At 70.1% G+C, this 57304-nt stretch carries 53 protein-coding genes (1 of these 53 cut by a window edge); 16 read left to right on the top strand and 37 right to left on the bottom strand.

Going from position 1 to position 57304, the window contains the following annotated elements; all coding sequences use genetic code 11:
• Window positions 1-893, bottom strand: partial view of a DEAD/DEAH box helicase gene (locus tag CCN37_RS30175; RefSeq protein ID WP_086827347.1) — the 5' portion only. Its footprint begins 892 nt before the window's first position; 893 of the gene's 1785 nt are visible here — the first part of the coding sequence; the start codon lies at window positions 891-893; the stop codon falls past the left edge of the window.
• A 180-nt stretch (window positions 894-1073) separates the two neighbouring features.
• Here CCN37_RS30175 and CCN37_RS30170 point away from each other — a divergent pair, with 180 nt between their 5' ends.
• On the top strand, window positions 1074-2180 hold the full coding sequence (locus CCN37_RS30170) for a YihY/virulence factor BrkB family protein (RefSeq protein WP_371505152.1): 1107 nt from the start codon (window positions 1074-1076) through the stop codon (window positions 2178-2180).
• Between the two features lie 9 nt (window positions 2181-2189).
• On the opposite strand, the gene CCN37_RS30165 is transcribed toward CCN37_RS30170, so the two are convergent.
• Entirely contained in the window at window positions 2190-3287 is a 1098-nt protein-coding gene (locus tag CCN37_RS30165) for a glycosyltransferase family 9 protein (protein WP_086827342.1), read from the bottom strand.
• 263 nt (window positions 3288-3550) lie between these two features.
• Here CCN37_RS30165 and CCN37_RS41120 point away from each other — a divergent pair, with 263 nt between their 5' ends.
• Window positions 3551-3976 (top strand): STAS domain-containing protein, encoded by a 426-nt coding sequence (locus CCN37_RS41120; protein WP_210408280.1) that lies wholly within the window; start codon window positions 3551-3553, stop codon window positions 3974-3976.
• A gap of 164 nt (window positions 3977-4140) precedes the next feature.
• Here the strand turns inward: CCN37_RS41120 and CCN37_RS30155 are convergent, their stop codons facing one another.
• A complete protein-coding gene (locus CCN37_RS30155) occupies window positions 4141-5352 on the bottom strand; it encodes a glycosyltransferase (RefSeq protein ID WP_086827340.1) in 1212 nt (403 codons plus the stop codon).
• Window positions 5349-6785: an ATP-binding protein gene (locus CCN37_RS30150; RefSeq protein WP_086827338.1), complete on the bottom strand. Its 1437-nt coding sequence runs from the start codon at window positions 6783-6785 to the stop codon at window positions 5349-5351. The genes CCN37_RS30155 and CCN37_RS30150 overlap by 4 nt, the downstream gene beginning before the upstream one ends.
• A gap of 233 nt (window positions 6786-7018) precedes the next feature.
• Here CCN37_RS30150 and CCN37_RS30145 point away from each other — a divergent pair, with 233 nt between their 5' ends.
• Both CCN37_RS30145 and CCN37_RS30140 read left to right on the top strand, forming a co-directional pair.
• The gene (locus tag CCN37_RS30145) at window positions 7019-7456 is read left to right on the top strand and encodes an ATP-binding protein (RefSeq protein WP_246843394.1); all 438 of its coding nucleotides are present in this window, start codon (window positions 7019-7021) and stop codon (window positions 7454-7456) included.
• Complete coding sequence (locus CCN37_RS30140) at window positions 7453-8235, top strand: SigB/SigF/SigG family RNA polymerase sigma factor (RefSeq protein WP_086827335.1); 783 nt, start codon at window positions 7453-7455, stop codon at window positions 8233-8235. The genes CCN37_RS30145 and CCN37_RS30140 overlap by 4 nt, the downstream gene beginning before the upstream one ends.
• Window positions 8236-8565: 330 nt before the next feature.
• On the opposite strand, the gene dacB is transcribed toward CCN37_RS30140, so the two are convergent.
• The 3 genes from dacB to CCN37_RS30125 all read right to left on the bottom strand — a co-directional run bounded on the left by dacB (window position 8566) and on the right by CCN37_RS30125 (window position 13614).
• Window positions 8566-10113, bottom strand: a complete 1548-nt coding sequence (gene dacB, locus CCN37_RS30135; RefSeq protein WP_086827333.1) for a D-alanyl-D-alanine carboxypeptidase/D-alanyl-D-alanine-endopeptidase — start codon at window positions 10111-10113, stop codon at window positions 8566-8568.
• Between the two features lie 95 nt (window positions 10114-10208).
• Window positions 10209-12509 (bottom strand): chitinase C-terminal domain-containing protein, encoded by a 2301-nt coding sequence (locus CCN37_RS30130; protein ID WP_086827331.1) that lies wholly within the window; start codon window positions 12507-12509, stop codon window positions 10209-10211.
• A gap of 76 nt (window positions 12510-12585) precedes the next feature.
• Entirely contained in the window at window positions 12586-13614 is a 1029-nt protein-coding gene (locus tag CCN37_RS30125) for a GlxA family transcriptional regulator (RefSeq protein ID WP_086827329.1), read from the bottom strand.
• 138 nt (window positions 13615-13752) lie between these two features.
• Here CCN37_RS30125 and CCN37_RS30120 point away from each other — a divergent pair, with 138 nt between their 5' ends.
• Window positions 13753-15156: an alpha/beta hydrolase gene (locus CCN37_RS30120; RefSeq protein WP_086827327.1), complete on the top strand. Its 1404-nt coding sequence runs from the start codon at window positions 13753-13755 to the stop codon at window positions 15154-15156.
• A 1-nt stretch (window position 15157) separates the two neighbouring features.
• Here CCN37_RS30120 and tesB read toward each other — a convergent pair whose 3' ends face one another.
• Entirely contained in the window at window positions 15158-16093 is a 936-nt protein-coding gene (gene tesB / locus CCN37_RS30115) for an acyl-CoA thioesterase II (protein ID WP_086827325.1), read from the bottom strand.
• Window positions 16094-16111: 18 nt separating this feature from the next.
• The gene (gene pyk, locus CCN37_RS30110; protein WP_086827323.1) at window positions 16112-17545 is read right to left on the bottom strand and encodes a pyruvate kinase; all 1434 of its coding nucleotides are present in this window, start codon (window positions 17543-17545) and stop codon (window positions 16112-16114) included.
• On the opposite strand from pyk, the gene CCN37_RS30105 reads away from it, so the two are divergent.
• Entirely contained in the window at window positions 17460-17987 is a 528-nt protein-coding gene (locus CCN37_RS30105; protein WP_086827399.1) for a VanZ family protein, read from the top strand. The genes pyk and CCN37_RS30105 overlap by 86 nt on opposite strands.
• A gap of 316 nt (window positions 17988-18303) precedes the next feature.
• Here CCN37_RS30105 and CCN37_RS30100 read toward each other — a convergent pair whose 3' ends face one another.
• Window positions 18304-18954, bottom strand: a complete 651-nt coding sequence (locus tag CCN37_RS30100) for a DUF2461 domain-containing protein (RefSeq protein ID WP_086827321.1) — start codon at window positions 18952-18954, stop codon at window positions 18304-18306.
• Window positions 18955-19039: 85 nt separating this feature from the next.
• On the opposite strand from CCN37_RS30100, the gene CCN37_RS30095 reads away from it, so the two are divergent.
• Window positions 19040-20122, top strand: a complete 1083-nt coding sequence (locus CCN37_RS30095) for a sialidase family protein (RefSeq protein ID WP_086827319.1) — start codon at window positions 19040-19042, stop codon at window positions 20120-20122.
• 9 nt (window positions 20123-20131) lie between these two features.
• Entirely contained in the window at window positions 20132-20416 is a 285-nt protein-coding gene (locus tag CCN37_RS30090) for a MoaD/ThiS family protein (protein WP_086827317.1), read from the top strand.
• Window positions 20417-20425: 9 nt separating this feature from the next.
• Here CCN37_RS30090 and CCN37_RS30085 read toward each other — a convergent pair whose 3' ends face one another.
• From CCN37_RS30085 to gltB, 7 genes are all read right to left on the bottom strand, one after another.
• Window positions 20426-21313 (bottom strand): 1-acyl-sn-glycerol-3-phosphate acyltransferase, encoded by an 888-nt coding sequence (locus CCN37_RS30085; protein ID WP_168200928.1) that lies wholly within the window; start codon window positions 21311-21313, stop codon window positions 20426-20428.
• A gap of 111 nt (window positions 21314-21424) precedes the next feature.
• Complete coding sequence (locus CCN37_RS30080) at window positions 21425-22687, bottom strand: glycosyltransferase 87 family protein (protein ID WP_086827313.1); 1263 nt, start codon at window positions 22685-22687, stop codon at window positions 21425-21427.
• Window positions 22684-24453 carry a glycosyltransferase family 39 protein gene (locus tag CCN37_RS30075; protein WP_086827311.1) on the bottom strand — a complete coding sequence of 590 codons (1770 nt, stop codon included), beginning with the start codon at window positions 24451-24453 and terminating at the stop codon, window positions 22684-22686. Before CCN37_RS30075 ends, CCN37_RS30080 begins: the two co-directional genes overlap by 4 nt.
• Window positions 24450-25280 (bottom strand): TauD/TfdA family dioxygenase, encoded by an 831-nt coding sequence (locus CCN37_RS30070; RefSeq protein WP_086827309.1) that lies wholly within the window; start codon window positions 25278-25280, stop codon window positions 24450-24452. The genes CCN37_RS30075 and CCN37_RS30070 overlap by 4 nt, the downstream gene beginning before the upstream one ends.
• A 33-nt stretch (window positions 25281-25313) precedes the next feature.
• Window positions 25314-26258: an L-tyrosine/L-tryptophan isonitrile synthase family protein gene (locus CCN37_RS30065; RefSeq protein WP_086827307.1), complete on the bottom strand. Its 945-nt coding sequence runs from the start codon at window positions 26256-26258 to the stop codon at window positions 25314-25316.
• 238 nt (window positions 26259-26496) lie between these two features.
• On the bottom strand, window positions 26497-28002 hold the full coding sequence (locus tag CCN37_RS30060; protein WP_086827305.1) for a glutamate synthase subunit beta: 1506 nt from the start codon (window positions 28000-28002) through the stop codon (window positions 26497-26499).
• Window positions 27995-32551: a glutamate synthase large subunit gene (gltB, locus tag CCN37_RS30055; RefSeq protein ID WP_086827303.1), complete on the bottom strand. Its 4557-nt coding sequence runs from the start codon at window positions 32549-32551 to the stop codon at window positions 27995-27997. Before gltB ends, CCN37_RS30060 begins: the two co-directional genes overlap by 8 nt.
• A 404-nt stretch (window positions 32552-32955) precedes the next feature.
• Here gltB and CCN37_RS41710 point away from each other — a divergent pair, with 404 nt between their 5' ends.
• From CCN37_RS41710 to CCN37_RS30045, 3 genes are read left to right on the top strand one after another with little or no spacing between them, the layout of a single operon-like run.
• Entirely contained in the window at window positions 32956-33900 is a 945-nt protein-coding gene (locus CCN37_RS41710; RefSeq protein ID WP_246843391.1) for an ABC transporter substrate-binding protein, read from the top strand.
• On the top strand, window positions 33897-34943 hold the full coding sequence (locus CCN37_RS41705; RefSeq protein ID WP_246843390.1) for an iron ABC transporter permease: 1047 nt from the start codon (window positions 33897-33899) through the stop codon (window positions 34941-34943). Before CCN37_RS41710 ends, CCN37_RS41705 begins: the two co-directional genes overlap by 4 nt.
• A complete protein-coding gene (locus tag CCN37_RS30045; protein ID WP_086827301.1) occupies window positions 34943-35716 on the top strand; it encodes an ABC transporter ATP-binding protein in 774 nt (257 codons plus the stop codon). Before CCN37_RS41705 ends, CCN37_RS30045 begins: the two co-directional genes overlap by 1 nt.
• On the opposite strand, the gene dctA is transcribed toward CCN37_RS30045, so the two are convergent.
• Complete coding sequence (gene dctA, locus CCN37_RS30040) at window positions 35706-37043, bottom strand: C4-dicarboxylate transporter DctA (protein ID WP_086827299.1); 1338 nt, start codon at window positions 37041-37043, stop codon at window positions 35706-35708. The genes CCN37_RS30045 and dctA overlap by 11 nt on opposite strands.
• 163 nt (window positions 37044-37206) lie before the next feature.
• Between dctA and CCN37_RS30035 the strand changes: the two genes are divergently transcribed.
• Together CCN37_RS30035 and CCN37_RS30030 are read left to right on the top strand one after the other, a co-directional pair.
• Window positions 37207-38139 (top strand): TAXI family TRAP transporter solute-binding subunit, encoded by a 933-nt coding sequence (locus CCN37_RS30035; RefSeq protein WP_086827297.1) that lies wholly within the window; start codon window positions 37207-37209, stop codon window positions 38137-38139.
• 150 nt (window positions 38140-38289) lie between these two features.
• The gene (locus CCN37_RS30030; RefSeq protein ID WP_168200927.1) at window positions 38290-38919 is read left to right on the top strand and encodes an antibiotic biosynthesis monooxygenase; all 630 of its coding nucleotides are present in this window, start codon (window positions 38290-38292) and stop codon (window positions 38917-38919) included.
• Between the two features lie 15 nt (window positions 38920-38934).
• On the opposite strand, the gene CCN37_RS30025 is transcribed toward CCN37_RS30030, so the two are convergent.
• The 9 genes from CCN37_RS30025 to CCN37_RS29985 form a co-directional block, all read right to left on the bottom strand.
• Complete coding sequence (locus tag CCN37_RS30025; RefSeq protein ID WP_086827293.1) at window positions 38935-39183, bottom strand: hypothetical protein; 249 nt, start codon at window positions 39181-39183, stop codon at window positions 38935-38937.
• Between the two features lie 13 nt (window positions 39184-39196).
• Window positions 39197-40084, bottom strand: a complete 888-nt coding sequence (locus CCN37_RS30020) for a zinc ribbon domain-containing protein (protein ID WP_143261869.1) — start codon at window positions 40082-40084, stop codon at window positions 39197-39199.
• Entirely contained in the window at window positions 40069-40788 is a 720-nt protein-coding gene (locus CCN37_RS30015; protein WP_168200926.1) for a recombinase family protein, read from the bottom strand. Before CCN37_RS30015 ends, CCN37_RS30020 begins: the two co-directional genes overlap by 16 nt.
• Before the next feature lie 276 nt (window positions 40789-41064).
• Window positions 41065-42384: an alpha/beta fold hydrolase gene (locus CCN37_RS30010; RefSeq protein WP_086827286.1), complete on the bottom strand. Its 1320-nt coding sequence runs from the start codon at window positions 42382-42384 to the stop codon at window positions 41065-41067.
• Window positions 42381-42716: a helix-turn-helix transcriptional regulator gene (locus tag CCN37_RS30005; RefSeq protein ID WP_086827284.1), complete on the bottom strand. Its 336-nt coding sequence runs from the start codon at window positions 42714-42716 to the stop codon at window positions 42381-42383. The genes CCN37_RS30010 and CCN37_RS30005 overlap by 4 nt, the downstream gene beginning before the upstream one ends.
• A gap of 50 nt (window positions 42717-42766) precedes the next feature.
• Window positions 42767-44131 carry a HAMP domain-containing sensor histidine kinase gene (locus tag CCN37_RS30000; protein ID WP_086827282.1) on the bottom strand — a complete coding sequence of 455 codons (1365 nt, stop codon included), beginning with the start codon at window positions 44129-44131 and terminating at the stop codon, window positions 42767-42769.
• A 3-nt stretch (window positions 44132-44134) separates the two neighbouring features.
• Window positions 44135-44800, bottom strand: a complete 666-nt coding sequence (locus tag CCN37_RS29995) for a response regulator transcription factor (protein WP_086827280.1) — start codon at window positions 44798-44800, stop codon at window positions 44135-44137.
• A gap of 11 nt (window positions 44801-44811) precedes the next feature.
• Window positions 44812-45804 carry a prolipoprotein diacylglyceryl transferase gene (gene lgt / locus CCN37_RS29990; protein ID WP_246843389.1) on the bottom strand — a complete coding sequence of 331 codons (993 nt, stop codon included), beginning with the start codon at window positions 45802-45804 and terminating at the stop codon, window positions 44812-44814.
• Window positions 45805-45848: 44 nt separating this feature from the next.
• Complete coding sequence (locus CCN37_RS29985) at window positions 45849-46400, bottom strand: Uma2 family endonuclease (RefSeq protein ID WP_086827276.1); 552 nt, start codon at window positions 46398-46400, stop codon at window positions 45849-45851.
• 309 nt (window positions 46401-46709) lie between these two features.
• Here CCN37_RS29985 and CCN37_RS29980 point away from each other — a divergent pair, with 309 nt between their 5' ends.
• Entirely contained in the window at window positions 46710-47396 is a 687-nt protein-coding gene (locus CCN37_RS29980) for a class I SAM-dependent methyltransferase (protein WP_086827274.1), read from the top strand.
• A gap of 58 nt (window positions 47397-47454) precedes the next feature.
• Here CCN37_RS29980 and trpA read toward each other — a convergent pair whose 3' ends face one another.
• The 5 genes from trpA to CCN37_RS29955 form a co-directional block, all read right to left on the bottom strand.
• Window positions 47455-48246, bottom strand: coding sequence for a tryptophan synthase subunit alpha (trpA, locus tag CCN37_RS29975; RefSeq protein WP_086827272.1), 792 nt, complete (start codon window positions 48244-48246; stop codon window positions 47455-47457).
• Window positions 48246-49496 (bottom strand): tryptophan synthase subunit beta, encoded by a 1251-nt coding sequence (gene trpB, locus CCN37_RS29970; protein ID WP_086827269.1) that lies wholly within the window; start codon window positions 49494-49496, stop codon window positions 48246-48248. Before trpB ends, trpA begins: the two co-directional genes overlap by 1 nt.
• Before the next feature lie 23 nt (window positions 49497-49519).
• On the bottom strand, window positions 49520-50329 hold the full coding sequence (gene trpC / locus CCN37_RS29965) for an indole-3-glycerol phosphate synthase TrpC (protein WP_086827266.1): 810 nt from the start codon (window positions 50327-50329) through the stop codon (window positions 49520-49522).
• Between the two features lie 187 nt (window positions 50330-50516).
• Window positions 50517-51029 carry a Trp biosynthesis-associated membrane protein gene (locus CCN37_RS29960; RefSeq protein WP_086827264.1) on the bottom strand — a complete coding sequence of 171 codons (513 nt, stop codon included), beginning with the start codon at window positions 51027-51029 and terminating at the stop codon, window positions 50517-50519.
• Window positions 51030-51069: 40 nt separating this feature from the next.
• Window positions 51070-52617, bottom strand: coding sequence for an anthranilate synthase component I (locus CCN37_RS29955; RefSeq protein WP_086827262.1), 1548 nt, complete (start codon window positions 52615-52617; stop codon window positions 51070-51072).
• 105 nt (window positions 52618-52722) lie between these two features.
• Between CCN37_RS29955 and CCN37_RS29950 the strand changes: the two genes are divergently transcribed.
• Window positions 52723-53337 (top strand): TetR family transcriptional regulator, encoded by a 615-nt coding sequence (locus CCN37_RS29950; protein WP_086827394.1) that lies wholly within the window; start codon window positions 52723-52725, stop codon window positions 53335-53337.
• Here CCN37_RS29950 and hisI read toward each other — a convergent pair.
• The 3 genes from hisI to hisF are packed head-to-tail and all read right to left on the bottom strand — an operon-like array spanning window position 53315 to window position 54797.
• Window positions 53315-53671, bottom strand: coding sequence for a phosphoribosyl-AMP cyclohydrolase (gene hisI, locus CCN37_RS29945; RefSeq protein WP_086827260.1), 357 nt, complete (start codon window positions 53669-53671; stop codon window positions 53315-53317). The two genes, CCN37_RS29950 and hisI, sit on opposite strands and share 23 nt — an antisense overlap.
• Complete coding sequence (locus tag CCN37_RS29940) at window positions 53668-54027, bottom strand: hypothetical protein (protein ID WP_086827258.1); 360 nt, start codon at window positions 54025-54027, stop codon at window positions 53668-53670. Before CCN37_RS29940 ends, hisI begins: the two co-directional genes overlap by 4 nt.
• Window positions 54024-54797: an imidazole glycerol phosphate synthase subunit HisF gene (gene hisF, locus CCN37_RS29935; RefSeq protein ID WP_086827256.1), complete on the bottom strand. Its 774-nt coding sequence runs from the start codon at window positions 54795-54797 to the stop codon at window positions 54024-54026. Before hisF ends, CCN37_RS29940 begins: the two co-directional genes overlap by 4 nt.
• A 386-nt stretch (window positions 54798-55183) precedes the next feature.
• Here hisF and CCN37_RS29930 point away from each other — a divergent pair, with 386 nt between their 5' ends.
• Complete coding sequence (locus CCN37_RS29930; RefSeq protein ID WP_086827254.1) at window positions 55184-55876, top strand: Clp protease N-terminal domain-containing protein; 693 nt, start codon at window positions 55184-55186, stop codon at window positions 55874-55876.
• Here the strand turns inward: CCN37_RS29930 and priA are convergent.
• Together priA and hisH are read right to left on the bottom strand one after the other, a co-directional pair.
• Window positions 55873-56610: a bifunctional 1-(5-phosphoribosyl)-5-((5-phosphoribosylamino)methylideneamino)imidazole-4-carboxamide isomerase/phosphoribosylanthranilate isomerase PriA gene (priA, locus tag CCN37_RS29925; RefSeq protein ID WP_086827252.1), complete on the bottom strand. Its 738-nt coding sequence runs from the start codon at window positions 56608-56610 to the stop codon at window positions 55873-55875. The genes CCN37_RS29930 and priA overlap by 4 nt on opposite strands.
• Window positions 56611-56625: 15 nt before the next feature.
• Window positions 56626-57255 carry an imidazole glycerol phosphate synthase subunit HisH gene (gene hisH / locus CCN37_RS29920; RefSeq protein WP_086827250.1) on the bottom strand — a complete coding sequence of 210 codons (630 nt, stop codon included), beginning with the start codon at window positions 57253-57255 and terminating at the stop codon, window positions 56626-56628.
• Window positions 57256-57304 lie beyond the last annotated feature (49 nt).

Genomic DNA, 57304 nt, shown 5'->3' with positions numbered 1-57304 from the left:
ACCAGGCCGCCCGCGTCCGGCACCCCGCCGTTGCGCAGCTGGGTGAGCCGGGTGTGCGCGGCCTTGAGCACGGCGGGCATCCACTCGCCGGTGGGGTCCAGCGCGGTGCGCCAGGCCCGCGCGGTCTGCTCGGCGTCCAGCGGCTCACCGAGGCGGGCGCTGAACTCCTCACCGGCGTTGTTGCGCCAGCTCGCCTCGCCGGAGTAGGCCATGAAGATCACCGGACGGACCACGCCGTCGCGCAGCGCGTCGGAGTAGCCGTAGGAGTGGTCGGCGCGGCTGCGCTCGAACCCGGCGGCGTCCGGCTCGTAGGTGATGAACGGGATCGGGGTGTCGTCGCTGCGGAACGGGGTCCCGGTCAGCGCGAGCCTGCGCACGGCGGGGGTGCACGCCTCGCGCACCGCGTCGCCCCAGGACTTCGCGTCGCCCGCGTGGTGCACCTCGTCCAGGATGACCAGCGTCTTGCGGTTCTCCGTGCGCACGCGGTGCAGCGTCGGGTGGGCGGCGATCTGCGCGTAGGTGACCGCGACGCCGTGGTAGTCCCGCGAGGTGGTGCCCGCGCCGTTGCGGAAGTTGGAGTCGATGGCGATGCCGACGGCCGCCGCCGCCGAGGCCCACTGGTGCTTGAGGTGCTCGGTCGGGGTCACGATGGTGACCGCCTCGACCGTGCGGTCGGCGAGCAGTTCCGCCGCGACCCGCAGCCCGAAGGTCGTCTTGCCCGCGCCCGGCGTCGCCACCGCGAGGTAGTCCTGCGGGCGGGCCGTGAGGTACTTCGTCAGCGCGCGCCGCTGCCAGGCGCGCAGCGGCCTGAACTCCGCGGTGGAAAGACGTTCCGCGACGGCCGAGTCGGTTACGGTCACCTGCTGTCCGTTCCTTTCGCCGCGTCTTGACATGCCTTGTTGCACAAGCACAAAACATGCGAACGCCCTCTGCGCGCGCAAGCGGCGAGGGCGCCACGAAGCCTACATCGGCCGTCGGGGTGCGGCGGACCGAACGAGGCCTTCGAGGGCCGAAAGCGATCCGCGACACTCCGGACCCCGGGCCCTGTGGTGCTGGTGAGAGCCGGATGCATCATGCTGAGCCCTGACATGGACACACCCGTCGAGAACCAGCCGGCCGACGCCTCCGAGCGCCCGAGGCAGCGGCGCGGTCTGCGGCGGCTGCTGTCGCTGACCATGAGCAAGGCGTGGCAGGACAACATCTTCTCCGAGGCCGCCGAGGCCGCGTTCTGGCAGACGCTCTCGCTGCCGCCGCTGCTGCTCGGTCTGCTCGGCAGCATCGGCTACGTCGCGGAGTGGTTCGGCACCGAGGTCGTCCGCGCGGTGCAGGAGCGCATCCTGGGCTTCGCCGGGAAGATCTTCACGCCCGAGGTGGTCGACGGGATCATCGGCCCGACCGTGCAGGAGATGCTGACCAGGGGCCAGGGCGCGCTCGTGTCGATGGGCTTCCTGATCTCGCTCTGGGCGGGCTCCTCGGCGACGGCGTCCTTCATCGACGCGATCACCGTGGCGCACGAGCAGTACGGGGTGCGCAACATCGTCTGGCAGCGCATGCTCGCGCTGCTGCTCTACCTGGTCACCCTGGTGCTGTTGATCATCGGCCTGCCGCTGCTGGCGCTCGGCCCGGAGTGGCTGCCGACGCTGTTCCCGGTCTCCTGGCAACCGACGGTGGAGGACCTGGTCGGGCGGTTCTACTACCCGGGGACCGCCGCGATCCTGGTGCTCGCGCTGACCACGCTGTACAAGCTCGCGCTGCCCAGGAAGCTGCCGTGGCACCGCGGCCTGCCCGGCGCGATCCTGGCGATGGTGTTCTTCCTGGTGTCCGCGACCGGCCTGCGGCTCTACATCAGCTCGATCAGCGGCACCGGCTTCACCTACGGCGCGCTGGCGACACCGATCGCGTTCCTGCTGTTCGCGTTCTTCATCGGCCTGGCGATCGTGCTCGGCGCGCACCTGAACAACGCCATCCAGCAGCTGTGGCCGGCGAAGATGACCGGCCGCGAGCGCCGCAAGTGGCGGCGGCTGGAGATGGGCAGGGCCGCGGAGAAGCTGCGCGCGGCCGAGGACGAGGTGGCCGCGGTCAACGCGAAGCACCTCGACACCCGTGAGACCCGCGATCTCCCCACTGCCCCCTCACCCGCCGACACCCACGACACCGAGCCCGTCCGCCGCAAGAGCTAGCTCTCCGCTTCAGCCGAGGCGGAGGCGGAGGAGGGAGAGGGCGGCGGTGGCCAGGTCCGCGGGGGCGATGTCCAGGCAGGAGATGGTGCCGCGGACCAGGCGGGCCCGGGTGAGGCGCGGGCGGGTGTCGTCGACGCGGTCGGCTCCGCCGTAGGCGATGGCAACCGGGGTGCCCACGGCCTCGGCGAGGTGCATGGGGCCGGAGTCGTTGCCCACCAGCACCTCCGCGCGGGCGATCACCGAGGCGAGCACGGCGACGCTGACCGGCTCCAGCGCGCGCACTCCGGGGTGCCGGGCGGAGGAGACGACCTCGGCGATGAGGTCGCGTTCCTTGGCCGAGCCGGTGATGAGCACGGGCAGGCCGGTGTCGGCGAGCATCGCTGCGGTGGTGGCGAAACCCGTTGCGGAGTAACGGAGTTCATCGCGGGTACAGCCAGGTGTCACCAACGCGAACGGGCCGGGGGTGCCCGCGAGCACGAGGTCCGCGGCCTCGCGGGCGTGTTCGGAGATGTCGACGCGGACGGTGGCGCCGCGCGCGGGAACTCCCAGACCGTGCAACAGGTGCAGCGCGCGGTCGACCTGGTGCGCGGGGCCCTCGGGCGGCCGGACGCAGTGCGAGGCAACGACTCCGCCGGTCTCGGTGGAGTGCACGGCGCGCACACCGATCCCCGCGAGCAGACCGGCGTGCGCGGCCGCCCACGGCGATTGCGTCGCGGAGGTGAAGACGATCATGGCGTCATAGCTGCGGTTGGCCAACGATCCGATCAACGCCCGCTCCTGCAAGGCGGACCTGGCGACGTCGACGGGGTTGGTCGTGGCGCGGTCGTACCAGGACGGCGTCCCGACGACCACGCCGTCGAGCGAGCCGAGCAGCTCCCTGGCGGCGGCTCCGCTCGGTGAGGTCAGCAGGTCGATCCGGGCGTGCGGCGCGGCGGCCCGCAGTGCGCGCAGAGCTGGGGAGAGCATCAGGGCGTCACCGAGATTGCCGGGCCTGACAACCAGAATCCGGCCCAGTTCCGTCCAGTCCACGTGGGACTGCAACAGAGCGATGGAGTGGTCCGGCGCCACTTCAGGGCGTGGCGCGGGCAGCTGGAAGGTCGCGGACACGGTTCACCTCTTGGGCGAGCTGGGGGTGCGCGGCAGGCGCACGCTCCCATCAATGCCCGTTCCACCCCGGGTCAAACCGGTGCTGTACCCCGTACGGAGTCAGGTTGGTTGTGTGCCGCTGCCGAGGTCTCTACGGTGGGAAGCACAGCGGTTGACGACCAACCGCGGTCGGAGGGGCCGTGCGCCCATCCTCAAGGCCGGTGGCGCGAGTCCCGCCACCGCCGTACCCCTTCCGTCCCCTCAACCCCGACGGAGGAGGAATCGTGACCGAGAACCGCATCCGTCCCGTCAACGGCACGGAGACGACGCTGCTGCCCGAACTCCCGGACCCCGGTGCGCCGAACGCGGACCAGCTCATCGAGCTGTCCGTGCGCACACCGGCCAAGGGGATCGTGGTGCTCGGGGTCAGCGGTGAGGTGGACATGTTCACCACCCCGTTGCTGCGCACCGCGCTCGACGAGCAGCTGACCTCGAAGACCGAGCGGCTGGTACTGGACCTGAGCCAGGTGAGCTTCCTGGGATCGAGCGGCCTCGCGGTGCTGGTGGACTGCCTGCACCTGGCCGAGGACAACGGGGTGGGCTTCTGCCTCGTCAGCTCGACGCGCTCGGTCGAGCGCCCACTCAAGGTCACCGGGCTAGGTGACGTCTTCAGTACTTTTCCCACAGTGAGTGCCGCACTGGCGGCCTAATCCCGCATCATCGAGTTTCAGTCGCGTCACACTGGGGAACACCACAGAGCGCACCGTCCGCCAGCCCCCCGGCGGCCGGTGCCCCAAGATCGGGCCGACCGTCCACGGACGGTCGGCCTGTCCACTTCTCGGGAATTCCCCGCCGGACCAGCCGTAAACCCGGCTCAGGCGAACTCGGCGACGGCCTGGCGGTAGAGCCGCACAGTGTCCTCGGCGACGCGTTCCCACGAGTACCTGGCGCGGACCCGGTCGCGGCCCGCCGCCCCGTAGGACTGCGTGGTCACCGGGTCGGCGATGACGTGCGCGAGCACTTTCGCCAGTGCCTCGGTGTCCGCCGGGGGCACCAGCCGCCCGGTCACGCCGTCGATCACCATGTCCGCCAGCACCCCGACCTCGCTCGCCACCACGGCGGTCTCGCAGGCCATGGCGGCGGAGACGGTCAGCCCGAAGGGTTCTTCGGTCGGACAGCAGACCAGCGCGTCGGCGGAGCGCAGCAGCGCGGGCAGCTCGCCGTCGTGCGCTTCTCCCACCAGATGGACGCGCTCGGCGACCCCTTCGGCTCGGGCGATCGCCAGCAGCCGCCGCGCTTCCGGGCCGGGCTCGCCCAGGGTGACGAGCACCAGCTCGGTGTCCGGCAGCGCGCGCAGTGCTCGAATGGCCGTGTCGAAACCCTTGTGCGGCATCAGGTCCCCGACGCAAACGAGGCGGTGAGCAGCGCCGCGCTCGGCGACGGGGCCGTCCGGGGTGAAGTGCTCCAGGTCCACGCCGGAGGGCACGACGGAGATCATCGAGCGCGGGATGCCGCGCCGGATCAGCTCGTCCACCTCGACGGAACTGGTGGCGGCCACGCGCACGGCCTCGCGGCCGACGAGGCGCTCCAGCTTCGAGCGCTGAGCGGGGACCCCGGTGCTCTCGGGAGCGCTCAAGGCCTGGAACGTTTGCACCACAGGCACTTTCGCCTCGCGGGCGGCCAGCGCGGCGGCGACCCCGGCCGACCAGTAGTGCGCGTGCACCACGTCCGGCGGGCGCCGGGTCCAGTGCGCGGCCAGGTGGCCGCCGAACTCGCCGAGGTGCTCGACGAGGTCGTTCGGGTCGAGCTCGCGCGGGGGTCCGGCGGGCACGCGCACGACGGTCAGGCGGGACGCGGGCCTGGTGACCGGTTCCTGCTTGGGGTTGTCAGCGCGGACGTAGACGGTGACGGTGTGCCCTGCCTCGGCCATGTGCGAGGCGAGGGCCGCGACGTGCGAACCCGCAGCGTGCAACTCCGGTGGCGCGTCCGGCCCGTCGTGGGTGGCGGGGCCGTCGTCGAGGGAGACCAGCGCGACGTTCAGCGGCGGCAGGTCGGCTTCGTCCACGTGCGGTTCTTGGGAGATCATCTGGTGGGCTCCAGAGCATCGGTCACGGTGGCGATCCGGTGCAGGCCCGCCGTGGCGAGCGCGTCGCGCACCGGGCTGGCCTCCGGCGCGGCGAGCACGAGCGGCCTGCCCGCCGCCGACGCCGCGTCCGCGACCGAGAACAGCGCGAGGACCAGGCCCTCGACATCACCGGCGACTCCGGAAAGGTCCAGCTGGAGCGGGAAAACTCCGCCCCTGGCCGCGGTGAGCAGGCTGCGGCGGAGGGCGGGCGCGCTCGCGGCGGGCAGCTCCCCGGAGACCTCGACCCGCACCACCTCGCCCGTCTTGGCGACGCTCAGCTCGTAACCGCCCGGGTCGTGGCGCCCGTTGCCCGCGGCGCGGCTCGGCCGCTTGAAGAGGGTGACCACGGTGCCGTGCTCGCCCCGGTGCACCAGGACCTCGTCCATGGACTCGCGCATGATCAGCAGGCCGCGCCCCCGGCTGTGGTCGGCGACCGGTGGATAGCGCCAACGGCCGTTGTCGGAGACGGTGATCCGGATCGCCCCCGAACCGCCCGCCTCGGCGGTGACGGTGACCAGCCCGCCGCCGCGCCCGCTGTCGTAGCCGTGCTCGACGGAGTTCGACGCCGCCTCCCCGACCGCGAGCACGAAGCCGAAAGCGTCCTCTTTGGACACTCCGGAGGCGGCCAACCAGGCCGACAGCTCCCTGCGCAGGAAGGACAACCGCGCGGGCTCGGCGGGAATGCTGAGCACGAACGGGCGGTTCGACCGCGTGGAGGGGACGAAGGCGAAGGCCATCGCGTCGCCGATGTCGGAGGGGCACGTGGCCGAGGTGGTGAGCCGGTCACACAGGACGCGCGGGTCCGGACCGCTCTCGGCGACCGCCGCGGCGGCGGCGCGCTCCAGCCCGGAGTCCGGGTGGCAGCGTCCGAGTTCGATGGAGTACTGCAGGACGACCTCCTCCTGTCCAACGGTTTCCACCGTCTCACCGCCGATGTCCGGGAAGCCGGCGGCCAGCGGGCCTCCCCTGCTGCCGATGAGCTGGCGGACGCAGCCGTCCTCGGAGATCAGCAGCACTCCGGGGTGTCCCGCGGTGGCGCAGCGCAGACTCCGCGTCTCCGGCTCGAAGACGGCGAGGCACAGGGTGGTCCCGGCGGCCTCGGCGGCGTATCCGGCGTAGCGGTGCAGCGCGAGCACTGTTTCCGCCGGCCCCCGACCCTGCAGCAGCTGGGTGGTCAGCGCTCCGCGCAGCCGTTCGACGACGGCCGCGGCCATGTCCTCGGTCGGCTGCCTGGGCACCTTCCCGATGACCAGTGCGACCCGGTCGTCGAGCGGGAGGACGTCGTGCCAGTCCCGCCCGGGTGACGCGCTCCCGGGCAGCAGGCCGCTCGCGAGCCGCATCCCAGCGGGATCTGGCTGGTCGAGCAACTGCCGCGCGATCTCGGTCGCTGTCACGACGCCGACCCGCTGACCGGGGCGGTCGGTGGCTCAACGTCCATCGGTCCACTCCATGGTCTGTACGGCGGTGTGCGGTGGCTGGCTTCCCGGGGAACAGGGCGGCAAAACCACGTGTCGAACTCGCGGTGAACGGGTATGAGGTGCGGAGGCGGTGGGCGCCTCGGATGTCGGGCAGGATCTAGGAGCCCCACGCCGTGCCCCGCCACCCACGACCGACCACGAGGTGCAGAGTGACCGTGTCCCCTTCCGAGCCCGCGATGGCCGAGCAGACCTTCGCACCCGCACCCATCGAGGTGCGGGTCAACGCCAACGCGGCTCACCTGTCCGTTGTCCGCGCTGTGGCCGCGGACCTGGCGATGCGCGAGGACTTCGACCTCGACTCCATCGCCGACCTGAAGCTGGCAGTGGATGAGGCATGTTCCACCCTGATCGGCGTCGCACTCCCGGGCGCGGCGCTGAGCTGCCGGTTCAGCCCCACCGCCGGGCGCGTGGTCGTCGACGTCAGCGTGCTCTCGGCCGAGCCGCACGAGCCCAAGCGGGACACCTTCGGCTGGCGGGTGCTGAGCACCCTCGCCGACGACGTGACCGCCTCGACCACGCCCACCGACGACGGCAAGCACCTCGTGCGCATCGAGCTGTCCAAGGCCGGAGGGGCGGTGATGTCGTGAGTCCACAGGCTGAGCAGACGACCAAGGGCGGGTACGAGCAGTACGCGCCCGTGTTCGCCGAACTCGCCGCGCTGGACCCCGACGACCCGGCGCGCACAGAGGTGAGGGACCGCTTGGTCACCGGGCACCTCCCGGTCGCCAAGCACATCGCCCGGCGCTTCGCCAACCGCGGCGAGAACCAGGAGGACCTGACCCAGGTCGCCACGCTCGGGCTGATCAACGCCGTCGACCGGTTCGACCCGGAGCGCGGCGTCGACTTCCTGTCCTTCGCCGTGCCGACGATCATGGGCGAGGTCCGCAGGCACTTCCGCGACACCAGCTGGGCCGTCCGGGTTCCCAGGCGGCTCAAGGAGATGCACCTCTCGATCAGCGCGGCCGTCGGCGAGCTGTCGCAGCGCATGGGCCGCGCGCCGACCCCGAGCGAGATCGCCACGCACCTCGGCGTCTCCCGCGAGGAGGTCTTCGAGGGGCTGGAGGCGACCAACGCCTACCGCAGCGCGTCGCTGGACGACATGCTGCTCGGCGAGAACGACGGGGTCTCCCTCGGCGACGCGCTCGGCGAGGAGGACGAGGGCATGGCCGACGTGGAGCGGCGCGAGTCGTTGCAGCCGCTGCTCGAACGCCTGCCCGAGCGCGAGCGGACCATCGTGGTGCTGCGCTTCTTCGGCAACATGACGCAGACCCAGATCGCCGATCGGGTCGGCATCTCGCAGATGCACGTCTCACGCCTGCTGTCCCGAACGCTGGCCAAGCTCCGCGACGCCCTCGACGAGGAGTGACCCTCCTCGTCCCTCCCAGCCGTCCCCAATGGCCCGCTTGGTGCGTTGAGGCCCTGAATGACTCCTTCAGGGCGCTCAACCACCTCAATGACTCATTCAGTCCGTTGGACGTGCTGAATGACTCGTTCAGTCCGTTCAACCACATGAACGAGTCATTGAGGTGCAACGGGCATCGGCGTGCACCGGGTCATCGGCGGGCGGTGAAGCCCTGAACGACCCGTTTGGTGCGTTGAGCGCACTGAACGGGTCGTTTGGTGCGTGTGGAGCCCTGAACGGGTCGTTTGGTGCGTTGAGCGCACTGAAGGGGTCGTTCAGGGCTTAACTACGGCCTCAGCAGGTGCGGGTCCACGAGCACTCGAGATCGGTGTGCGGGCTCGGGGCGCCTGCGGAGCGCGGGGTGGGGACGGGCAGGGAGCGGTCGGCTGCGCCCTGGTAGTTGGCCAGGCGGACGGCGATGGCGTCCTCGACGGCGGCGGGCTTGGCGGTGAGGTAGTTGTTCATCACCGACGCGAAGACCAGCTTCTCGCCGTTGGCGGCGGTGACGTAGCCGGAGAGGCCGGTCACGGACGTCAGCGACCCGGTCTTGGCGTGCACGTTGCCCTCGGCGGGCGTGCCCTTCATGCGGTTGCGCAGCGTCCCGCCGACCATGCGGTCGGGTTTGCCCGCGATGGGCATGGACTCGTACCACGCGCCGAACCACGGCTTGGCCTGCGCGGCAACGAGGAGGTTGCTGAGCTGTTCGGTGGTGAGGAGGTCCATTCTGGACAGTCCGGAGCCGTCGACCATGCGGTAGGCACCGGCGGGCACGCCGAGCGGGGCGAGCTTCTGGGCCATCACCTCGATCCCGGCCGCCCAGGTCCCCTTGCCCTTCTCCTTGCGCCCCATGGCCTTCACCAGCGCCTCGGCGTGCATGTTGTTGGAGAGCTTCATGAACGGCACGAGCAGCTCGGCCAGGGGCATGGAGCTGTGCGTCGCGAGCACCTTCGCGCCAGCGGGGGCGACACCCCGACCGACGTCCCTGCGGATGACGTTGATTCCCTTGGCTGCCAAGGCTGTCGCGAACACGTCGGCGGTGTAGGCGGTGGGGTCGCCAACGGTGGAGTAGTCCTCGGCGGCAGCCGCTACGGTACCGCTGACGACGATCTTGGAGCCGCCGTGCTCGCGCTCGACGGACAGGGAGTTCGCGGTGCCGGGCGCGCCGGTGACGGTGCGGTTGTCGACGGTGACGACGCTCGTCGCGGGGCTGAGCCGGATCTGCGCGGGCTTGCCGACGGCACCCGGTTGTGCTTGCACGAGAACGGTTCCGGCGTCGAAGTCGGAGTTCGGCGCGAGCGTCAGCGCGGAGATCGGGGCGCTGTAGTAGTAGGGCTCGTCGTCCCACGCCCACCCGCTGCCGAACGGCACGCCGTCGAACCAGGTGTCGTCGGCGACCACGCGCCCGGTGACGGTCCTGACGCCGGAGCGCGCGAGCTGGTCGGCGAGGGCGTTGAGATCGGCTTCCCGCAGGGTCGGGTCACCGGTGCCGCGCAGGTGGAGGTCGCCGAGGAGCACGCCGCCCACGGTCCGCGCCCCGCTCAGCACCTCGGTGGTGAAGCGGTGGCCCGCGCCGAGGGATTCCAGGGCGGCGGCGGAGGACAGGAGCTTGCCGTTGGAGGCGGGATTGAGCCTGCCGGTGGCGCCACGGGTGTAGAGCACCTCACCGTTGGCCGCCTTGCGCACCACCAGGCCGAAGTGCGCGCCGGTGAGCGCGGGCGCCGCGAGGATCTTGTCGAGGTCGAGCCGGAGCGCGTCCTGCCCAGTCGGCTCACCCTGGGCCGATCCGCCGACCAAGCCGACCAGCAGCACCGCGACCACGCCGGAAGTGAATCGCCAACGCATTGCGCCTCCCGTGATGTGAGGAGGCGACGGTACCCGGCACGGGCGGCGTCCAGTGCATCCGAATGCAGTGAACACCGCCCGTGCCAGATAACGAATCAGCAAGAGCCGAGGGTCTCCCAGACGCCCCACTGGCCCGTGGTGCCGGGCTCCTCGCCCTGCGTCCACCACTTCGCGCGCCACCGCTGCCCCGCGTGCGAGACGGTGTTGCCGCCGCCGTAGGACTTCGCCCGCTCCCACGGCGCGTCAGTGCACGTCGGGGGCTTGGATGTCGTGGTGGTGGTCGTGGTCGGCGGCGGAGTGGTGCCGCCACCGCGCGCGTAGTCCTGCGTGATGCCGTAGGTCTTGCCGCCGAAGGTGATGGTGTAGTTCGACGGCCCGGAGATCGGCAGCTGGTAGCTCAGCGCCACGTCGGCGGTCGCGCCGGGGGCGAGGTTCTGCCAGCTCGGCAGCTTCATGGACACGCGGTGGAAATCGCCCTTGAGCCCGCCGATGTTGTTCGGCCCGGTGTGGTCGCTGCGGATGACCGACAGCGTCCAGCCGGACTGCTGCGCCATGCTCGGCGGAGCGCTGGTCGGGTAGTCGAACTGCAACTCCGCCCCGCCGGGGATGGTCTGCGTGGAGGCGTTGGTGATCCGCATCTTCGGGCTGATCGGGTAGTTGTTGTCCCCCAACGGGAACTCGACGAAGTCGACCTTCACGTCCAGCCGCTCCGCCGGGGACGCCTGCGGCGACTTCTTGTTGCCGTAGGGCCCCGCCGCCGCGAACTTCTGCTTGATCGTGGTGGTCAGCGTGTTCCCGATGTAGTTCTCGCCCTTCGCCGCGTTCCAGGCGTAGTCACCGGCCAGCTCCCAGATCATGATGCCGCCGATGCCCCTGCTCGCGACGTAGTCCGCCTTCGCGCCGATCGAGCGCTCGTCCTCCGTCGACAGGAACACCTTCTTGTCGTTGTTCCACAGCCACGGAGCGGTGAGGGTGCTGTCGTAGTGCGGGGTGTAGGTGCCGGTCAGCCGGTCCTCGGGGTCGGTCGCGGGGTCGAGCCCGTACTGCCCGATGTAGCTGCCCGCGATGCCGCGCTCCAGGTTCTTCGTGTGCCACAACGGGTTGGAGCCAGCACCGAGCTCGCGGCCGTTCTCCTTGTCGTGCCAGATGTTGTCGATGCCCTTGGCCCCGTCACCGCACGCGGTCAGGCCCTGCGGACAATTGGAGCCGACCGCGGTCCCCCACAGGCCGTTGGTGCCGCCGACGACGTTGCGGTGTCCCCTGCTGTAGAACGGGACGCCGATGTTGATCCGTCCACTTTGGACTCCGCCACGGAAGTAGTGGTACGCCCAGTCGGTGTTCAGGTAGCCGATCCCGCCGTAGTGCGGCGCTCCGTAAACACCACCGGCCGCCAGCTCGGCGTCCTTGCCGTCGTCGAAGAGCGAGGCGTTGGGGCCGACGAACTTGTTCCACGCGCCGTGCAGGTCGTAGGACATGATGTTGACGTAGTCCAGGTGCTGTGTGGTCTGCGAGACCTCCATGCCGCGCAACAGCCACCCGGACGCGGGCGCGGCGACGGTCAGCATGTAGTACTTGCCGTCGCTGGCCGCGGCAGCGTCCAGCTTCTCCCGCAACGTCTTCATCAGCACCTGGTAGCTGCGGTTCAACCCGGCCCGGCGCGCGTTGGCGAGCTGGAAGTCCAGCGGGTTGCCCGCGTCGGCGTTGGAGGTCGGGTACTCGTAGTCGATGTCGACGCCGTTGAAACCGTAGGTGCGCAGGAATTGCACGGTGGAGTCAGCGAAGGCGTTGATACCAGCGGTGTTCACGCTGTTGTCGGCGTTGGTGGTCATCGAGTAGAAGCCGCCGCTGTTGACGCGGTCACCGGCTTCGTTGATGTAGCCGCCCGTCTCCGCCCAGCCGCCGACCGAGATCAGCGTCTTCACTGCCGGGTTCTGCTTCTTGTACTTCGTCAGCAGGTTGAAGTGGCCCTTGTACGGCAGCGCCGGGTCCATCTCCGCGCCCGCGACACCGGGCCACTCCATGCCCGTCGCCGGGTTGTTGGCGTTCTGCGCGCCCACAGAGATGCGGTTCTGCGGATCGACGTGCGCGAACGCGTAGTTGATGTGCGTGATGTTGTTCCACGGGATGTTGTTGACCAAGTACGCGGGCTGGTTGTTCTTGCCGTGCCGCCACCCCGTGAAGTAGCCGATGACGCGCCGGTTGGCCGCCCCCATCTTCTCGCGGCCGTCGGTGTCGTAGTTCAGGCAGTAGGGCGTGTCCACGCCGCCCGTGCGGGACAGGCCGTCGGGACGACAGTCCTCGTTCGCGGCCGACGCGGCGGGTGAGTTCACCACCGCCACAAGCAGTCCAGACAGCAACGCGACCACGGCTGCGCCTACGGCAGTTCTCCGTGCCACGAATCACCTCCGTTGGTGTCTCCGTGGCGGCGGAGCTGGTGCTGGCGAGGACCGTAAGCGGCCCCGGCCAGCCCCGTCAATAGGTCTGGACCACTTGTGACCGCGCGGCGGAACGGTTGCCTGCCAACGGATCAGCTCGGACGCCCGTGGTCCGGAACCGACCCCGGTAGGCGACGGGCGGCACGCCGAGCACCCGGATGAAGGCCCGGCGCATCGTCTCGGCGGTCCCGAACCCGCAGAGCCGCGCGATGTCCTCCACCCCGGCGTCGCCGTTCTCCAGCAGCACGCGCGCCGCCTCGACCCGGGTCTGCTCCACGTACTGCGCGGGGCTGATCCCGATCTCACGGCTGAACAACCTGGTGAAGTGCCGGACGCTGAGCACCGCCCGCGCGGCCATGGCGGGCACCGAGTGGTCCTCGCCCGGCATCAGCGCGACGGCGTCGAGCACCTTGCGCAGCGGGGTGTCGCAGGCGACCGGCACCGGCGAGCCCGCACTGAACTGCGACTGGCCGCCCGGGCGTTGCAGGAACACCACGAGGGACCTGGCGACCCGGCGCGCGGCCTCGGGCCCCATGTCGCGCTCCACCAGGGCGAGCGCCAGGTCGATGCCCGCCGTCACCCCCGCCGAGGTCGCCACCCGCCCGTCCCACTCGAAGATCGAGTCGGGCTGGACGATGACCTTGGGGTACAGCTCGGAAAGGCGCTCGCACCAGCTCCAGTGCGTGGTGGCGCGCTTGCCGTCGAGCAGCCCCGCGGCGGCCAGCAGCAGCGCGCCCGTGCACACCGACACCACTCGGCGCGCGCGACCGGCGATGCGGCGGACCTGCGCGGCCTGCTCCGTGCGCACGGACGGCTCCCGGCCGGAGCCCCGGACGACCGAGCCGGTCACGACCAGCGTGTCGATGTCCTCGTCCAGTTCCTCGACGGCGAGGTCGACGCGCAGCCGCACCCCGGCCGTCGTGCACACGTCCCGGCCGCCCGGCGACGCGAGCCGCAGGTGGTACGGCCCGCCGTAGCGCGCCGCGACCGTGAACACCTCGGTGAGGCCCGCCGCGTCCAGCAGCGGCACCCCGTCCTCGACAAGTACGACGATCTTCCCAAGCACACTTCCAGCTTGGCCGCATCGGCCCGCGCCACCGCAGAGGGACAACCCCGATCTTTCCCCTGAGATGACCCTGGGAAGCACTCGTCGACGTGATCAGGCGGGTGATGCTGTCCGGACCCGATCAGAGAGGACTTCATCGTGAGAAGGACCGGAGCGGCGTTGCTCGCGCTCGGCGCGGCGCTCACCCTGATGCCCGCGTCGGCGTCGGCGTCGGCGACCGCCGCACCCGCCTTGGACTGGAAACCCTGTTTCGACGGCGCCGCAACGCAGTGCGCGACCCTGACCGTGCCGCTGGACTGGGCGACCGGCAAGGGAACTGTGCGGCTCGCCGTGTGGCGCTCCCCCGCGCGCAAGCCCGAACAGCGCATCGGAGCGCTGATGTACAACCCCGGCGGCCCCGGATCGGGCACGGCGCAGACGGTGGCCACCGGACCTGAGGGCTACTTCCCCACCCAGCTCCTCGACCGCTTCGACCTCGTGGGCATCGACTTCCGGGGAACTGGCGCGTCCTCACCTGTCCACTGTGGACTCACCGCACACGACCCGGCGGTGAACCGCTTCCCCACCACCGCATCTGACGTGGCGAAGCTGGCGAGGGCGAACGCGGCGTTCGCGGACTCCTGCGCCGCGCAGACCGGGCCCGTGCTGGCGCACCTGGACACCGCGACCATCGCCCGCGACATTGACGCGCTGCGGGAAGCCTTGGGCGAGAAGCAGATCAGCTACCTCGGCATCTCCTACGGCACCATGCTCGGCCAGGCCTACGCGGAGCTGTTCCCGCACCGGCTGCGCGCGCTGGCGTTGGACAGCGTTGTCGACCGCTCGCTGTCGACAACGCAGATGCTCAGGGACAACGCGAAGGCCACCCAGGACGGCTGGGAGTACTTCGTGGAGTGGTGCGCTCGCACGACCTCCTGTGCTCTGCACGGAAAAGACGTGCAGCAGGTGCTGCGCGAGGTGACCGCGCGGGCCGAGCGCGGGGAGCTGAAGGCAGGCGAAAGGACCGTCACCGCAGGCGAACTGAGGGCCAACATCACGGCCACGATGAACTTCGAGTCCGCGCTGCCCGACCTGGCGAGGAACCTGCTCGCGGCGTCGACCGGCGACGGGACCGGGGTCAGCGTGGGCATGTTCAGCCTGCCGACGTACCCGGCCTACCGGTCGATCATCTGCCAGGACGTGCCCGCCCGCTTCGACGTGCCCTCGGCGGTGCGCGAATCGCGGGCGCTGAACCCGGAACTCGGCGGCTACTCCGAGTTCTGGGACATCGCGTCGGGGTGCGTCGGCTGGACGCAGCCGGTGCGCTGGACGCCGCACCCCTGGCGCGCCAAGGGTCTCCCGCCGACGCTGCTGGTGTCCGGAGCGCACGACGTGGCCACGCCGCGCGCGTGGGCGGAGAGCGTGCAGCGGCAGCTCCCGGGCAGCCACCTGCTCACGTGGGACGGCTTCGGCCACGCCGCGTGGCCCGGCAACAACAAGTGCGGCTTGCAGGCAGTCAGGGACTACCTGCTCACCCTCACCATGCCCACGGGGCAGTGCTGAGTCAGCGGCGCACGGGGCGCAGCAAGCCCTCCTGGACGACGGTCGCGATGAGCCTGCCCTCGCGGTCGAAGAAGCGACCGTTGGCCAGACCGCGCCCGCCCGAAGCGCTGGGCGACTCCGAGTCGTAGAGGACCCACTCGTCGGCGCGGAACGGGCGGTGGAACCACATCGCGTGGTCCAGGCTCGCGCCGATGACGTCGCCCCAGTACACGCCGTGCCGCGCCAGCACCGAGTCCAGCAGCGTCATGTCCGACATGTACGCCAGCAGGCACACGTGCAGCAGGTTCTCGTCGGGGACCCGGCCGTCCGCCTTCATCCACACCTGGCTGCGGGCGGGGCCGGGCTCCCCGGTCAGCCACGGCGGCGTGGTGACGTGCCGGATCTCGATCGGCCGGGGCAGCTTGGCGAACGGGCCGAGCTTGTCCTTGTACGGCTGGACGAACTCGCCGTAGGTCGGCAGCGACTCGGGGTCCGGCACCTCGGGCATGTCGTCGGCGTGGTCCAGGCCCTTCTCGGCGGTCTGGAACGACGCGGACAGCGCGAAGATCGCCTTGCCGCGCTGGACCGCGACCACGCGCCGGGTGGTGAACGAGCGGCCGTCCCGGATGCGGTCCACCTCGTAGACGATCGGGATGCTCGGGTCGCCGCCGCGGATGAAGTAGGAGTGCAGCGAGTGCACGCCGCGCTCCTCCGGAACGGTGCGGCCCGCGGCGACCAGGGCCTGACCGGCGACCTGGCCGCCGAAGACGCGCACCGGCGACGCTTCCGGGCTCACGCCCCGGAAGATGTTCTCCTCGATCCGCTCCAGGTCCAGCAGCGCGACGAGGCGGTCCAGCACGGGCTGGCCGTGCGGGACGCCGTCGGCGGACAGCGGGACCGGGACGGCGGAGGAGGTCCCCGCTGGGTCCGCCGCCGCGGCTCTGGCGACTTCGGTCACGGGGAGCTCCTCAGCGGGTCAGGCGTGGTCGTCTTCACCCAGACGGTGTACGTGGATGAGGTTAGTCGAGCCCACCGTCCCCGGCGGCGATCCTGCGACGATGACCACAAGGTCGCCCCGCTGGTAGCGGGCGGTCATGGCCAGCATCGACTGGTCGACCTGCTGGATCATCCGGTCGGTCGAAGCCACCTCGGGCACCAGGAAGGTCTCCACGCCCCAGCTCATCGCGAGCTGGCTGCGGACCTCGGCCTCCGGGGTGAAGGCCAGCAGCGGCAGCGAGGTGTGCAGCCGGGCCAGCCTGCGCACCGTGTCGCCGGACTGGGTGAAGGCGACCAGGGCCTTGGCGTTGAGGCGCTCGCCGATGTCGCGGGCGGCGTAGGAGATCACGCCGCGCTTGGTCCTCGGCACGTGCGACAGCGGCGGCACGGCGTCGGGGGTGATCTCGGTTTCGGCGACCTCGACGATCCGGCTCATCGTCTTGACCACGTCGATCGGGTAGCGCCCGACGCTGGTCTCGCCGGAGAGCATCACCGCGTCGGTGCCGTCGAGCACCGCGTTGGCCACGTCGGAGGCCTCGGCGCGGGTCGGCCGAGAGTTGTTGATCATGGATTCGAGCATCTGGGTCGCCACGATCACCGGCTTGGCGTTCTCGCGGGCGATCTGGATGGCCCGCTTCTGCACCACCGGCACGTACTCCAGCGGCAGCTCCACGCCCAGGTCACCGCGGGCAACCATGATCCCGTCGAATGCCAGGACGATGGCCTCCAGGTTGTCGACCGCCTCCGGCTTCTCCAGCTTGGCCACCACCGGCAGCCTGCCGTTGCCCACCCGGTCCATCACCTGGTGCACCAGGTCGATGTCGGCGGGGGAGCGGACGAAGGACAGGGCGATGATGTCCACGCGCAGGCTCAGCGCGAACTCGAGGTCCTCGATGTCCTTCTCGGACAGGGCGGGGACGGAGACGTCCATCCCGGGCAGCGACAGGCCCTTGTTGTCGCTGACCTTGCCGCCCTCGGTCACGTCGCAGACCACGTCGGGGCCCTCGACGGCCACCACGGTCAGCCCGACGTTGCCGTCGTCGACCAGCATCCGGTCGCCCGGCTTGGCGTCGTTGGCCAGGCCCTTGTAGGTGGTGGAGACCCGGTCGTGGGTGCCCGGCACGTCCTCGACGGTGATCCGCACGCGGTCACCGGCCTCCCACACCACCGGTCCGTTGGCGAACCGGCCGAGGCGGATCTTGGGGCCCTGCAGGTCGGCCAGGATGCCCACGGCGCGGCCCGAGGCGTCTGCGGCCTGGCGCACCATGTCGTAGACCTGCTTGTGGTCGGCGTGGCTGCCGTGGCTGAAGTTCAGCCGCGCCACGTCCATGCCGGCTTCGACCAGGTCACGGAGCTTTTCCGGGGTCGCGGTCGCCGGACCGAGGGTACAAACGATCTTCGCACGTCGGCTCACGTCCGAGGAGCCTAGACCCGATCGCTGTACCGATACCGCAAACCGGGCCAGGATCTTTGACGTGAGCCTTCGTGTTCTGCCCTTCGTCACCGCGGCGTTGCTGAGCGTAGTCATCCTGTTCATGCCGAGATCGGGCGTCCCGAGCGCGCCCTTCGGCGTGGACAAGATCGTGCACATCGGCCTGTTCGGCCTGCTCGCCGTCACCGGCCTCTACGCGCGCCTGCGCCTGTTCCCGCTGGCTGTTGCCCTGGTCCTGTACGCGGTGGCCTCGGAGATCCTGCAGGCGACGCTGCCCATCGACCGCTCCTTCGAGGTCGTCGACATCATCACCGACTGGGTCGGCCTGGCGGCCGGGACGCTGCTGCACGCGTGGGCCACCTCCGCCCGGGGCAGACGACAACGCGCGCGGTACCTGCGCCGAGCGGCCGACGAGGACTCCTGAATCGATTCCACCCGTCCGGGTGGTCTTCGAGCCCCGCCAAGCCGAATCTCCCTCGCACCCGCCCCCGCTTGCCCGCGCACTCCGCACTCCGCCCCGCTCCGACTCGCCGCGTCCGCGCACTCCGCCAATGCCGCGTTCGGTGCGGTGAACTCCCTGAATGACTCATTCAGTCCGTTCAACCACCTCAATGACTCATTCAGTCCGTTCAACCACATGAACGAGTCATTGGGGTGCGGGCCGGGAAAGCCCTGAACGGGTCGTTTGGCGCGTTGAGCGCACTGAACGAGTCGTTCAGGGCTTGAGGCGCGGGCCGGCCCTAGAAGCGGGTGTTGCTGACGCCGATGTGGTCGGCGGCCCACTGGTTGATGTCGACGAGCTGGCGCCACGCCTTGCGCACGCGGTCGAAGCAGGCGCGCTCGTGCAGCACGTCGTCGGGCTCCCACTCGCGGGCCACGTAGACGGAGCGGTGCTTGAGCAGCTCGATGCGCGGGTGGTCGGGGTCGAAGCCGCGCGGCCGGGTCTTGAGGCGCTCGCCCCTGACCTCCCAGCCCGAGCGCTCCAGCTTGCGCAGCAGCTGCCGGAACGCCTCGCCCCTGCGGTCCTCGTCCACGGCGGTGCGGTAGCGCGCGAGCTGGTCGGAGGCCATGGCGAACGATCCGCCGCCGACGAGCAGGCCGGCCGGGCTGATCTGCACGTAGAAGGCACCGCCGCCGCGCCCCTGCTCGACAACGCCGCCGCAGTGGGTCTTGTAGGGCGTCTTGTCCTTGCTGAAGCGGACGTCGCGGTACGGGCGGAAGACCTTGCCGGGCCCGAACTCCGGCTCCAGATCGGCCAGCAGCGCCTCCATGGGCGCGCGCACGTCCTGCTCGTAGGTGTCCTTGTTGTCGGTCCAGAACGCCTTGGAGTTGTCCGCCTCCAGGTCGTCGAAGAAGTCGATCGCGTGTTCCCCGAAACCGCCGAAACCCATGGTCATCGACGTTACCGGGTGACTGTCGGACCCCCGGCGTAGCCTCCATCGGTGACCTGGGTCACGTCGATTTCGGAGGTTCGCGATGGTTCTGCTGGCGATCGGCACCCGCAAGGGCCTGTGGCTGGCCAGGAGTACGGACGGCAGGGCCAGCTGGGCGCTCTCCGGGCCGCACCACCCGATGACCGCCGTGTACTCGGTGGCCATCGACACGCGCGGCGACGCGCCACGGCTGCTGGCCGGGCTGCACAGCGAGCACTTCGGCCCGAGCGTGATGACCAGCGACGACCTCGGCGCGAGCTGGCAGGAGCCCGATCACGCGCCCGTCGCGTTCCCCGAGGACACCGGCACCTCGCTCGGCCAGGTCTGGCAGATCGCGCCGGGACCGCGCTCGCAGCCGGAGGTCGTGTACGCGGGCGTTGAGCCCTCGGCGCTGTTCCGCTCCGCCGACGGCGGGCGCACCTACGAGCTGGTGAGGGCGCTGTGGGACCACCCGCACCGCGCCGACTGGACCCCGGGTTTCGGCGGCCAGGCGATCCACTCCGTGCTGCCGCACCCGGAGGACCCCGATCGCGTCACCGTGGCCATGTCCACCGGTGGCGTCTACCTGACCACGGACGGCGGGCGGAGCTGGTCGGCGAGCAACAGCGGGATCAGCGCCTACTTCATGCCCGACCCCGCTCCCGAGTTCGGCCAGTGCGTGCACAAGATCGCCCAGCACCCGTCGCGGCCGGAGCGCTTCTTCGCGCAGAACCACCACGGCGTCTACCGCAGTGACGACGGCGCGCGGACCTGGCAGTCCATCGCGGAGGGTCTGCCGAGCGACTTCGGCTTCCCGATGGTCGTGCACCCGCACCGGCCCGAGGTGATCTACACGTTCCCGCTGACCGCCGACGCGCTGCGCTTCCCGCCGGACGGCAGGTGCCGGGTGTACCGCAGCGAGGACGGCGGCGAGTCGTGGACCGCGCTCAGCAAGGGCCTGCCCGAGGACGGCTTCTGGACGGCCGTGCTGCGCGACGCGATGTGCGCCGACGACGCCGATCCGGCGGGCGTGTACTTCGGCTCCCGCACGGGCGAGGTGTACGGCAGCGCCGACGAGGGCGACTCGTGGTCGCTGATCGCCCAGCACCTGCCCGACGTGCTCTGCGTCCGCGCGGCGTCGGTGTAGGGGGCGGCGATGCACGTGACCGTGTTGCTGCCCGGAGTGCTGCGCTCGGCCGCTGGTGGCACCTCGAAGTTCGAGCTGGAGATGACCGCCCCCGCCACGCTCGGCGACGTGCTGGACGTGGTCGCGGGCCGCTACCCGTTGCTGGAGCGGCGGTTGCGGGACGAGCAGCGCCGACTGCGGCGGTACGTGAACTTCTTCGTGGACGGCGAGGAGTGCCGCCGCCTCTCCGCCGAGGACACCCAACTCTCCGACAAGACCGAGATCCAGATCATCCCCTCAGTGGCCGGCGGCTGACCGTGCCCGTCAGGAGGAGAGGGGAGCCAGGTCGCGAGGGGTGATGAGGCGCTTCTCGGGGATGAGGGGCTTGGGGTTGGCGGCCGAGCAGGCCGAGGGGTTGGGGTCGGCGGAGCGGTCGATGGCGGCCTTGGCGGTGCGGCACAGCGCGGCGCGCGAGCGGTAGCGCGCGGGTTCGAGCACGGGCAGCGCGCGCACGTGCACTTCGAGCCCGCGGATCGCGGCGATGGCGCGCACGTTGTCGAACAGCGACTGGCCAGCGAGGAAAGCGGCGGCTGAAGTGGCTCGGCCACCGCGGAGGCGGTGCTCGACGAGCGTGGGGCGGACCGGGACCCCGGCGCGGAGGGCGGCCTCGAACAGCGCGGGGGCGAAGGCACCGCCGGGTGAGCTGCACCGGCGCACGCCCTCGGGGAACGCGCCGACCGGCAAGCCGGAGCGCAGGGCGTGCGTGACCTCGTCGAGAGTGTCGCCGAGGGTGCTCGGCCGGAAGCGGTCCAGGAAGATCGTGCCACCGCCGACGAGCAGCCGACCGAGGAAACCGGTGGCGGCTCGCGCGTCTGTGACCAGGTGAATCGGTTGCTGCACAAGCAGAGCGGCCCCGTCCAGCCACGAGAGGTGGTTCGCGACGAGCAGGGCGGCTCCCCCGCGCGGACCGGTGTGCACGACGCGGACCCCGAGCGCGCGCAGCACCCACCACGACAGCCGCCGCAACTCCCGCACGCGGCGGCGCGGGCCGAAGAAGGGCAGGAGCACGGCCAGTGGCGCGGCGAACAGGAGCACGGCGAACACCGCCACGAGGCGGAAAGTTCTCAGTGCCAAGGGAACGGTCGGTGTCTCACCCGCCTCCGGCAAGCAGTCGGTCGGGCAGGTGGCGGGGAATCCGGGTGTGGTCTTCACTGGTCCGCATCCACAATCGAGGTCGACGGCAATGCAGGTGTGGATCTTGCACGAGCGTTCCCGGACGGCCACGAGGGGGTCCCGTAGTCGTTTGCTGCCAACGAAAACCGGCTACGGCTCAGCTACCTGCGAGAGCGCACCGCCGGGGACGCGGAGGCGACGCCAGACCCAGAGCAGGGTTGCGCCGAAGAGGAACACGTACACGTTGGTGTAGATGTTGCCGAGCCCGCCCCACTCCGGAATGCCGATCACACCAAGCGCGGGGATGTCCATCCGGTGCCCGGTGACGAGGTGCATGGGCCACGCGAAGGTCACCGCGGTGAAGGCGGCGAGCGCGACGATGTCCGCGCGACGGCGTCGCCACCCGTGCGCGGCGACGACCACGAGCGGGACGAACCACACCCAGTGGTGGCTCCACGAGATCGGCGACACGGCCGCCCCGGTCATGCCGACCAGGGTGAAGCCGAGCAACGTCTCCCCGCGCCGGTGCGCGAGGACGGCGACGGAGAGCCCGGCCAGCGCGGCGAGCAGCGCCACGCCGAGCCACAGCACGGTGGGCGGTTTGTCCACTGTGAACAGTCGCGCGAGCAGGCCGTTGAGCGACTGGTTCATCTGGATCACGACCTCGCCGACGCGCTCGGTGCGCAGGAACGTGCCGCTCCAGTACCGCAGCGTGTCCCCCGGCGTCACGACGAGGCTGATCGCGACCGTGCCCAGGAACGTGGCGACCGAGACCAGAGCGGCCTTGTAACGCCTGGTGAGCAGGAAGTAGATGACGAAGATCGCGGGCGTGATCTTGATCCCGGCGGCGAACCCGACCGCGAGGCCGAGCCACAGCTCAGTGTTGATTCTCGAACCCGCAAGCGGTTCTCGGGACGACTGACGCAGCCCGAACAACAACACGACGAGCAACACGAGGTTGACCTGGCCGAGGTACATGGTCCACGCGACGGGCTCCACCCAGAACAGCAGCGCCGTCAGCGCGAGCGTGATGCGGCGCGTGTCGCGGTCGTTCGCGTGCCCCATGATCCGCAGCGACAGCCACACCGCGCACGCCACCAGCGCGGTGTTCACCGGGAACACCAACAGTTTCCACAGCCACAGCGGTCCGAGCACCATCGGCGCGAACAGCAGCGTGGAGAACGGCGGGTAGGTGTAGGAGTACATCCCGCCGTCGATCTTGCCTTCGTACAGCGGCGACCCGTCGACCAGCGCCCGCGCTCCGGCCTCGTAGACCGTGAGGTCGATGAAGTCGGTCATGATCACGAAGCCGGTCAGCGCCCAGTGCAGCGCGGAGATCGCCACGAACGCGACCCCGGACAGCACGGCGATCCGCACAGCGTTGCGGGACAACCACTCCAACGACTTGTTCACCGCGAACCTCCTGGACGGCAGTCGAACAACAGCTCCGGGTGCCCGGGCGGCCCTGAGGAACCGGAAGCGCCCTGGTACTCGGTGGCGGGCACGGGCGCGCAGTTCTTCGCCACCCACTCCTGGCGCTCGATCGACACGGAACCGCCCATGCCGCCGTGGAATCCGCCGATGAGCACGTGCCGGAGCTGGCCGGAACGCACCAGTTCCTGAAGCTCCACAATGGACGGAACGGCCGCCGCGCCGGTGAACCCGCCCATCGGCAGCACGCTGTAGCCCGCGCGCAGGTAGGGTGCCGCCGTGTTCGCGGTCGGCACGGCGAACAGGTAGCGCTCGCGCGCGTGGTTCTGCGTCACGTACCGCAGCACTCCGGCGTTCGGAGTGATCATGTTCATGTCCCCCATCCCAGGCGGGAAAGGCGTGTCAGACGGCAGTCCGTGCATGGCCGCCATGCCCGCGTGGGACAACGGACTCCCCTGCCCCGCAACGGGATTGAGTGACGTCAAGCCGTCGAAGGTCTTTCCAGAAGCCAGCACCGCGACCGCTCCGGGACCCGCCACCAACGCGACGACCGCGACCGCGCGCAGCCGTGCCACGAGAGCCACCAGAGCACCCGCGACGAGCACGATCGCGAGCCACCCCAAGCCTTCCCGCACGCACAACACGACCGGCCACACGATTCCCAACCAGGCCAAGCGCGAATCGACGTGGATCGCGTAAGCCGTCAGCGCAGCGATCGCCGGAGCCAACGCGGCGGTGTAGTACGGGTGAATTCCCGGCGCCGCAGAGAAAAGCACGACGTGCACCAGAAGCCACGTGCTCCACAGAATCACTCCGGAGTCTCGCGGGCGCTTGACGAAGCCGACCACGACTGCGACCAAAGCGAGCGGAAGCAGCCAGCTGATCTGAACGGCGACCTCGGCGTTGAACAACCGGAACAGCCCTGGGGAACCGCCGAAGTCCGCGAGGAAGCTGCTCACCTGCGCAGTCGTGGCCGCACCGGAGGAGAAACGGCCGAAGCCGTTGTACAGCAAAGCCATCTCCCACACGGAATTGTGCGTGCTGCCATCGACGTAAGGCCGAGAACCAACAGGGGTCAACGCAACGAAGACGAGCCACAACGAGCTGACCGCGAGCGCGACAACCCCAGCCGCGGAGACCCGCCCCAGGCGCGAAAGAAAGCCGCCTGGAGCCGTGACCAGGTACGCGATTCCCAGTGCCGGCAACACGAGGAACGCCTGAGTCATCTTCATCTGGAAGCCGACGCCGATCCACACCGCCGCGATCAGCAGTTGCGGCCAGCGACCGTCCTTGACCGCCTTCGACGTAGCGAGCGCCGCACAAACCATGCACAGCACCAAGAACGTGTCGGGGATGTTCACCCGCGCCAAGACCACGGTGACCGGGGTCAACGCGAACACCGCAGCGGCGATGAGCCCCGCACGCGAGCCGATCCACAACCGCACCGCCGCGAACAGAACCGGAACAGTTGCCGCTACGGCAAGCGCTGAGGGCAGCAGAACGGCCCACGTGTGGAAGCCGAACACGCGCACGGACAACGCCTGCAACCACAACGAGCCCGGCACCTTGTCCACCGAGATCGTCCCGGCCGGATCGAAAGCGCCGAAGAAGAACGCGTGCCAGCTCGACGCCATGGAGCGCACGCCGACGGTGTAGTAGTAATGCGGGTCGACTCGCCCGAAAGCCCAGAATGCCAACAGAAAAGTCGCTGCCGTCAGGCCGAGGAGCGCGAAACGATGCGTCTTCACAGCGCTGGGTTCTTGAACGGTGGGTCGCCGAGCACGTGCACGCGGCGCAGGTGGCGGGGCGCGCGGTGGGTGAATGCCTCGCGGCCGTGCAGCAGTGTGTAGTTGTCGGTGATCACCAGATCGCCGTCGACCCAGTCGTGCGCGTAGTAGTGGCGCGGGTCGTAGAGCGCTTTCTGGAGCTCTTCGATCAGCGAGGGCACTTCCTCATTCACCACGCCGTCGAAATGGTGGTCGGGCCGGTTGAGGAACGACGAATCGTCCTCGATGGGCGGCTCGTTGTAACGCACGGTGGGCTCGCCGGTCACCGGATGCGGGACCACCAAAGGAGAAACGGCCTGGCCGCCGTAGTGGACCTTGTTCTGGATGCGGTAGGTCACGGTGATCCGGCTCCACCGCTCGACCGTTTCGCGCGACGCGGCGGCGAGCACTCCGCTGGAGTCGCTGAACGTGGTGCGACCGCCGTTGCCCTCGCCGGGCGCGCTGACGCACTGGAAGACCTGGAACTCCGGGATCAGCGGCTTGTACATGCCGTCCCAATGCAGCGGAACGTAGCTGTGGTCGAAGATGTGGTCGGTCGGCGCGTCGGCCTCGACCAGTTCGAGCACGGCGCCGAAGGGCCACATCATGATCTCGCCGAGGGTGCCGCACCACGCCGTCAGGTCCTCGGCGTCGGTGAAGTTGCGGAACCCGCGCAGCACCAGGATGTGGTGCTCCCTGACGAGCGCGCGCAGCTCCGCCGGGTCGAGCGCCGACGGGTTCGCGCCGGGCGACGCGGCCTCGACGAGCACGCCGAAGGGGCCGATTTTCTGGTGCTGGGCAAGGGTCATGACGGGCTCCTTCTAGCCGTGAAGTCAGTGAGGTCAGCCGGTGATGCGGGAGAGGACGTAGTGGCTCGGCCGACCGCCGCGCCGAACGAGGGTGGCGCCGAGGCGTTCGGCGTCCGCGCGCTTGGCCAGCTCCGCTTGCCCGTCGACCACCACCGCGACGCCGTGCCACGGCGTGAGCCAGCTGTCAGCGGTCTCCATCAGCAGCACGCCGAGCTTGTCCGCGCCGCACGGTTGCGGGTGGATGGACAGGCGGACGGCGTCGGCGAAGCGCTCGGCCAGCAACGCGCCCCACGCCCGGCTGCGCTGGATGACCCCGTAGGCGCGGCGGCGGGCCTCGCGCAGCGCCGCCGCCCTGCTGCCCTCGTAGTCCGGGCCGAGCTGGTCCTCGAACAGGAACCGGGTCATCCCCCGGTAGATGCTCAGCGCTTGACCGCCCGCCTTGACCTCCGCGCGCACCGACTCGACCGGCTGCGCGTAGTGCGTCACCAGGTGCTCGCGCATCGCGTCATGACCGAGCCCAAGATCGACGTCGTCGAGGTCGAAGACGTCCAGCCGCTCCGCGCCGATCTGCTCGATCATCGCGAGCAGCTCGCGGCGGTAGGCGGTGATGTCGGCGTCCGGAACCCCGATCAGGTCACCGAAAACGCGGCCGTCCGAGCAGATGATGAAGCGTGCACCCGGCGGGTAGACGCGCTCGATGCGATCGCAGAGCGATTGCAGGAACTCCAGCGCCACGCGCTCGGCCATGTCCGGGAGGTGGCTCAGCGTCTTCGCGCGGTTGGGCGACTTCGCCGGGAACGCGGGCAGCACCAGCTGGATCTCGCGCCCCTCCGCCATCGCCGCCTCGATCCGGCGCAGGTGCGGCGCCTCGCACGGCGGGCACGGCGACGGGTGCTCGCCGGGCAGCCGCCGCTGGTAGGCCATGAGCAGCCGGAGCACGGCGGCTGCCCGCGCACTCGGCAGCACGGTCCTGAGCATGTCCGACTCCTCCTCGCGGCTCGCTGAGCAGGGGCGAGCGTGCCAACGGAGGTTCAACTTCGAACAATCCCACGTGCTCATAGCTTCGAGCTATGCCCAGGGGGAAAGCCGGGCCGAAGTCGGATCATTCGAGAAGTCGAAGCACGCGGACCAGACGAACGGAGTGGACCAGAGGCATGAAACTGAGGCATGAAACGGCCCCCGGACGACGGTGTCCGGGGGCCGTGAGAAGGCGGAGCTACACCACCGAGAGCGGGATCGCCGTGGGGTGGACCGGAGACGGCAGGTCGGAGGCGCCGGTGAGGTAGGTGTCGACCGCGCTGGCCACCGAGCGGCCCTCCGCGATCGCCCACACCACCAGGGAAGCGCCCCGGTGCGCGTCACCGCAGACGAACACGCCGGGCGAGCTGGTCTGCCAGTCGGTGCCGCAGGACAGCGTGCCGCGCGGGCTCAGCGCCAGTCCGAGGTCGTCGAGCAAGCGCATGTGCTCGACGCCCTCGAAGCCGATCGCCAGCAGCGCGAGGTCGCAGGGGATCTCCTCGACCTCCTCCGACTGCGGGACCACCTGGCGGCGGCCGGAGGCGTCGCGCTCGACGCGGACCTTGCGCAGCCGCACCGCGCGCACCTGACCGGTCCCATCGTCCACAAAGGACTCGACCGCGACGGCGTACAGGCGCTCGCCGCCCTCCTCGTGCGCGGCGTAGGACCGCAGCACCCACGGCCACGTGGGCCAGGGCGAGCGGTCGTCGTCGCGCACGGTCGGCGGCTGCGGGTACTGGTCGAGCTGGCGAACCGCGATCGCACCCTGGCGATGCGCCGTGCCGAGGCAGTCAGCGCCGGTGTCACCGCCGCCGATGATCACGACGTTCTTGCCGGCCGCGTCGATCGTCGTCGGACCGTCGCCCTCGCAGAACTTGTTGGCGGGCACCAGGTGTTCCATCGCGAGGTGCACGCCGCGCAGCTGCCGCCCCGGGGTCTCCGGGGTGTCGCGCCCGCGCAGCGCGCCCACGGCGAGCACGACGGCGTCGAACTCCTCGCGCAGCTTCTCCACGGGCAGGTCGACGCCGACCTCGCAGTTGGTGATGAAGCGGGTGCCCTCGGCGCGCAGCTGGGCCAGCCTGCGGTCGAGGACCTTCTTCTCCATCTTGAACTCGGGAATCCCGTAGCGGAGCAGCCCGCCGAGCCGGTCGTCGCGCTCGAAGACGGTGACCTCGTGGCCCGCCCTGGTCAGCTGCTGAGCCGCCGCCAGGCCTGCCGGGCCGGAGCCGACGACGGCCACCTTCTTGCCGGTGGAGATGCCCGAGGGCAGCGTCTGCACGGTGCCGGATTCCCAGGCCACGTCGGCGATCGCCTGCTCGACGCGCTTGATCGCCACCGCTCCGCCGGCGTCGTGCGAGATCGACAGCACGCACGCCGCCTCGCACGGGGCCGGGCACAGCCGCCCGGTGAACTCCGGGAAGTTGTTGGTGGCGTGCAAGCGCTCCGATGCCTGCTCCCAGTCGCCCCGGCGCACCAAGTCGTTCCACTCCGGGATCAGGTTGCCCAGCGGACAACCGGCGGAACCGGAGTGGCAGAAGGGAATCCCGCAGTCCATGCAGCGCGCGGCCTGCGTGCGGACCTGGTCGTCGCGCTGGGGCTGCTCGATCGCCGCGTAGACCTCGGCCCAGTCGCCGAGCCGGTCGTCCACCGGGCGCTTGGCGCCGTCGGCGCGGGTGTGCTTGAGGAAACCGTTCGGGTCAGCCACGGGACGCCTCCATGATCGCCGCGTCGACGTCTCGTCCCTCGGCGCGCGCGGAGCGCTCCGCTTCGAGGACGCGCTGGTAGTCCCTCGGCATGATCTTGGTGAAGGCCGAGGACCTGCGGGGCCAGTCGCCGAGCAGCGAAGCGGCCACCGCTGAGCCGGTGAGCTTGTGGTGGCGTTCCACGGTGTCCCGCAACCACTTCAGGTCCTCAGGACGCGGCCGTTGCAGCTCCACCATGGCCGGGTTGACCCGGTCGGGGTCGAGGTCGAGCACGTAGGCGATGCCGCCGGACATGCCCGCGGCGACGTTGCGCCCGGTCGGCCCGAGCACCACGGCACGCCCGCCGGTCATGTACTCGAAGGCGTGGTCGCCGACGCCCTCGGACACCGCGACCAGGCCGGAGTTGCGCACGCAGAAGCGCTCGCCGACGCGTCCGCGCAGGAAGATCTCGCCGCGCGTGCCGCCGTAGCCGATCACGTTGCCCGCGATCACCTGCTGCTCGGCCGCGAAGCCGGACTCCTCGGCCGGGCGCACCACGATCCGCCCGCCGGAGAGGCCCTTGCCGACGTAGTCGTTGGCGTCGCCGACCATCTCCAAGGTGATGCCCGGCGGCAGGAACGCGCCGAGCGACTGGCCCGCGGAGCCGGTGAGCCGCACGTGGATCGTGCCCTCCGGCAGGCCGGCGCCACCGAAGCGGCGGGTGACCTCGGAGCCGAGCAGCGTGCCCACGGTGCGGTTGACGTTGCGCACCGGCAGTTCGAGCCGCACCGGGTGCGCGTCCTCCAGCGCGGCCTCGGCGAGCTGGATCAGCGTGCGGTCCAGCGCCAGTTCCAAGCCGTGGTCCTGCCCGCGCAGCCGCCGCTTCGCCGCGCCGTAAGGGGTTTCCGGCGTCGCGAAGACGGGGGACAGGTCCAGGCCCGATGCCTTCCAGTGCTCGACCGCGCTGTCGGTGTCCAGCAGCTCGGCGTGCCCGATGGCCTCATCCAGCGTGCGGAACCCCAGGGAGGCAAGGTGTTCGCGGACCTCCTCGGCGATGAACTCGAAGAAGTTCACCACGAACTCGACCTTGCCCGTGTAGCGCTTGCGCAGCTCGGGGTTCTGGGTCGCGATGCCCACCGGGCAGGTGTCGAGGTGGCAGACGCGCATCATCACGCAGCCCGCCACGATCAGCGGCGCGGTGGCGAAGCCGAACTCCTCGGCGCCGAGCAGCGCGGCCACCACGACGTCGCGGCCGGTGCGCATGGCGCCGTCGACCTGGACGGTGATCCGGTCCCGCAAACCGTTCAGCATCAACGTTTGCTGGGTCTCGGCGAGGCCGATCTCCCACGGGGTTCCGGTGTGCTTCAGCGACGTCAGCGGCGATGCTCCGGTGCCGCCGTCGTGCCCGGAGATGAGCACCACGTCCGCGTGCGCCTTGGCCACGCCCGCCGCGACCGTGCCGACGCCGACCTCGCTGACCAGCTTCACGTGGATGCGGGCCTGCTCGTTGGCGTTCTTCAGGTCGTGGATGAGCTGTGCGAGGTCCTCGATCGAGTAGATGTCGTGGTGCGGCGGCGGCGAGATCAGCGCGACGCCGGGCGTGGAGTGCCGGGTCCGCGCGATCCACGGGTAGACCTTGTAGCCGGGCAGCTGGCCGCCCTCACCGGGCTTCGCGCCCTGGGCCATCTTGATCTGGATGTCCGTGCCGTTGACCAGGTACTCGCTGGTGACGCCGAAGCGCCCGCTCGCGACCTGCTTGACGGCGGAGCGCCGCGCCGGGTCGTAGAGCCGCTCCGGGTCCTCGCCGCCCTCACCGCTGTTGGAGCGGCCACCGAGCTGGTTCATCGCGATGGCGAGGGTTTCGTGCGCTTCGGCGGAGACCGAGCCGTAGGACATCGCGCCGGTGTTGAACCGCTTCACGATGGAGGCGACCGACTCGACCTCCTCGATCGGGATCGGCTCGCGCGCCTCGGTGCGCAGCTTGAACAGCCCGCGCAGCGTGCCGCCCTTGCGCGCCAACGCTTCCACCTCTTCGGTGTAGCGGCGGTAGACCTCCTGGCGGCGGGTCTTGGTGGCGTGCTGGAGCAGGAACACCGTCTCCGGGTTGAACAGGTGCAGCTCGCCCTCGCGGCGGTAGTAGTACTCGCCGCCGACGTCGAGCTTGCGGTGCGCGCGGTCGGCCGGGTTGTCCGGGTAGGCCATCCGGTGCCGCGCCGCCGCCTCGGTGGCGAGCACGTCGAGCCCGACGCCGCCGAGCTTGGAGATGGTGCCGCAGAAGTACTCGTCGACCACGTTCTGGGACAGCCCGAGCGCTTCGAAGACCTGCGCCGCGGTGTAGGCGCCGACGGTGGAGATGCCCATCTTGGACATCACCTTGAGCACGCCCTTGACCAAGGCCTGAACGTAGTTCTTGATGGCCTTCTCCGGCGCGAGGCCGGTGATCGCCCCGTGGGAGATCATGTCCTCGATGGTCTCGAAGGCCAGGTACGGGTTGACCGCCGCCGCGCCGAAGCCCAGCAGCAGCGCGATGTGGTGCACCTCGCGGGCGTCACCGCTCTCCACCACCAGCGCCACGCGCAGCCGCTCCTTGGTGCGCACCAGGTGGTGGTGCACCGCGGAGACCAGCAGCAGCGACGGGATCGGCGCGCGCTTGTGGTCGGAGTCGCGGTCGGAGAGCACGAGCGTGCGAGCTCCGGCGGCGATGGCCTCCGAGGCCTCGCGGCGCACGCGCTGGATCGCCTCGGACAGCGCGAGCCCTCCACCGTCCACTTCGTACAGTCCGGAAAGGACGGTGCACGCGAAGCCGGGGAGGTCGCCGTCGTCGTTGACGTGGATGAGCTTGGCCAGCTCGTCGTTGTCGATCACCGGATAGGGCAGTTCGATGTGCCGACACGACGCCGGACCGGGCTCCAGCAGGTTCTGCTCGGGGCCCATGACGCGCGCGACCGAGGTGACGATCTCCTCGCGGATCGCGTCCAGCGGCGGGTTGGTGACCTGCGCGAAGTTCTGCTTGAAGTAGTCGTAGAGCAGCCGGGGGCGCTGCGAGAGCGCGGCGACCGGGGTGTCCGAACCCATGGAGCCCAACGGTTCGATGCCCGCCGTGACCATCGGCGAGAGCAGGACGCGCAGCTCCTCCTCGGTGTAGCCGAAGGTGAGCTGGCGGCGCACGACCGACTCGTGGCTCTGCACCACGTGCTCGCGGTCGGGCAGGTCGGCCAGGTGCAGCAGGCCCGCGTGCACCCACTCGTCGTAGGGCAGCTCGCCGCCCAGGTCCGCCTTGAACTCGGCGTCGTCGATGATCCGCCCGGCCTCGGTGTCCACCAGGAACATCCGGCCCGGCTGGAGGCGGCCCTTGGCCACGACCTCCGACGGCGGGACGTCGAGCACACCGGTCTCGCTGGCCAGCACGATGCGGCCGTCCGCCGTCTGCCACCAGCGCGCGGGGCGCAGGCCGTTGCGGTCGAGCACCGCGCCGACGAGCGTGCCGTCGGTGAAGGTCACGCAGGCCGGGCCGTCCCACGGCTCCATCATGCTGGCGTGGAAGCGGTAGAAGGCGCGCCGCGCGGGGTCCATGCCCGGCGCGTTCTCCCACGCCTCCGGGATCATCATCATCACCGCGTGCGGCAGGCTCCGGCCGCCGAGGTGCAGCAGCTCAAGGACCTCGTCGAAGGACGCGGAGTCCGAGCCGTCCGGCGTGCAGATCGGGAACAACCGGCTGAGATCGCCCGGGATGAGGTCGCTGGAGAGCAGCGCCTCGCGCGAGCGCATCCGGTTGCGGTTGCCGCGAATCGTGTTGATCTCGCCGTTGTGCGCCACGTAGCGGAACGGGTGCGCCAGCGGCCACGACGGGAACGTGTTGGTGGAGAACCGGCTGTGCACCAACGCGATCGCGCTCTCCAACCGCTCGTCGCGCAGGTCGGGGAAGAACGCGGGCAGCTGCGCGGTGGTCAGCATTCCCTTGTACACCAACGTCCGCGAGGACAGCGACGGGAAGTACACGCCGCAGCCCGCGCGCTCGCTCTCCACCTCGGCGCGCTTGCGCAGGCAGAAGGCGAGGCGGTCCAACGCCACACCGGACGGGAGCTCGTCCCCGGCTCCCGTCACCACCAGGATGGCGAAGTGCGGCATGACCGAGCGGGCGGTCGGGCCCACGTCGGCGGCGTCGGGGTCGACCGGAACCTCGCGCCAGCCCAGCACCTTCAGGCCCTCGTCGGTGGCGATGCGCCCGATCAGCGCCACCGCCTCGGCACGGCGCTCGGGATCGGCGGGCAGGAAGCCCATCCCGGCCGCGTAGCGGGCCTCGCCGTGCTCGTCCGGCTCGGGCAGGCCCGGCACCTCGGCGCGCAGCAGCGCGTCCGGGAGCTGGAGCAGGATGCCCGCGCCGTCGCCGCTGGTGGGCTCGGCACCGGCGGCGCCGCGGTGTTCCAGGTTCGCCAAGGCCGTCAGTGCGTCGGTCACGATCCCGTGCGAACGGCGGCCCAGGATGTCGGCCACCATCGCGACACCACAGGCGTCGCGTTCCGTGCTGGGGTCGTACAGACCTTGCCGGCCAGGGATGGCGGAGAAGATCACGCGCAGACCTCCCTCGTCGTCCTCGTGCAGTCCAGAATGGGGGCTGCGGGACGACGGTGGCCCGCTGAAACGCGCCTCGGATATGCCACAGGCAGCGTGTTTGTTACGGGGACTGTAACAGCCCGGAAATACCTGGGCATCCTCTTCTGGGTGGTATCCCACACTCAGGCGTAACGATTCGCGTGGTCGACGCGATCTAGCGCCCGACGTAACAGTACGCCCGTCCTGGGTTGTGCCCAGTCGGGACGCGAGTCTACTGGTAACTTCCCCCCTGCTCGCTCGGTAGCGAAGTCCGGTGTGACCCCGGCGCTGTCCCGCAACTGTGATGACCTGCTCATACCGAGCCGGTTTAGCCAGGTCGCCTTCCGCGCGCGCTCGACATCCGACACTCCCGCACCGAGGACGTGAGCCGAGTGCTGTTCCGCCGCTCCACCGCCGCGCTGGCCGTTGCCGCGCTCGCCCTGACCGGCTGCGCCACCCGCCAGCCGAGCAACGCCCCCGCTCCCCCGCCCGCGGCCGACTTCCCGGTCGAGGTGAGCGTGCCGGGCGGCTCCACCGGGCTGAAGCTGGAGAAGCGGCCGGAGCGGATCATCTCGCTCAACCCGAGCAGCACCGAGGTCCTCTACGCGGTCGGCGCCGGCAAGCAGGTCGTTGCCGTCGACGACCAGTCGACCTTCCCTGCCGAGGCGCCCAAGACCACGCTGTCGGGCTTCAAGCCGAACCTGGAGGCGATCGCCAACCACAAGCCCGACCTGGTGGTGGCCTCCAACGACATCGACAACCTGGTCTCCGGCCTCGGCCAGCTCAAGATCCAGGTGCTGCTGGTGCCCCCGGCCAAGACGCTGGACGACGCGTTCGCGCAGGCGGAGGTCGTCGGCAAGGCGACCGGTCACGCGGCCGACGGCACGGCGCTGGCGAAGCGGATGCGCGCGGACATCGACAAGATCGTCAACGACACCCGCAAGCCCGCTCGCGCGCTGAACTACTTCCACGAGCTGGACAACTCCCTCTACAGCGTCAGCTCGAAGACCTTCATCGGCAACGTCTACTCGCGCTTCGGGCTGACCAACATCGCCGACGAGGCCGACAAGAGCGGCAGCGGCTACCCGCAGCTCAGCGCGGAGTACCTGATCAAGGCCAACCCCGACCTGATCTTCCTCGCCGACACCAAGTGCTGCGGGCAGAACCCGCAGTCCGTCGGCGCGCGGCCGGGCTGGCAGAGCGTGAACGCGGTGAAGAACGGCGGCGTGATCGCGCTGGACGACGACATCGCCTCCCGCTGGGGCCCGCGCGTCGTCGACCTCGTGCGCACCGTCTCCTCGGCCGTCTCGGCAGCCGCCGCGAAGTGAACGAACCCCGGCCGACCAGGCTCACCTGGCGGCAACTGGCGCTCAGCTGCGCCCTGCTCGCCCTCGTCGTGGTCGTCGCGGTGCTGCTCGGCGCCATCGACCTCGGCTGGAGCCGCGTGCTCGCCGAGTTCTGGGCGCAGCTGACCGGCGGCGTGTCCCCGCTCTCGGAGCAGGAGGCCGCGATCCTCTGGCAGCTCCGGGTGCCCCGGGTCGTGCTGGGCTGCCTGGTCGGCGGGGCGCTGGCGATCTCCGGAGCGGCCTTCCAGGGCGTGTTCCGCAACCCGCTGGCCGATCCGTACCTGCTCGGCGCGGCAGCCGGGGCGGGCTTGGCCGCGACCCTCGTGGTCTTCGCGGTGCCCGCCGCTCAGGAGTTCGTTCAGGGCTGGGCGATCGGACCGCTGCCGCTGGCCGCCTTCCTGGGCGCGATCGGCGGCGTCGGGCTGACGTGGGCGCTCGGGCGCTCCGCTGGCAACGGGACCGCGACCCTGGTGCTCGCCGGGGTCGCGGTCGCCTCGTTCCTGACCGCGGTGCAGACCTTCGTCCAGCAGCTCAACGTGGACAACCTGCGGATCATCTACAACTGGATGCTCGGCGGCCTGGGAACCACGGGCTGGAACGAGGTCCTGCTGATCCTGCCGTACGTCGCCGTCTCGGCGGCCGTGCTCTGCGCGAGCGGGCGGCTGATCGACATCCTCGGCGTCGGCGACGAGGAGGCCGCGGCGCTGGGCCTGCGCCCCGCCCGCGTCCGGCTGATGGTGCTCGTCGCGGCATCCCTCGCCACGGCGGCGGCCGTCTCGGTCAGCGGCCTGATCGGCTTCGTCGGAATCGTTGTGCCGCACGTGATCCGGCTGATGGTGGCGGGCAGCTACCGCGTGCTGGTGCCGCTGTCGCTGGTCGGCGGGGCGATCTTCCTCGCGGGCGCGGACGTGGTGGCGCGCACGGTGATGGCACCCGCGGAGCTGCCCATCGGCGTGATCACCGCGTTCACCGGAGCGCCGTTCTTCGCCTTCGTGCTGCGGGCGACTCGCAAGGGGCGTGTGTGATGGCGGAGCTGGAGCTGCGGTCGGTCTCGGCGGGCTACAGGGGCGCCATGGTCGTGCGCGAGGTGACCGCGCGGCTGCCCCAGGGCTCGTGGCTGGCGATCATCGGCCCGAACGGCGCCGGGAAGTCCACCCTGCTCAAGGCGATCACCGGAATCACCGAGCACACGGGGGAAATCCTGCTCGACGGGGCGCCGATCTCCGCGATGAGCGCGCGGTCGCGGGCACGCGCGGTCGGTTACGCGCCGCAGACGCCGGTCACGCCGGAGGGCCTCACCGTCACCGACTACGCGCTGCTCGGCCGGACCCCGCACCTCGGCCTGCTGGCCCGCGAGGGCAACGCCGATCTGGAGATCGTGCGCGAGGTGCTGGGCAGGCTCGACCTCGACCACCTCGCCGACCGTCCACTTCGGACACTGTCCGGCGGTGAGCGCCAACGTGCCGTGCTGGCGAGGGTTCTGTCCCAGCAGGCGGGCCTGCTGCTGCTCGACGAGCCGACCACCGGCCTGGACGTCGGTCACGCCCAGGCCCTGCTGGAGCTCGTGGACCGGCTTCGGCGGGCCGACGGCACCACCGTGGTGAGCACGCTGCACGACCTCACGCTGGCCGCCCAGTACGCCGATGAGCTGATCCTCATCGACAAGGGCGACGTGGTGGCCGTGGGGCCGCCCACCGAGGTGCTGACCGCCGAGCGGGTCGCGGCGCACTACGGCGCCAAGGTCGCGATCCTCGCAGCGCCGGACGGCACCCCGGTGGTGACTCCCGTCAGGTCTTGACCGGCTCCTTCTTCTCGATATCTGCCCGCATCAGCTCGTCCATGTCCACAAGGGACGGATTGTCGAGCACCTCGTTGAGGCGGTCGCGATCCAGCGAGTTCTGCCAGCGCGCCACCACGAGCGTCGCGACACCGTTGCCGACCAGGTTGGTCAGCGCGCGGGCCTCGGACATGAACCGGTCGATGCCCACGATCAGCGCGATGCCCACGACCGGGATGGTGTCGCCGAAGGCCTGCAACGAGGCCGCGAGCGTGATCAGCCCGGCTCCGGTGACCCCCGCCGCGCCCTTGCTGGAGAGCAGCATGAACAGCAGCAGGCCGATCTGCGTCCAGATGGACAGCTCCACACCGGTGGCCTGGGCGATGAAGATCGCGCCCATGGTCAGGTAGATGCAGGTGCCGTCCAGGTTGAACGAGTAGCCCGTGGGAATCGTCAAGCCCACCACGGACTTCTGCGCTCCGGCGGCCTCCATCTTGACCAGCATCCTGGGCAGCACCGCCTCGCTGGAGGAGGTGCCCAGCACGATCAGCAGCTCGTCCTTGATGAAGCGGACGAACTTCAGCACGCTGAACCCGGCGAGCCGGGACACGATGCCCAGCACCACGACGACGAACAGCAGGCAGGTCGCGTAGAAGGCGATCATCAGGAACGCCAGGCCCGTCAGCACCTTGCTGCCGTACTTGCCGATGGTGAAGGCCATGCCGCCGAAGGCACCGATCGGCGCCGCGTACATGACGACCTTGATCACGCCGAACATCACCTTGGAGACGGTGTCCAGCGCGTCGATGACCTTCTTGCCGCGCTCGCCCATGAAGGACACCGCGACCGCGACCAGCACGGCGACCACGAGCACCTGGATCAGCTGGCCCGAGGTGAACGCGCCGACGAAGGACTCCGGGACCAGGTGCAGGATGAACCCGGTGAAGCCGTCGGTGTCCTTGGCCTTGGCGATCGTGTCCGCGGCCTCACCGGCGTTGATCGGCATGTTCAGGTCGGCGCCCGGCTTGAGCACGTTGACCACGACCAGGCCGATGATCAGCGCGAGCAGCGTCATCGCGGTGAAGTACAGGATCGTCCGCAGCGCCAGGCCGCCCGCCTTGGCGAGGTTGCCCAGCCCGGCGATGCCGACCACGATCGTGCAGAAGATCGTCGGCGCGATGACCATCTTCACCAGGTTGACGAAGAAGTCCGCCAGCCACTTCATCTCGCTGGCCTGCTTGGGGAACACCAGCCCGACGAGGACGCCGAGGGCGATCGAGACCAGTACCCAGAAGTAGAGGTGCCGGTAGATCGGTTTCTTGGTTGATGCTCGACCTGCGTCGGCCATCGACCCTCCTCGGGCTCCGTTGCGTGGGGGACGTTGGCGGGAATGTTGACCGTTCACGAATCTCCAGGACAACGCCCAGCGGAGAAACTTCAGACTCGTCTGACGTAGCCGCAACGTCCGCGTGACACCGCTTTCACGTTCAAGAGGTACTAACCTCCGCCTCATGCTGCCCCGTCCGCTGAGCCGCCGCACGCTGATCGTCGCGGCCGGAACGGGCCTGCTCGCGGGCTGTTCGGCGCGCCGGGACCCCGGTATCCGCGAGCTGGTACTGGCCACCGGCCCGGACGGTGCGGTGTTCCAGAAGATCGGCGCGGCCATCGCCACGCTGCTCGCCAAGGCGCTGCCCGGCATCGCCGTCCGGGCCCTGCCCAGCAGCGCGTCCGTGCAGAACCTGCACCTGCTCAACAGCGGCACCGCGCAGCTCGCACTGTCCTCTTTGGACGCCATCTCCGAGCACCCGAACACCTCGATACACGGCATCAGCGCCGTCGGCAGGCTCTACGACAGCTTCCTGCACCTCGTCGTGCCCGCGGGCGGGCCGATCCGCGCCTTCGAGGACCTCGACGGCAAGCGCGTGTCCATCGGCGCGCGCGGCTCCGGCACCGAGTTCATCGTGTCCAACCTCCGCCGCGTCACCGGCATGTCGTTCACGCCCGTGCTGCTCAACCAGCAGGAGTCCGCGCAGGCCCTGGCCGCCGGCTCACTCGACGCGTTCTTCACGCTCACCGGCATCCCCACGCCCGCGATCACCGACCTGGAGCAGCACACCCGCATCCGCCTCGTGCCCCTCGCCGCCCAGGCCCAGGCGCTGGCCGGGCTGCCCAACGGCTACTACCTACCTGCCACCATCCCCGCCACCACCTACGGCGCGCTCCCGCCGTGCCCCACCGTCGTCACCCCGAACCTGCTGCTGGCCAGGGAGGATGTGCCCGACGACGTCGTGGAGACCGTGACCCGAACCGTCTTCCTCGAAGCCCCCACGATCGCCGCCGACCGCCCCGAGGCCCGCCGCATCAACATCCGCACCGGCATCTCCACCGGCCCCATCCCCCTGCACTCCGGCGCCGCCCGCTGGTTCCGCGCCCTCAAACGCTGACCCCCACCGCCGCCGCTTAAGCCCTGAATGACTCATTCAGGACGCTCAAGTACCTCATAGCCTTCACAGGTAACCGGAAATTCCGTTGCCATGTCCAGATCGTCCGGTATCGGATGGTGTCTAACTCCACCTGATGACGAGGAGATGCCCATGGCAGTGCCGTTCCCAGTCGTCGACCGGCCCGACGTCCGTACCGTTCTGGTCGCCTTTCGCGATGTGGCCGACGAGCGCGAACAACGCACCGTCGCCGAGCAACTGCTCATCGACTGGCAGCGTGAGCCCTGGCCCGCGGACGTGGTGTCGCTGAGCTGCTATCTGGGTACGGACGGGGCAAGCGTGCTGGCCTACATCCAGCGCACGTCCGAGCAACCCTCTGGCGATCTGCCCGGCTTGCACGCACTGGGCGCGGAGCCGATCGCCTACCGGGTGTACCGCAGCCTGACCACGCCGGAGGAGACCCGTGTGCCGGGGTGCCTGGTGACCGCGTTGTTCACAGTGGACGGTCCGGAGCGGCAGCGCTGGTTCGTCGACTCGCTGATCGCCGCGCTGCCCGAGGACGATGGCCATCCGGGGGCGATCTCCGCGCATTTCCATCTCAGCCTCGACGGCCGCTGGATGCTCAACTACACCGAGTGGACCTCCGCGGAGGCACACGGTGAAGCTGCAGCGAGTGGCGCGCACGACGACCTGCACGACCTCTTCGCCAACACTCCCGGAGTGCAGCCGCTCGGCGGCCACCGCTACCGCCTCCAGTGCAGCCTCACCGCACCCGTGGGTTAGCCGATCCCCACGTAGTCAGCGCGTCGGTTCGGGTGATCGGCGTTCGTCGCGTTGGGATGGCAGGATGCGCGCCAGCGCGGCGACGACCACCATCAGGGCCTCGATCACCACGAACGCGCGACTGTAGGCGGTGGCGAGCGCCTGCGGGGTGCCGACGTGGCTGCTGGCGACGGTGACCAGGGTGGCCAGGCCGAGCGCGGGTGTGCCTGGCCATGCCTGACCCCGAGTCAAGCCCGCACCGGCGATGCTGTGGCCCGTGCGCACGGGCCACAGCCGCTTAGATCGGGTTGGTGCGGCTGGCCACGTCCTGCCACACCTCCGGTGTCCCCTCGATCACCTGTGCGTGCTCGGGCAGGGCGTCCGGATCAAGGTTCGGTCTCACGATCAGTCCGGGGGCCACCCCGACGAAGCGTTCCCCGGTGTCGGTGCTGATCTCGATCACGGCACCGCCCCGAACGTTGATGTTCCGCACGTCCCGATCACGTGCCCCGGTCGGTACCTCGATCACGGGAACGATCCGATCAGCCGCACGGACCACGAACCGGACCCCGAAGAAGAGGAACACCTCTCGCCGGACCAGCGGGTCAAGACCGCGCACCTTGTCCGCCCACACCGTGTCAGTGTCCACCCATCGCAGGCCGCCCGGATCGATCGGCAACTCTCGAAGACGGTCCACCTCCGCCATCATCGCCTCCGCCGTCGCGATGATCTCGGCGCGCTCCTCCGGCTGAGCCTTGACCACCGATCCCATCGTGTCTGCATAACGCCGCTCCAGCCGCGCGATGTCGTTGGCGTGATCAGTCGGAGGCACCACCTGACGCTCCCGCACCATCACAGCGGAGAACGCGGCGGTGAACTCCTCCATCGCCAACGCCTCAAGCCCCTCAACATCACCACACGTGATGTGTTTCTTCGGGCAGTACCACGACTTCGTCTCATACACCCGTGGCGTGCCGTCTTTCTTGGTGTACCTGTTCGTGCGCGTCTTGAGCCACAACGGACCAGCGCACTCGGGGCAGACAAACAGGCCGGAGAACGGCATGATCCGGCGCGCTCCTCGTGCCTGAAATTCCGGCCGGAGAATGTTCGCCTTGATCTCCTTCTGTTCCGCTTCACCGAAGATGCCCCACTCGACGAGATCCGTGTTCGTCAACACATCCCGCACGGACGGCAGCGCCCATTTGGCCCCAACGGCGGCATCGGAAGATTTTCCCGCTCCGCTTTGTGCTGCCTGGTCCGCTCCATTGGCGTCGGGATCTCCCGCTCGGTCAGCCACCGCATGAGATCAGCCTGCCGCGCGCCGCTTCGCGCCTTGGCAGACAACTCCCGCAGCACCTCAACGGCGATCGGGTCAATCGCGATTTCGAGCCCTTCACCGTTCTCGCGGCGCACCGGCATCAAGCCATACCCGTACCGGTCGCCCATCCAGCGCCCTTGCTCCCGATGCCTGGCCTTCGCGTCCTTGATCCGCTCAGCGATCCGATCGCGCTCCATCTCCGCGATAGCCGCAAGCACAGCGATGATGAGCTTGGCAAGCTCCATCGAGGTGCCAATGCCCTCAGACACAAACACAATGCGCTTGCCGTTCTCGCGTGCCCACCGAAACAACGCAAGAATGTCTTCAGTTTCCCGGCCCACCCGATCGAGCTTCGTAACGAGCAAGGTTTTCCAGTGAGCCGGAGGATTCTCGCCCAGCCATGGCCCCAACTCGGAACGCTCAAAAGCGCTCAGCGCGCCCGACACACTCAGATCAGAGATCGTGCCCACAATCGGGACGCCGTACGCGTTGGCCCACTGCGAGCCTTTCTCGAACTGGACGTCTTCCGCCGTGGAACCATCCTTCGTGTACGACTCTCGGGCATAGATCAACGCCGCATCGTTGTCCGAGGTGAACGGGACCTCAACCCGCTTCTCAGCCCGAACCCGCTTCAGGCCACGCCTGGCCGACCGCTTCGGGGCGCGTGCCCATGAGCACGCCACCCCCCTCAACGTCGTCCCCATCCACCCTAGACACGATGAACCCCATGTCAGGCCCTCACGCTCAGGCTGCACCGTTCGTGTCGGTCAGCAATGAGGGCAGCAATGACTCATTCAGTGCGTTGAAGTACCTCAATGAGTCATTCAGGGCCAAACCCACGATGTCGGTCAGCCGAGGAGGAACGCGCGGGCTTGGTCGGCGACGGGTTCGGGGGCCGACCAGAACGCGGAGTGGTCGTGGTCGGCCAGGGTCAGCACGGTGACGTTCGGCAGGATCGCGGCGAGCGCCTCGGCTCCCACGCGCATGAACGCCTCGCCGTTGCCGCCCACAGCGACGGCGATCGGCGCGTTGATGGTCCAGCGGTCGGTGGGCAGCGGCTTGCCGTCCTGAAGGCCGCGCCAGAACCTGAGGTCGTAGGCGTAGGTGTGGGCGTAGGTCGACATCACCTCCCACGACGGGTCCGCTTTCATCATCGGGATGTACTCGGCGGGGACGCGGAGCACCTCGGTCATGAAGTACTCGCTGGCCTCACTGCGCTTCCCGGCCGAGACCAACGCCTCCAGGTGCTCGATGGCGTCAGCGGGAACCGGCGGCCGGGAGCCGTCGATGATGAACGGGGGCTCGTAGAGGTAGAGGCCGCTGACCTTGTCGCCCAGCGCGCTGGCAGCGTCCAACGCGAGTCCGCACGCGCCGGAGCCGCCGGTCAGGGCCGCGGAACCGCCGAGGACGTCGATCAGTGCCGAGATGTCCTCGATCTCACGCGCCGGGTCGTAGGGCTGCGGGTCACCGCTGGCGCCACGGCCACGGCGGTCGAAGCTGAGCACGGTGAAGTCCTTGGCCAACGCGGCAACGATGTCCGCGGCGCCGGTGTGGTCCTCCGCGACGTTGCTGACCACGATGATCGCGGGGCCGGAGCCGGTCAGCTCGTAGGCGATCGTGGTGCCATCGGCCGAGATGAGGGTGTCCATGGTCGTTTCTCCTTGAGCGAAGGTGTCCAGCACGTCGCTGAGCCGGTCGAGCGCCTCGGCGTAACCATCGGCCATCCGCAGCTGGACGGCCCGTTGCAGCGCCGCGCTGTCGGGGAAGCTCGCCGCGACATCGACGGTGCAACCGGTGCCAGCAGCGGCAAACGTGACTGTGGTGGGAAAGGTGTCCGTGCCTTCGGGCTGCCACGCCTCGTCGGCGAAACCGCCGTCGTAGGCCAGCTCGGCGAGCGGAGTGACTTCGGTGTAGGTGGAGACACTGCGGACCGCGGCCGCCGAGCCGTCCACCGGCGCCATCTGGAACCGCCAGCGACCGCCGGGGCGCACGTCCATCTCGTACACGGTGGCCGCCCAGCCCTGCGGCCCCCACCAGCGGCTGAGCGCTTCCGGGTCCGTCCACGCCCACCAAGCGCGGTCGACACCGGCGGCGTAGGTACGGCTGATGTGGACCACGTTGTTCGTCCTGTCGATCACGATGCCGTCGGGCACGGTCGATCTCCTCATTGGTTCTGCTCGTTTGCGCGGTCTTCTTCGAGGAAGGAGCCGAGGCGGTCCATCCGGTCCGCCCACAGCGCCGCGAAGCCCTGCGCCCAGTCACTGATCACGTGCATCGCGTCGGGGTGCAGCCGGTAGATCCGCTGCTGGGCCCGCTTGGCCGACTCGACCACGTCCGCGTCGGCGAGCAGTCGCAGGTGCCGGGACACCTGCGGCTGGCCGAGGCCGAGCGCGTCGACGATGCCGCCGACCGGCTGCGGCCCGTCCTTCAGCAACTCCACGATCTGGAAGCGGTTCGGTTCGGAGATCGCCGCCAGTCGCTGTTGCACGGTGGATGCCATGCCGCGAACATACGCGAAAGCATATATACGCGCAAGCAGATGTACTGAGGTCAGTCCGCTGCGGGGAGGCGAACCACGGCGTCGAGGCCGTGCGGACCCGGGGAGAGCAGTTCGAGTTGGCCGCCCGCCGCGGTGACCAGCTCAGCGCAGATCGCCAGGCCGAGGCCGGTGCCCGCGATGTTCTGGTGTCGCGGCGAGCGCCAGAAGCGGTCGAGCGCCGCAACGCGCTCTGCCTCCGGCAGTCCCGTGCCGTCGTCGACCACGTGCAGCTCGACCATGGCGCCGACGAGTTCCGCGCGCACCACGATCTCGCTGCCGCCGGAGAGCCGGACGGCGTTGCCCACCAGCTCGTCCAGCACGCTGCCGAGCCCACCCGGCGGCTCCAGGACGCGGAGCCCGCCAGGGATGTCCACGTGCAGCTCGATCTCCGCGCGCAGCGCCGACGCGGCCCACGCGGGCTCGTGCGTGGCGACCAAGCTGTCCAGCTCCACCGGTTCGGCCGCCACGGCGCTGTCCAGGCGGGTCGCCGCGAGCAGCGCGTCCAGGACGCGGCCCATCTCCGCGGCCTCTTCGACGGCGATCTCGTGCGCTTGGCGAGCTGCCTCGGAGTCCAGGTGCGGCTGGAGGTTCTCCACGGCCAAGCGCAGGCTCGCCAGCGGGTTGCGCAGCTGGTGCGATGCGTCGGCGACGAACGCGCGCTGACGGCGCAGTGCCCGGCCGACCACGTCGACCATGCTGTTGAAGGACACCGCGAGCCGCCGCAGCTCCGGCGGACCGTCCACGTCGGCCCGGGTGTCGAGCTTGCCGCTGGCCACGCGCGCGGTCGCCTCGTCGAGCTGGTGGATCGGCCGCAGCACCCACCGCGAGATCGGCCAGGCCACCGCGACCAGCGCCAGCAACGGCACCAGGCCGACCAGCACCAGCAGCCACCAGATCTGCTCGATCTGCGCGCGCAGGGGCGCCGTCGAGGACACCGTCACCACCGAGGCGACGACCTCGCTGTCCCGGCCGACCGGCTCGACGACGACAAGCGGGGCGTCGCGCCACGGCCACACGATCTCCGGCGGCTCGGGGCGGTAGCCCGCGAAGGCCAGCTCCAGCTGTTCGGAGACCGTGGGGACGGTGAGGTCGAAGTTCTCCCGCGAGGCCAGGATGATCCGCCCGCCGGGCGCGACCAGGGCGGCCGGGCTGCTGTACAGGGCGTCGTAGCGGACCATCTCGTCACGCAGTGCGGCCGTGCGGCCGGAGGAGAGCGCGTTGTCCGCGAGCGAGGCGAAGCGGCTGGCGTCGGCGAGGCGGTCCAGGTACATCCGCTGCGTCTCGCCCTCGGCGACGGCCATCGCCAGCGGGACGCCCATGGCCGCGGCGAGCACGACCAGCAGTGGCACCAGCACGCCGAGCAGCCTGCGCAGCACGGCTCACCTGGCCAGGCGGTAGCCGACGCCGCGCACGGTCTCGATGCGGACGTGCTCGCCGAGCTTGCCGCGCAGCGTCGCGATGTGGGTGTCCAGGCTGCGTGAGCGCGCCTCCCAGCTGGTGTGCCACACCTGGTCCAGGATGTGGTCGCGGCTGACCACGCTGCCCGGTCGCGCCACCAGCAGCGCGAGCACGTCGAACTCCTTGCGGGTCAACAGGATCTGCTCACCGTCCACAGTGGCCACTCGCGAGGAGAGGTCGACGCTGAGCTTGCCCGCCTCGATCGTCTCGGCCTCGGTCTCGGCGCTGGCCCGCGCGGAGCGGGTGCGCCGGAGCACGGCCTCGACCCTGGCCAGCAGCTCCGCCGTGCCGAAGGGCTTGACCACGTAGTCGTCCGCGCCGCTGCGCAGGCCGAGGACGCGTTCCCGCTCCTCGCCGCGCGCGGTGACCGCGATGATCGCCATGCCCTCGGTCTGCCGCAGCCTGCGCAACAGGTCGAGCCCGTCAGCGTCGGGCAGGCCCAGGTCGAGCAGGACGACGTCCGCGTGGCCCGCTTGCAGCGCTGCCGCCGCGGTCGCCACCCGGTGCACGTCGTAGCCGGCGTGCTGCAACGCGGTGACCAGCCCGCGTGCCACTCGGTCGTCGTCCTCGACGACGAGGATGCGCATGGGGACCGATGTTAGGTCTTGTCCGTCTTCGTCGGGTCGACCGTCGCGGACTCGACCGGCTTTTCCTCGGCCTTCTTCTCTTCGGCCGGTTCCGGTTCGGGCTCGGGTTCCGGCTCGCCCTCGTGCGCGGCCCGCAGTGCGGCGAGGTCCTCGCGCTCACCGCGCTTCTTGGCCAGCACCAGGTAGATCACCGCGCCGAGGAAGAGCAGGACCGAGGTGAACACGTTGATCCGGATGCCCGCGATCAGCGTGGCGTCGTCCTGGCGCATGATCTCGATCCAGAACCGGCCAGCGGTGTAGCCCGCGACGTAGAGCGCGAACACCCGGCCGTGGCCGAGGCGGAAGCGCCGGTCGGCCCAGACGATCAGCGCCGCGACGCCGAGGTTCCACAGCAGCTCGTAGAGGAAGGTCGGGTGCACCACCGCGATCGGCGTGTGGTCCATGGCCACGCCGCCGAGCGGGTCCTCCAGGTTGGTGACCGGGTCGATCCTGCGGTAGATCTCCAGGCCCCACGGCAGATCCGTCGGACCGCCGTAGAGCTCCTGGTTGAACCAGTTGCCGAGGCGGCCGATGGCCTGCGCCACCACGATGCCCGGCGCGACCGCGTCCGCGAAGGCGGGCAGCGGGATGCCGCGCTTGCGGCAGGCGATCAGCGCGCCGACCGCGCCCAGCGCGATGGCTCCCCAGATGCCGAGGCCGCCCTGCCAGATCTTGAGCGCGTCCACCGGGTTGCCGCCGGGGCCGAAGTACTTCGGCCAGTCCGTGGCCACGTGGTAGAGCCGCCCGCCGACCAGGCCGAACGGGACCGCGAAGACCGCGATGTCGGTGACCGCGCCCTTCTCCCCGCCCCTGGCGACGAAGCGGCGCTCACCCCAGGCGATCGCCACCACGATGCCCGCGATGATGCAGAGCGCGTAGGCGCGCAGCGGGATCGGGCCGATGTACCAAACGCCCCGGTCAGGGCTGGGGATCGTTGCCAGGATCGCGGACACCGTTCCAGTCACGCCGCTCACCGTAGCCGCTGCTCGTCAGCCACTCCGGCCCGGGTTCACCGTGCGAGATCCACCAGGACCGGGAACGGGCGCTCCCACTTCAGCACGCCGTTGTCGCTGCGCACCGTCTCGCGATAACCAGCCCCGTCGAACTCGTAGGCGATCGCGGACACGGGCTCGGCCACCGGGTCCACGATGACGAAGAACGGGATGGCGGCCTCGGCGTACAACTGCCGTTTCAGAGCGCGGTCGTAGACCCGCGAGGACGGTGACAGAACCTCGACCGCGAGCAGGATGTCAGCCGCGTCGAAGTAGAGGGTGTTCGCCCCTGGAACCATCGTGATGACGAGATCTGGAATGAGCAGCCGCTCTCCGTTCAGGACGACATTGACCCCGGGCAACAGCTCGTACTCCGTCGGAACAGCTCTGTCCACACTCACCTGCAGACGATGCAGAACGCGCTGGTGCCCTCCTCCGGGAGCGGGGCTCACGACAACGGTCCCGTCGACGAGCTCGACCCGCTGGCCCTGGTCCTCGGGGAGTGCGAGGACCTCGTCGAGCGTCCAGCGTTGCGGGTGCTGGGGGAACGTTTCCGCTGCTGCTGCCACTGCGGGTCACCTCCGGTGTCCGGTCTGTCATGCCGGGCCGAATGTGGTTGTCGGCATGACACCACCCTGTCTGCGGCCACGAGCGGTTCCGGCCCTTTCCGGCGTCGAACAGCCCGGTTCGCTCGAACGAAGGGCACTTTGCGCTAGGGGCAACAAGGAAATGCCAACCGGCAGGAAACCCCGTTTGGTACTCATAACGGGAAAGAGCGAGCGAAGGCGGAGCTCACGATGACGCGGCCAGCGCCGTGGCCGTTCTGCCGCCAGCGGAATCTGTGGCGTCAAGTACTGGCTCGTCGGTCCAATGGTGCGATGGCGACAGCGGCGTACGACGAGATCGCGGACTGGTACGAGGATCAGCTCCTCAGCGCCCAGCGGTCGAGATCAGGAGAACCTGGGCACGATCCACTCGGGATCGACCACGCGCTGCGCGATCTTCTCGGTGAGGGCAGCGGCGTGTGCCTCGAGATCGGCTGCGGCACGGGCGTCCACGCCGAACTCGTGCGGGAACTCGGGTGGACGCCCGTCGGCGTCGACCTGTCCAGCGGGATGCTGCGCCACGCCAGGGGACGTCTGCCCGTCGCACGGGCCAACGCCGGTCGGCTGCCGGTGCGGGAGAGCAGTGTGCCCGCCGTTGTCGCCGTGATGGTCCACACCGACATGCCCGAGTACCCGTCAGTGCTGCGCGAGGTGGCCAGAGTGCTGCAACCCGGCGGGGTGTTCGTGCACGTCGGCGTCCACCCGTGCTTCTGCGGCGGGTTCGCCGACCGCAGCGCCCCCGCCGCGGTGGTCCTCCGCCCGGGCTACCTGGACGGCCACTGGACGACGGAGTCGTGGACCGACCAGGGACTTCGCGACAAAGTCGGCGCCGCGCACTGGCCACTGCCCGCGCTGATGCACGCGTTCCTCAACGCGGGCTTGACTCTTGAGCGGTTCACCGAGGGCGGCACCCCGACGCCGGTCGTGCTGGCCGTGCGAGCTAGCCCACCCGCCCAATAGCCCGTTTCGTACCCATAGCGGGAAAGGAGTCAGCCGCTATGAGTACGAAACGGGAAATTCAGGCGGTGACGGGGGCGCGGTGCGTGGCGGAGGAGAGTTCGGCGGCCAGAGAGCGGACGGCCGCCTCGCCGGAGGAGACGGCGTTGACGAAGGCGGAGCCCACGATGACGCCGTCGGCGAACGCGGCGACCTCGGCGGCCTGAGGGCCGGAGCGAACGCCGAGGCCCACGCCGATGGGGATGTCGGTGTGCGCGCGGGTGCGCTCGACGAGCTGCGGGGCCTGGCTGCTGACCGTGTCGCGGGTGCCGGTGACGCCCATGATCGAGGCGGCGTAGAGGAATCCGCTGCTGGCCGAGGCGGTCAGCGAGATCCGCTCCTCGGTGGAGGACGGCGCGACGAGGAAGATCCGGTCGAGGCCGTGCTCGGTGGATGCGGCCATCCAGTCCTCGGCCTGCTCCGGGATGAGGTCGGGGGTGATCAACCCGAGCCCGCCCGCCGCGGCCAGGTCGCGGGCGAAGGCGTCGACGCCGTAGCGCAGCACCGGGTTCCAGTAGGTCATGACGACCGCGCGCCCGCCGGAAGCGGAGATCGACTCCACGACGGAGAACAGGTCGCGCAAGCGGAAACCGTTGCGCAGAGCGGTTTCCGCGGCGTCCTGGATGGTCGGGCCGTCCATCACCGGGTCGGAGAACGGCAGGCCGACCTCGACGAGGTCGCAGCCGGAGTCGAGCATCGCTGCGAGGTGCTGCTTGGAGCCCTCGACGGTCGGGAAGCCCGCGGGCAGGTAGCCGATCAGGGCGGCGCGGTCGGCCGCGCGGCAGTCGGCGAACATCTGCGTCAGCGAGGACATCAGGCGTTCTCCCCCACGAGGTCGACCCCGCTGGAGGCGGAAGTCAGGTTGAAGTAGCGGGCGGCGGTGTCCATGTCCTTGTCACCGCGGCCGGACAGGCACACCAGGATCACGCCGTCCGGGCCGAGTTCCTGGCCGAGCTTGAGCGCTCCGGCGAGGGCGTGCGAGGACTCGATCGCCGGGATGATGCCCTCGGTGCGCGAGAGCAGCCGCAGCGCCTGCATCGCCTCGTCGTCGGTCACCGCGCGGTACTCGGCGCGGCCGATGTCCTTGAGGTAGGAGTGCTCAGGCCCGACGCCGGGGTAGTCCAGGCCGGCGGAGATCGAGTACGCCTCGGTGATCTGCCCGTCGGCGTCCTGGAGCAGGTAGGAGAACGCGCCGTGCAGCACGCCGGGCTCGCCCTGGGTCAGGGTCGCGCCGTGCTCGTCGGTGTCAACGCCCTTGCCAGCGGGCTCCAGGCCGACCAGGCGCACGTCCGGGTCGTCGAGGAAGCCGTGGAAGATGCCGATCGCGTTGGAGCCACCGCCGACGCACGCCGCGACCACGTCGGGCAGGCGGCCGACCTGGTCGAGCATCTGGGCGCGGGCCTCTTCGCCGATGATCTTGTGGAAGTTGCGCACCATCATCGGGAACGGGTGCGGGCCCGCGGCGGTGCCGAGCAGGTAGTGCGTGTCGTCGACGTTGGCGACCCAGTCGCGCAGCGCCTCGTTGATCGCGTCTTTGAGCGTGCGGGAGCCGGTCTTGACCGGGATGACCTCCGCGCCGAGCAGCTTCATCCGCGCCACGTTGAGCGCCTGCCGCTCGGTGTCGACCTCGCCCATGTAGACGACGCAGTCCAGGTCGAGCAGCGCGCACGCGGTGGCGGTGGCGACGCCGTGCTGGCCCGCGCCGGTCTCGGCGATGACGCGCTTCTTGCCCATCCGCTTGGTCAGCAGCGCCTGGCCCAGCACGTTGTTGATCTTGTGTGAGCCGGTGTGGTTGAGGTCCTCGCGCTTGAGGAAGATCCGCGCGCCGCCCGCGTGCTCGGCGAACTTCGGGGCCTCGGTGAGCAGCGAGGGCCGGTTGGCGTACTCGCGCAGCAGCCGCTCGAACTCGGTGACGAACTCCGGGTCGACCCGGGCCTTGTCGTAGAACGTGGACAGCTCGTCGATCGCGGCCATCAGCGCCTCGGGCATGAACTTGCCGCCGTAGGGGCCGAAGTGCCCGCGCTCGTCGGGGCCGTGCTTGTCCCTGTCCTCGTCGTGGGTCATCAAGCTCTCTCTTTTCAGACTGCTCAGCGGCTCGGGCGCGGGCAGGCGGGGTGCGAGCCCGCCGTGACCAGCTGGGTCACCGCGCCGCGCGGGTTGCCGCTGGTCACCAGGCCCTCACCGACCAGGACCGCGTCCGCACCGTAGCCCGCGTAGGTCATCAGGTCGCTGGGGCCGCGCACACCGGACTCGGCGATCTTGATCACTTCGCTGGGCAGACCGGGCGCGATCCGGCCGAAGCAGTCGCGGTCCACCTCCAGCGTGGTCAGGTCGCGCGCGTTCACGCCGATCACCTGGGCGCCCGCCTCCAGCGCGCGGTCGGCCTCCTCGGCGGTGTGCACCTCGACCAGCGCGGTCATGCCCAGGGACTCGGCGCGGTCCAGCAGCGCCTCCAGCACGTTCTGCTCCAGCGCCGCCACGATCAGCAGGATCATGTCCGCGCCGTGCGCCCGAGCCTCGTGGATCTGGTACGGGCTGACCATGAAGTCCTTGCGCAGCAAGGGAACGTCGACCGCGGAGCGGACCGCGTCGAGGTCGGCGAGCGAGCCGCCGAAGCGGCGTTCCTCGGTGAGCACGCTGATCACCCGCGCGCCGCCGGACTCGTAGTCCCTGGCCAGCTCGGCCGGATCGGTGATGCCCGCCAGCTCGCCCTTGGACGGGCTGCGGCGCTTGACCTCGGCGATCACGCCGACGCCGGGGGCGCGCAGCGCGGCCATCACGTCCCGGGGAGCGGTGGCCCGCGCGGCGAGTTCCTTGATCTCCGCCAGCGGTGTCTGCGCTTCGCGGACGGCCAGGTCGGCGCGGACGCCTTCGAGAATCGACTCCAGGACGTTCACGCGCGCTCCTCCGCATGATCCGTTCGTCCGGCGCGGCCGTTGCTGGCTCGTCCCGGCGCTCGAATCGGTTCGTTGCTGCCGCACCCGATAGCGACCGTCCCCATCACGGCGCCCGTGAGGCGTTCATGGATGCTAACTCTCAGGCGGTGCCGCTTCCGGTCTGGGGTCACCGAATCCGTCCTGGCTGTCAAGGGTCTTTCCGGGCGGTGACCGTGGGATCACTCCCCGAGTCCAACGCCTCCCACACCTCCCGGTCGGGATCGGAGGCCCTGGCGTTACTCCCGGTGTCGTAGCGAGCACCGAGCGCGGGCATCCGGCCACCGCCGAGCAGCACCGCCAGACCGGCGGCGAACAGCAGCGCGAGCCCGCTCAGCGCGAGCACCGGCCCCGTACCCCTCGATGCGCCGAGCGCGACGTCAGCGCTGGTCAGGGCGCCGGTGAACCACAAACTGGTGGCACCTGCGGCCAGCAGGACGAGCAGCGCGCCGACGACCCGGCGCAGCACTCCGCCGGTCGCGACGACCCCCGCGATCCCGGCGAGGCAGAGCAGCGCGAGCGGGATGAGCGCGGGCACCTGGTCGGCTCCGGTCGGCGGCTTCGCCGCCAGGGCCGCCGCGCCGGAGGCGTCGAACCACGCGATCGTGGAGGAGCCCCAGAGCAGTCCGGCCGCGACGAGCAACAGCAGCACGACTGTCCACATGAGACCTCGGGCGGGCCGGACGGCTTGCCCGCCAACGGGCTCACCCACCGCTGACCCCGTCGACGGCCAACGCCATCGTGTCGGCGGTGGCGATCGCCGAGAGCACGGCGCGGGCCTTGTTGAGGCACTCCTGGTCCTCGGAGACCGGGTCGGAGTCGGCCACGATGCCCGCGCCCGCTTGGACGTAGGCGACGCCCTCGCGCACGAGCGCGGTGCGGATGGCGATCGCGGTGTCCGCGTCGCCCGCGAAGTCCAGGTAGCCCACGACGCCGCCGTAGAGGCCGCGCCGGGTCGGCTCCAGCTCCTCGATCAGCTCCATCGCGCGCGGCTTCGGCGCCCCGGAGAGCGTGCCCGCCGGGAAGCAGGCCGCCACCGCGTCGTAGGCGGTGCGGTCGTCGGCCAGCTGCCCGGTCACGGTCGAGACGATGTGCATGACGTGGCTGTAGCGCTCGATGCGGAAGAACTCCACGACGGTGACCGAGCCCGGCTTGCAGACCCGGCCGAGGTCGTTGCGGGCCAGGTCGACCAGCATCAGGTGCTCGGCCCGCTCCTTCTCGTCGTGCAGCAGGTCCTTGGCCAGCAGCGCGTCCTCCTCCTCGTCGGCGCCGCGCCAGCGCGTCCCGGCGATCGGGTGCGTCGTCGCCTTGCCGTCGCGGACGGTGACCAGCGCTTCCGGGCTGGAGCCGACGATCGCGAAGCCGTCGAGGTTGAGCAGGTACATGTACGGGCTGGGGTTGGTGGTGCGCAGGACCCGGTAGATGTCCAGCGGGTCGGCCCCGGTCTCCAGCTCGAAGCGCTGCGAGACCACGACCTGGAACGCCTCGCCCGCGTGGATGGCCTCCTTGGCCTTCTCCACGGCGGCGGTGTAGTCGGCGGTGCTGCGGCGGCGGGTGAAGCGCGGTTCCGGGCGGGAGAACACCGCCGCGCTGGGCGCAGCCGAGGTGCACAGCCGCGCGGTCATGTCCTCCAGGCGCGCGACGGCCTCGTCGTAGGCGGCGTCGACGCGCTCGTCGGTGTCGTCCCAGTTGATCGCGTTGGCGATGAGCGTGATCGTGCCCTCGTGGTGGTCCATGGCGGCGAGGTCCATCGCCAGCAGCATCACCAGCTCGGGGATCTCCAGGTCCTTCTCGGCCAGCTCGGGCAGCGCCTCCAGCCTGCGCACCACGTCGTAGCCGAGGTAGCCGACCATGCCGCCGGTCAGCGGGGGCATGCCGGGCAGCGCGTCGGTGTGCAGCAGCCGCATGGTCTCGCGCAGCGCCACCAGCGGGTCGCCGTCCTGCGGCAGGCCGACCGGCGGGGTCCCGGTCCAGGTGGCGTGGCCGTCCACCACGGTCAGCGCGGCCGGGCTGTGCGCGCCCACGAAGGACCAGCGCGACCAGGAGCGGCCGTTCTCGGCGGACTCGAAGAGGAAGGTCCCTGGCCGGGCCGCGCCGAGCTTGCGGTAGACCCCGACCGGGGTCTCACCGTCGGCGAGCAGCCGCCGGACCACCGGGATGACGCGGCGGTCCCTGGCGAGTTCGCGGAACTCCTCGCGGGTGGGGCTGATCTCCCCCATCGCCGTCCTGCCGGGCGCGAGCACACTGACCATGGGGGACATTGTGCCCGGTCGTTGACGGAGCCCATGACCACGGCCCATTATTTCCGCAAGTGTTGAATAACGCGGTAGATCGCCCGATCGGGCAGGACGGTGGACGTGAGCACCGAAACGCAAGATAGCGCACCGCGCAGGCGGGGACGGCGGCCCGCGGGCGAGGACACCCGCCGCGCGCTGCTGGAGGCCGCCCGCCGCTCGTTCGCCGAGCACGGCTTCGCCGGGGCGACCGTGCGCGCCATGGCCGCCGAGGCCGGGGTGGACGCCGCGATGGTCAACCACTGGTTCGGCGGCAAGGAGGGCCTGTTCGCCGCCGCCATGGAGCTCCCGGTGGACCCCAAGCAGATCAGCGAGATGCTGCTGACCGGTCCGATCGAGGAGATGGGCGAGCGCATCGTGCGCACGTTCCTCGGCGTCTGGGACGGCGGGGGCGGTGGCGCGTTCGTCGCGCTGATGCGCAGCGCCTCCAGCAACGAGAACGCGGCGCGGATGCTGCGCGAGTTCATCTCCACCATGGTCTTCGGGCCGATCGCGAAGCGGGTCGGCCCCGACCACCCCGACCTGCGAGCGTCGCTGTGCGGCACGCAGATCGCCGGGCTCGGCATGGTGCGCTACGTGATCAAGTTGGAGCCGCTGGCCTCAGCCGACCACGACGCGCTGGCAGCGACGGTCGGGCCGAACCTCCAGCGCTACCTCACCGGGGATCTTGGGCTTTGAGCAGCACGTCGGTGTCGAAGCAGGTCCGGGTCCCGGTGTGGCAGGCCGCGCCCTCCTGGTCGACGACGAGCAGCACCGTGTCGCCGTCGCAGTCCAGGCGCACCTCGTGCACCTGCTGCGCGTGCCCGGAGGTCTCGCCCTTCACCCAGTACTGCTGACGGCTGCGCGAGTAGTACGTGGCGCGGCGCGTGGTCAGCGTGCGGTGCAGCGCCTCGTCGTCCATCCACGCCACCATCAGCACCTCGCCGGTGCCGTGTTGTTGTGCCACAGCGCAGAAAAGGCCGTCCGCGTTGCGCTTGAGCCGCTCGGCGATCTTGAGATCGAGTTCACTCATCGTCGTTCCAGGAACTTCCGCATCGGGCCGGTGCTGAGCAGCACGACGGCGTAGATCTGTGCCGCGCCAACGATTCCCGAGATCACGCGGGCGACGACGGGTCCGTCTCCGAGCACCACCAGCAGGTGCAGCAACCCCGCGAAGATCGCGACGGCGATCGCGCCCGCCCTCGCGATGCCGATGCGGGCCATGATGCTGCCCGCCGCGACGAGGGAGAGCGCCAGCAGCACCAGCGGGAGCACGATCAGGTCGGCTCCGCCTTCGCTCGCCCAGCGCACGAGTCCGGCGACGAGGAAGACCAGCTCCGCGCCGACCAGGCAGGCCAGCGTCGCCCACAGCTCGACCGGGCGCTTCACCGGACCGTCACCCCCGCCTCGCGCAGGCCGTCCTTGACCTCGCCGATCCGCAACTGTCCGAAGTGGAACACGCTGGCCGCGAGGACCGCGTTGGCCCCTGCCTCGACCGCGGGCGGGAAGTGCTCGACCGCGCCCGCTCCCCCGCTCGCGATCAGCGGGACCGTCACCGCCGCGCGCACCAGCCCGAGCAGCTCGAGGTCGAACCCGGCCTTGGTGCCGTCGGCGTCCATGGAGTTCAACAGGATCTCGCCGACGCCGAGTTCTTGGCCTTTCGTGGCCCATTCCACCGCGCAGATCCCGGTGCCGCGCCTGCCGCCGTGCGTGGTGACCTCGAACCCGGACTGCGTGGGTTGGCCCCCTTCCGGCACGCGGCGCGCATCCACCGAGAGCACGATGCACTGCGCGCCGAAACGCACCGACGCCTCGCGCAGCAACTCCGGTCGCGCGATCGCCGCCGTGTTCAGGCTGACCTTGTCCGCGCCCGCGCGCAGCAGCTTGTCGACGTCGTCGACCTCGCGCACGCCACCGCCGACAGTGAGCGGGATGAACACCTGCTCCGCCGTGCGGCGCACCACGTCATAAGTGGTCTCGCGGCTCCCCGAAGAAGCCGTGATGTCCAAGAACGTCAGCTCGTCCGCGCCCTCGGCGTCGTAGGTCCGCGCCAGCTCAACGGGATCGCCCGCGTCGACCAGGTTGGTGAAGTTGACGCCCTTCACCACGCGCCCGTTGTCGACGTCCAAACAGGGGATCACTCGCACCGCAACTGTCACCCCCGAAGCCTACGGGAGCCCTCGCCCGCGCCTTCCGTCCCAGCTCGGCCCCCCGCGTTTTGGCAACGTGATGCGATTTGAGAACGCGCCCCCGCACATGTTGTTGCCACAACGCGAGATCTGGACCGCCCTGGCGCGCGGCGCTCCGGTGGCCGGAGAGGAAACGGCGAGGCAGCCAGTGAGTCAAATTCCACCCAGTCACCCTTGAGAGCACCCCTGAGCTGGCCTTTTTCGGCGCTCCGAGCCACGATTCTCAAGGGGTGCCCCCGGGTGGGTGGGGGCTGTAGTTAGGGCGCTGTAGTTAGGGCGCGGCCAGGCACGCGAGCACGATCACCACCGTCAACTCGGGGTTGACGATGCGGCGAGCGTCAACTTAGAGTTGACGCATGACACCAGGACCGGCTCGGCTCGATGACCTGATCACCTACGTGAAGACCCAGTTCCCGGACGGCACGCCGCTGGAGCACCTGAGCGCGGCCGTGCTCACCGGAGAACGCCTCGGCGAGGTCGCGGACCACCTGATCGGCCACTTCGTGGACCAGGCGCGCCGAGGTGGCGCCTCATGGACGGAGATCGGCCAGAGCATGGGCGTGACGAAGCAGGCCGCGCAGAAGCGCTTCGTGCCCAGCAAGGAGATGGACAAGATGACCATGGAGAGCTTTGCCCGCTACACCGACGACGCACGCAAGGTCCTGGTGCAGGCGCAGGAGGAAGCGCGCTCGGCGGGCAACGTCGAGATCGGCACCGAGCACATCCTGCTCGGCCTGCTGCACGCGCCGGAGGGCTTGGCGGCACAGGCTCTGGCCGCCGAGGGCGCGAACGAGCAGGCCGTTCGCGAGGCGGTGACCCGCGTGCTGACCCCGGCGCTGCCGGAAGTGCCGGAACACATCCCGTTCACCGGCAGCGCCAAGAAGGTCATCCAGCTGACGTTGCGGGAGTCCTTGCGGCACAACAGCAAGCACATCGGCACCGAGCACATCCTGCTGGCGCTGCTGCGCGAGGAGGCCGGGACCGGCGCACAGGTCGTCACCGGCCTCGGCGTCTCCCGCAAGGAGATCGAAGCCCGGCTGACGACCTAGCCCGCGACCGCGGCCAAGGCCTCGGGCAGCGTGAAAGCCTTGGCGTAGAGCGCCTTCCCGACGATGGCCCCTTCCAGCCCGAGCGGGGCGAGCTCGGCCAGCGCCAGCAGATCGTCCACACTGGACACTCCGCCGGAGGCGATCACCGGCTTGTCCGTGCGGCCGCAGATCTCGCGCAGCAGCTCCACGTTCGGCCCCTGGAGCGTGCCGTCCTTGGACACGTCGGTGACGACGTAGCGGGAACAGCCGTCCCGCTCCAGGCGCTCCAACACCTCCCACAGGTCGCCGCCGTCGGAGGTCCACCCCCGGCCCTTGAGCCGGTAAACGCCGTCCTCGGTGCTCCGGACATCGAGGCCGACGGCGACCTGTTCCCCGTGCGCGGCAAGGACTTTCGCGCACCACTCGGGGCTCTCCAGCGCGGCGGTGCCGAGGTTCACCCGCGCGCAGCCCGTGCCGAGCGCGGCGGCCAGCGAGGCGTCGTCGCGGATACCGCCCGACAGCTCGACCTTCACGTCCAGCTTCGCGACCATGTCGGCGAGCAGCGCGCGGTTGTCCCCGCGCCCGAACGCCGCGTCCAGGTCGACGAGGTGGATCCACTCGGCGCCGCCGTCCTGCCAGGCCATGGCCGCCTCGAACGGGGTGCCGTACGCGGTCTCGGTGCCCGCTTCGCCCTGGGTGAGCCGGACGGCCTTGCCCTCGACCACGTCGACGGCCGGGAACAGCGTGAAAGTCACGGGAAATACCTTCTGCTAGAGCGTGTTCAGCCAGTTGCGCAGGATGTGCGCGCCGGTGTCGCCGGACTTCTCCGGGTGGAACTGCGTTGCCCACAGCGGCCCGTTCTCCACGGCCGCCACGAAGTCCTCGCCGTGGTGCGCCCAGGTGACCAGCGGCGGGGTGAAGGCGCCGGAGGCGTCCAGCTCCCACTTGCGCACGCCGAAGGAGTGCACGAAGTAGAAGCGGGCGTCCTCGTCGAGACCCGCGAAGAACTCACTGCCCTCGGGAGCGCGGACGGTGTTCCACCCCATGTGCGGCAGGACGTCCGCGTGCAGGCGCTCGACGGTGCCCGGCCACTCGCCGCAGCCCTCGTCGGTGACCCCGTGCTCGACGCCGCGCTCGAACAGCGCCTGCATCCCCACGCAGATCCCGAGCACCGGGCGTCCGCCCGCGAGCCGTTCACCGATGATGCGCGGCCCCTGAACGGAGCGCAGCCCCGCCATGCACGCGCCGAAGGCGCCGACCCCGGGGACCACCAGCCCATCGGCCGCGAGCGCCGCGCGATGGTCCGCGGTCACCTCGACGTCAGCACCGACGCGGCGCAGAGCGCGTTCGGCGGAGCGGAGGTTGCCGGAGCCATAGTCGAGCACGACGACGCGGGACACGCGCTCAGGCTAGTCGTCACCCCCGCCCACCCGCGAACCCGTTACCCCT

The organism is Allokutzneria sp. NRRL B-24872, from assembly GCF_002155965.1.
Lineage (GTDB): Bacteria > Actinomycetota > Actinomycetes > Mycobacteriales > Pseudonocardiaceae > Allokutzneria.
This window is presented reverse-complemented; position numbering and strand designations above follow the sequence as displayed.

Coding starts and splice junctions, on each gene's coding strand:
- CCN37_RS30170 (WP_371505152.1), top strand. CDS start 1,074: ATGCTGAGCCCTGACATGGACACACCCGTCGAGAACCAGCCGGCCGAC.
- CCN37_RS30155 (WP_086827340.1), bottom strand. CDS start 5,352: ATGATCTCCCAAGAACCGCACGTGGACGAAGCCGACCTGCCGCCGCTG.
- dacB (WP_086827333.1), bottom strand. CDS start 10,113: ATGCGTTGGCGATTCACTTCCGGCGTGGTCGCGGTGCTGCTGGTCGGC.
- CCN37_RS30105 (WP_086827399.1), top strand. CDS start 17,460: ATGCCGGCTTCGACCAGGTCACGGAGCTTTTCCGGGGTCGCGGTCGCC.
- CCN37_RS30100 (WP_086827321.1), bottom strand. CDS start 18,954: ATGGGTTTCGGCGGTTTCGGGGAACACGCGATCGACTTCTTCGACGAC.
- CCN37_RS30095 (WP_086827319.1), top strand. CDS start 19,040: ATGGTTCTGCTGGCGATCGGCACCCGCAAGGGCCTGTGGCTGGCCAGG.
- CCN37_RS30090 (WP_086827317.1), top strand. CDS start 20,132: ATGCACGTGACCGTGTTGCTGCCCGGAGTGCTGCGCTCGGCCGCTGGT.
- CCN37_RS30070 (WP_086827309.1), bottom strand. CDS start 25,280: ATGACCCTTGCCCAGCACCAGAAAATCGGCCCCTTCGGCGTGCTCGTC.
- CCN37_RS30065 (WP_086827307.1), bottom strand. CDS start 26,258: ATGCTCAGGACCGTGCTGCCGAGTGCGCGGGCAGCCGCCGTGCTCCGG.
- CCN37_RS30045 (WP_086827301.1), top strand. CDS start 34,943: ATGGCGGAGCTGGAGCTGCGGTCGGTCTCGGCGGGCTACAGGGGCGCC.
- dctA (WP_086827299.1), bottom strand. CDS start 37,043: ATGGCCGACGCAGGTCGAGCATCAACCAAGAAACCGATCTACCGGCAC.
- CCN37_RS30035 (WP_086827297.1), top strand. CDS start 37,207: ATGCTGCCCCGTCCGCTGAGCCGCCGCACGCTGATCGTCGCGGCCGGA.
- CCN37_RS30030 (WP_168200927.1), top strand. CDS start 38,290: ATGGCAGTGCCGTTCCCAGTCGTCGACCGGCCCGACGTCCGTACCGTT.
- CCN37_RS30010 (WP_086827286.1), bottom strand. CDS start 42,384: ATGAGGAGATCGACCGTGCCCGACGGCATCGTGATCGACAGGACGAAC.
- CCN37_RS30005 (WP_086827284.1), bottom strand. CDS start 42,716: ATGGCATCCACCGTGCAACAGCGACTGGCGGCGATCTCCGAACCGAAC.
- CCN37_RS29995 (WP_086827280.1), bottom strand. CDS start 44,800: ATGCGCATCCTCGTCGTCGAGGACGACGACCGAGTGGCACGCGGGCTG.
- CCN37_RS29980 (WP_086827274.1), top strand. CDS start 46,710: ATGGCGACAGCGGCGTACGACGAGATCGCGGACTGGTACGAGGATCAG.
- trpA (WP_086827272.1), bottom strand. CDS start 48,246: ATGTCCTCGCTGACGCAGATGTTCGCCGACTGCCGCGCGGCCGACCGC.
- trpB (WP_086827269.1), bottom strand. CDS start 49,496: ATGACCCACGACGAGGACAGGGACAAGCACGGCCCCGACGAGCGCGGG.
- CCN37_RS29960 (WP_086827264.1), bottom strand. CDS start 51,029: ATGTGGACAGTCGTGCTGCTGTTGCTCGTCGCGGCCGGACTGCTCTGG.
- CCN37_RS29955 (WP_086827262.1), bottom strand. CDS start 52,617: ATGGTCAGTGTGCTCGCGCCCGGCAGGACGGCGATGGGGGAGATCAGC.
- hisI (WP_086827260.1), bottom strand. CDS start 53,671: ATGAGTGAACTCGATCTCAAGATCGCCGAGCGGCTCAAGCGCAACGCG.
- CCN37_RS29930 (WP_086827254.1), top strand. CDS start 55,184: ATGACACCAGGACCGGCTCGGCTCGATGACCTGATCACCTACGTGAAG.